At 68.8% G+C, this 55,573-nt stretch carries 55 protein-coding genes and 7 pseudogenes (2 of these 62 only partly in view); 34 read left to right on the top strand and 28 right to left on the bottom strand.

The window, feature by feature from the left end:
- From OG956_RS00565 to fabD, 4 genes are all read right to left on the bottom strand, one after another.
- On the bottom strand, positions 1-180 hold the 5' portion of the coding sequence (locus OG956_RS00565) for a TcmI family type II polyketide cyclase (protein WP_330335918.1). 150 nt of this gene lie to the left of the window's left edge; the window shows 180 of its 330 coding nt (coding positions 1-180); it begins with the start codon at positions 178-180; its stop codon lies off the left edge, out of view.
- 82 nt (positions 181-262) lie between these two features.
- Entirely contained in the window at positions 263-1,735 is a 1,473-nt protein-coding gene (locus OG956_RS00560; protein ID WP_330335917.1) for an FAD-dependent monooxygenase, read from the bottom strand.
- 166 nt (positions 1,736-1,901) lie between these two features.
- Positions 1,902-3,674, bottom strand: a complete 1,773-nt coding sequence (locus OG956_RS00555; RefSeq protein WP_330342686.1) for an acetyl/propionyl/methylcrotonyl-CoA carboxylase subunit alpha — start codon at positions 3,672-3,674, stop codon at positions 1,902-1,904.
- Positions 3,675-3,865: 191 nt separating this feature from the next.
- Positions 3,866-4,834, bottom strand: a complete 969-nt coding sequence (gene fabD, locus OG956_RS00550) for an ACP S-malonyltransferase (RefSeq protein WP_330335916.1) — start codon at positions 4,832-4,834, stop codon at positions 3,866-3,868.
- Between the two features lie 406 nt (positions 4,835-5,240).
- Here fabD and OG956_RS00545 point away from each other — a divergent pair, with 406 nt between their 5' ends.
- From OG956_RS00545 to OG956_RS00520, 6 genes are all read left to right on the top strand, one after another.
- Positions 5,241-6,101, top strand: coding sequence for a response regulator transcription factor (locus OG956_RS00545; RefSeq protein WP_330335915.1), 861 nt, complete (start codon positions 5,241-5,243; stop codon positions 6,099-6,101).
- Between the two features lie 892 nt (positions 6,102-6,993).
- Positions 6,994-7,383 (top strand): hypothetical protein, encoded by a 390-nt coding sequence (locus OG956_RS00540; protein WP_330335914.1) that lies wholly within the window; start codon positions 6,994-6,996, stop codon positions 7,381-7,383.
- Positions 7,384-7,826: 443 nt separating this feature from the next.
- Positions 7,827-8,471 carry a carbonic anhydrase gene (locus OG956_RS00535; RefSeq protein WP_330335913.1) on the top strand — a complete coding sequence of 215 codons (645 nt, stop codon included), beginning with the start codon at positions 7,827-7,829 and terminating at the stop codon, positions 8,469-8,471.
- A 626-nt stretch (positions 8,472-9,097) separates the two neighbouring features.
- Entirely contained in the window at positions 9,098-9,421 is a 324-nt protein-coding gene (locus OG956_RS00530) for a hypothetical protein (protein ID WP_330335912.1), read from the top strand.
- Position 9,422: 1 nt separating this feature from the next.
- Entirely contained in the window at positions 9,423-10,469 is a 1,047-nt protein-coding gene (locus OG956_RS00525; protein ID WP_330335911.1) for a hypothetical protein, read from the top strand.
- An 81-nt stretch (positions 10,470-10,550) separates the two neighbouring features.
- Complete coding sequence (locus OG956_RS00520; RefSeq protein ID WP_330335910.1) at positions 10,551-12,227, top strand: hypothetical protein; 1,677 nt, start codon at positions 10,551-10,553, stop codon at positions 12,225-12,227.
- 14 nt (positions 12,228-12,241) lie between these two features.
- On the opposite strand, the gene OG956_RS00515 is transcribed toward OG956_RS00520, so the two are convergent.
- From OG956_RS00515 to OG956_RS00505, 3 genes are all read right to left on the bottom strand, one after another.
- Positions 12,242-13,978 (bottom strand): APC family permease, encoded by a 1,737-nt coding sequence (locus OG956_RS00515; RefSeq protein ID WP_330335909.1) that lies wholly within the window; start codon positions 13,976-13,978, stop codon positions 12,242-12,244.
- A 734-nt stretch (positions 13,979-14,712) separates the two neighbouring features.
- A complete protein-coding gene (locus tag OG956_RS00510; protein WP_330335908.1) occupies positions 14,713-15,570 on the bottom strand; it encodes an NAD(P)H-binding protein in 858 nt (285 codons plus the stop codon).
- A gap of 656 nt (positions 15,571-16,226) precedes the next feature.
- Positions 16,227-16,823, bottom strand: a complete 597-nt coding sequence (locus OG956_RS00505; protein WP_330335907.1) for a TetR/AcrR family transcriptional regulator — start codon at positions 16,821-16,823, stop codon at positions 16,227-16,229.
- 62 nt (positions 16,824-16,885) lie between these two features.
- On the opposite strand from OG956_RS00505, the gene OG956_RS00500 reads away from it, so the two are divergent.
- Both OG956_RS00500 and OG956_RS00495 read left to right on the top strand, forming a co-directional pair.
- A complete protein-coding gene (locus OG956_RS00500) occupies positions 16,886-17,773 on the top strand; it encodes an SDR family oxidoreductase (RefSeq protein ID WP_330335906.1) in 888 nt (295 codons plus the stop codon).
- Positions 17,774-17,992: 219 nt separating this feature from the next.
- Positions 17,993-18,190: a DUF6417 family protein gene (locus OG956_RS00495; protein WP_330335905.1), complete on the top strand. Its 198-nt coding sequence runs from the start codon at positions 17,993-17,995 to the stop codon at positions 18,188-18,190.
- 366 nt (positions 18,191-18,556) lie between these two features.
- Here the strand turns inward: OG956_RS00495 and OG956_RS00490 are convergent, their stop codons facing one another.
- Complete coding sequence (locus tag OG956_RS00490; protein WP_330335904.1) at positions 18,557-19,198, bottom strand: TetR/AcrR family transcriptional regulator; 642 nt, start codon at positions 19,196-19,198, stop codon at positions 18,557-18,559.
- A gap of 99 nt (positions 19,199-19,297) precedes the next feature.
- On the opposite strand from OG956_RS00490, the gene OG956_RS00485 reads away from it, so the two are divergent.
- The 3 genes from OG956_RS00485 to OG956_RS00475 all read left to right on the top strand — a co-directional run bounded on the left by OG956_RS00485 (position 19,298) and on the right by OG956_RS00475 (position 20,908).
- Complete coding sequence (locus tag OG956_RS00485; RefSeq protein ID WP_330335903.1) at positions 19,298-20,290, top strand: 4,5-dihydroxyphthalate decarboxylase; 993 nt, start codon at positions 19,298-19,300, stop codon at positions 20,288-20,290.
- 109 nt (positions 20,291-20,399) lie between these two features.
- Positions 20,400-20,576: a hypothetical protein gene (locus tag OG956_RS00480; RefSeq protein ID WP_330335902.1), complete on the top strand. Its 177-nt coding sequence runs from the start codon at positions 20,400-20,402 to the stop codon at positions 20,574-20,576.
- 44 nt (positions 20,577-20,620) lie between these two features.
- Complete coding sequence (locus OG956_RS00475) at positions 20,621-20,908, top strand: Clp protease N-terminal domain-containing protein (protein WP_330335901.1); 288 nt, start codon at positions 20,621-20,623, stop codon at positions 20,906-20,908.
- 153 nt (positions 20,909-21,061) lie between these two features.
- On the opposite strand, the pseudogene OG956_RS00470 reads toward OG956_RS00475, so the two are convergent.
- The 3 genes and pseudogenes from OG956_RS00470 to OG956_RS00460 form a co-directional block, all read right to left on the bottom strand.
- A pseudogene (locus OG956_RS00470) lies at positions 21,062-21,670 on the bottom strand (AfsR/SARP family transcriptional regulator); the annotation flags it as partial.
- Between the two features lie 165 nt (positions 21,671-21,835).
- Positions 21,836-22,474 carry an HAD family hydrolase gene (locus OG956_RS00465; protein WP_330335900.1) on the bottom strand — a complete coding sequence of 213 codons (639 nt, stop codon included), beginning with the start codon at positions 22,472-22,474 and terminating at the stop codon, positions 21,836-21,838.
- A 438-nt stretch (positions 22,475-22,912) separates the two neighbouring features.
- Positions 22,913-23,290 carry a MerR family transcriptional regulator gene (locus tag OG956_RS00460; protein ID WP_330335899.1) on the bottom strand — a complete coding sequence of 126 codons (378 nt, stop codon included), beginning with the start codon at positions 23,288-23,290 and terminating at the stop codon, positions 22,913-22,915.
- Between the two features lie 76 nt (positions 23,291-23,366).
- On the opposite strand from OG956_RS00460, the gene OG956_RS00455 reads away from it, so the two are divergent.
- From OG956_RS00455 to OG956_RS00435, 5 genes are all read left to right on the top strand, one after another.
- Positions 23,367-24,095 carry an SDR family oxidoreductase gene (locus OG956_RS00455; protein WP_330335898.1) on the top strand — a complete coding sequence of 243 codons (729 nt, stop codon included), beginning with the start codon at positions 23,367-23,369 and terminating at the stop codon, positions 24,093-24,095.
- Between the two features lie 98 nt (positions 24,096-24,193).
- Positions 24,194-24,436 (top strand): hypothetical protein, encoded by a 243-nt coding sequence (locus OG956_RS00450; RefSeq protein WP_443065509.1) that lies wholly within the window; start codon positions 24,194-24,196, stop codon positions 24,434-24,436.
- A 154-nt stretch (positions 24,437-24,590) separates the two neighbouring features.
- The gene (locus OG956_RS00445) at positions 24,591-24,764 is read left to right on the top strand and encodes a hypothetical protein (protein WP_330335897.1); all 174 of its coding nucleotides are present in this window, start codon (positions 24,591-24,593) and stop codon (positions 24,762-24,764) included.
- 74 nt (positions 24,765-24,838) lie between these two features.
- Positions 24,839-25,282, top strand: coding sequence for a large conductance mechanosensitive channel protein MscL (gene mscL / locus OG956_RS00440; protein ID WP_330335896.1), 444 nt, complete (start codon positions 24,839-24,841; stop codon positions 25,280-25,282).
- A gap of 352 nt (positions 25,283-25,634) precedes the next feature.
- Positions 25,635-27,116: a sulfatase family protein gene (locus OG956_RS00435; protein WP_330335895.1), complete on the top strand. Its 1,482-nt coding sequence runs from the start codon at positions 25,635-25,637 to the stop codon at positions 27,114-27,116.
- Positions 27,117-27,930: 814 nt separating this feature from the next.
- Here the strand turns inward: OG956_RS00435 and OG956_RS00430 are convergent.
- Together OG956_RS00430 and OG956_RS00425 are read right to left on the bottom strand one after the other, a co-directional pair.
- Entirely contained in the window at positions 27,931-28,599 is a 669-nt protein-coding gene (locus OG956_RS00430) for a response regulator transcription factor (protein ID WP_330335894.1), read from the bottom strand.
- The gene (locus OG956_RS00425; protein ID WP_330335893.1) at positions 28,596-29,786 is read right to left on the bottom strand and encodes a sensor histidine kinase; all 1,191 of its coding nucleotides are present in this window, start codon (positions 29,784-29,786) and stop codon (positions 28,596-28,598) included. Before OG956_RS00425 ends, OG956_RS00430 begins: the two co-directional genes overlap by 4 nt.
- 121 nt (positions 29,787-29,907) lie before the next feature.
- On the opposite strand from OG956_RS00425, the gene OG956_RS00420 reads away from it, so the two are divergent.
- The 3 genes and pseudogenes from OG956_RS00420 to OG956_RS00410 all read left to right on the top strand — a co-directional run bounded on the left by OG956_RS00420 (position 29,908) and on the right by OG956_RS00410 (position 32,060).
- Entirely contained in the window at positions 29,908-30,696 is a 789-nt protein-coding gene (locus OG956_RS00420; protein WP_330335892.1) for a rhomboid-like protein, read from the top strand.
- Positions 30,697-30,934: 238 nt separating this feature from the next.
- Positions 30,935-31,339: pseudogene (locus tag OG956_RS00415) on the top strand (transposase); the annotation flags it as partial.
- 19 nt (positions 31,340-31,358) lie between these two features.
- Positions 31,359-32,060 (top strand): 2-phosphosulfolactate phosphatase, encoded by a 702-nt coding sequence (locus OG956_RS00410; protein WP_330342685.1) that lies wholly within the window; start codon positions 31,359-31,361, stop codon positions 32,058-32,060.
- A gap of 565 nt (positions 32,061-32,625) precedes the next feature.
- On the opposite strand, the gene OG956_RS00405 is transcribed toward OG956_RS00410, so the two are convergent.
- The 3 genes from OG956_RS00405 to OG956_RS00395 form a co-directional block, all read right to left on the bottom strand.
- Positions 32,626-32,781, bottom strand: a complete 156-nt coding sequence (locus OG956_RS00405) for a hypothetical protein (RefSeq protein WP_330335891.1) — start codon at positions 32,779-32,781, stop codon at positions 32,626-32,628.
- A 99-nt stretch (positions 32,782-32,880) separates the two neighbouring features.
- Positions 32,881-33,096 (bottom strand): hypothetical protein, encoded by a 216-nt coding sequence (locus OG956_RS00400; RefSeq protein WP_330335890.1) that lies wholly within the window; start codon positions 33,094-33,096, stop codon positions 32,881-32,883.
- A 500-nt stretch (positions 33,097-33,596) separates the two neighbouring features.
- A complete protein-coding gene (locus tag OG956_RS00395) occupies positions 33,597-34,757 on the bottom strand; it encodes an FUSC family protein (protein WP_330335889.1) in 1,161 nt (386 codons plus the stop codon).
- Between the two features lie 234 nt (positions 34,758-34,991).
- On the opposite strand from OG956_RS00395, the gene OG956_RS00390 reads away from it, so the two are divergent.
- The gene (locus OG956_RS00390) at positions 34,992-35,336 is read left to right on the top strand and encodes a hypothetical protein (RefSeq protein ID WP_330335888.1); all 345 of its coding nucleotides are present in this window, start codon (positions 34,992-34,994) and stop codon (positions 35,334-35,336) included.
- A gap of 498 nt (positions 35,337-35,834) precedes the next feature.
- Here the strand turns inward: OG956_RS00390 and OG956_RS00385 are convergent, their stop codons facing one another.
- Positions 35,835-37,532 (bottom strand): purine-cytosine permease family protein, encoded by a 1,698-nt coding sequence (locus OG956_RS00385; protein WP_330335887.1) that lies wholly within the window; start codon positions 37,530-37,532, stop codon positions 35,835-35,837.
- 325 nt (positions 37,533-37,857) lie between these two features.
- Here OG956_RS00385 and OG956_RS00380 point away from each other — a divergent pair, with 325 nt between their 5' ends.
- Both OG956_RS00380 and OG956_RS00375 read left to right on the top strand, forming a co-directional pair.
- Positions 37,858-38,355 (top strand): SRPBCC family protein, encoded by a 498-nt coding sequence (locus OG956_RS00380; RefSeq protein ID WP_330335886.1) that lies wholly within the window; start codon positions 37,858-37,860, stop codon positions 38,353-38,355.
- Positions 38,352-38,861 (top strand): DinB family protein, encoded by a 510-nt coding sequence (locus OG956_RS00375; RefSeq protein ID WP_330335885.1) that lies wholly within the window; start codon positions 38,352-38,354, stop codon positions 38,859-38,861. Before OG956_RS00380 ends, OG956_RS00375 begins: the two co-directional genes overlap by 4 nt.
- Positions 38,862-38,892: 31 nt before the next feature.
- Here the strand turns inward: OG956_RS00375 and OG956_RS00370 are convergent.
- From OG956_RS00370 to phoU, 3 genes and pseudogenes are all read right to left on the bottom strand, one after another.
- Positions 38,893-39,108 (bottom strand): annotated as a pseudogene (locus OG956_RS00370) (IS630 family transposase); the annotation flags it as partial.
- A gap of 150 nt (positions 39,109-39,258) precedes the next feature.
- Positions 39,259-39,972 (bottom strand): annotated as a pseudogene (locus OG956_RS00365) (PP2C family protein-serine/threonine phosphatase); the annotation flags it as partial.
- Positions 39,878-40,606 carry a phosphate signaling complex protein PhoU gene (gene phoU / locus OG956_RS00360; RefSeq protein ID WP_330335884.1) on the bottom strand — a complete coding sequence of 243 codons (729 nt, stop codon included), beginning with the start codon at positions 40,604-40,606 and terminating at the stop codon, positions 39,878-39,880. The gene phoU and the pseudogene OG956_RS00365, both read right to left, overlap by 95 nt.
- Positions 40,607-41,164: 558 nt before the next feature.
- On the opposite strand from phoU, the gene OG956_RS00355 reads away from it, so the two are divergent.
- Complete coding sequence (locus tag OG956_RS00355) at positions 41,165-42,244, top strand: PP2C family protein-serine/threonine phosphatase (RefSeq protein ID WP_330335883.1); 1,080 nt, start codon at positions 41,165-41,167, stop codon at positions 42,242-42,244.
- A gap of 460 nt (positions 42,245-42,704) precedes the next feature.
- The gene (locus OG956_RS00350; protein ID WP_330335882.1) at positions 42,705-43,262 is read left to right on the top strand and encodes a hypothetical protein; all 558 of its coding nucleotides are present in this window, start codon (positions 42,705-42,707) and stop codon (positions 43,260-43,262) included.
- A 393-nt stretch (positions 43,263-43,655) separates the two neighbouring features.
- On the opposite strand, the gene OG956_RS00345 is transcribed toward OG956_RS00350, so the two are convergent.
- Complete coding sequence (locus OG956_RS00345) at positions 43,656-43,934, bottom strand: hypothetical protein (protein WP_330335881.1); 279 nt, start codon at positions 43,932-43,934, stop codon at positions 43,656-43,658.
- A 118-nt stretch (positions 43,935-44,052) separates the two neighbouring features.
- A complete protein-coding gene (locus tag OG956_RS00340; protein WP_330335880.1) occupies positions 44,053-44,628 on the bottom strand; it encodes a hypothetical protein in 576 nt (191 codons plus the stop codon).
- A gap of 407 nt (positions 44,629-45,035) precedes the next feature.
- Here OG956_RS00340 and OG956_RS00335 point away from each other — a divergent pair, with 407 nt between their 5' ends.
- Entirely contained in the window at positions 45,036-45,848 is an 813-nt protein-coding gene (locus tag OG956_RS00335) for a maleylpyruvate isomerase family mycothiol-dependent enzyme (protein ID WP_330335879.1), read from the top strand.
- 243 nt (positions 45,849-46,091) lie between these two features.
- Positions 46,092-46,369, top strand: a pseudogene (locus OG956_RS40155) (transposase); the annotation flags it as partial.
- Here OG956_RS40155 and OG956_RS00330 read toward each other — a convergent pair.
- Positions 46,324-46,752, bottom strand: a complete 429-nt coding sequence (locus OG956_RS00330) for a signal peptidase I (RefSeq protein ID WP_330335878.1) — start codon at positions 46,750-46,752, stop codon at positions 46,324-46,326. The pseudogene OG956_RS40155 and the gene OG956_RS00330 sit on opposite strands and share 46 nt — an antisense overlap.
- A 128-nt stretch (positions 46,753-46,880) precedes the next feature.
- On the opposite strand from OG956_RS00330, the gene OG956_RS00325 reads away from it, so the two are divergent.
- Entirely contained in the window at positions 46,881-47,774 is an 894-nt protein-coding gene (locus tag OG956_RS00325) for an IS982 family transposase (RefSeq protein ID WP_330335877.1), read from the top strand.
- A gap of 22 nt (positions 47,775-47,796) precedes the next feature.
- Here the strand turns inward: OG956_RS00325 and OG956_RS00320 are convergent, their stop codons facing one another.
- Positions 47,797-48,252, bottom strand: coding sequence for a MarR family winged helix-turn-helix transcriptional regulator (locus OG956_RS00320; RefSeq protein WP_330335876.1), 456 nt, complete (start codon positions 48,250-48,252; stop codon positions 47,797-47,799).
- A gap of 69 nt (positions 48,253-48,321) precedes the next feature.
- Here OG956_RS00320 and OG956_RS00315 point away from each other — a divergent pair, with 69 nt between their 5' ends.
- The 4 genes and pseudogenes from OG956_RS00315 to OG956_RS00305 form a co-directional block, all read left to right on the top strand.
- A complete protein-coding gene (locus tag OG956_RS00315) occupies positions 48,322-48,732 on the top strand; it encodes a hypothetical protein (protein ID WP_330335875.1) in 411 nt (136 codons plus the stop codon).
- On the top strand, positions 48,729-50,315 hold the full coding sequence (locus OG956_RS00310; RefSeq protein WP_330335874.1) for a multicopper oxidase family protein: 1,587 nt from the start codon (positions 48,729-48,731) through the stop codon (positions 50,313-50,315). Before OG956_RS00315 ends, OG956_RS00310 begins: the two co-directional genes overlap by 4 nt.
- 150 nt (positions 50,316-50,465) lie before the next feature.
- Entirely contained in the window at positions 50,466-50,876 is a 411-nt protein-coding gene (locus tag OG956_RS40150) for a transposase (protein ID WP_443065508.1), read from the top strand.
- A pseudogene (locus tag OG956_RS00305) lies at positions 50,857-51,619 on the top strand (IS701 family transposase); the annotation flags it as partial. The gene OG956_RS40150 and the pseudogene OG956_RS00305, both read left to right, overlap by 20 nt.
- 585 nt (positions 51,620-52,204) lie before the next feature.
- Here OG956_RS00305 and OG956_RS00300 read toward each other — a convergent pair.
- Positions 52,205-52,438 carry a hypothetical protein gene (locus tag OG956_RS00300; protein WP_330335873.1) on the bottom strand — a complete coding sequence of 78 codons (234 nt, stop codon included), beginning with the start codon at positions 52,436-52,438 and terminating at the stop codon, positions 52,205-52,207.
- A 69-nt stretch (positions 52,439-52,507) separates the two neighbouring features.
- Here OG956_RS00300 and OG956_RS00295 point away from each other — a divergent pair, with 69 nt between their 5' ends.
- The gene (locus OG956_RS00295) at positions 52,508-52,690 is read left to right on the top strand and encodes a hypothetical protein (protein WP_330335872.1); all 183 of its coding nucleotides are present in this window, start codon (positions 52,508-52,510) and stop codon (positions 52,688-52,690) included.
- A 55-nt stretch (positions 52,691-52,745) separates the two neighbouring features.
- On the opposite strand, the gene OG956_RS00290 is transcribed toward OG956_RS00295, so the two are convergent.
- Entirely contained in the window at positions 52,746-53,732 is a 987-nt protein-coding gene (locus OG956_RS00290) for an NAD-dependent epimerase/dehydratase family protein (protein WP_330335871.1), read from the bottom strand.
- A gap of 403 nt (positions 53,733-54,135) precedes the next feature.
- Positions 54,136-54,375 (bottom strand): hypothetical protein, encoded by a 240-nt coding sequence (locus OG956_RS00285; protein ID WP_330335870.1) that lies wholly within the window; start codon positions 54,373-54,375, stop codon positions 54,136-54,138.
- A 357-nt stretch (positions 54,376-54,732) separates the two neighbouring features.
- Here OG956_RS00285 and OG956_RS00280 point away from each other — a divergent pair, with 357 nt between their 5' ends.
- Positions 54,733-55,305, top strand: a complete 573-nt coding sequence (locus OG956_RS00280; protein WP_330335869.1) for a hypothetical protein — start codon at positions 54,733-54,735, stop codon at positions 55,303-55,305.
- Positions 55,298-55,375, top strand: coding sequence for a DUF6233 domain-containing protein (locus OG956_RS40145; RefSeq protein ID WP_443065656.1), 78 nt, complete (start codon positions 55,298-55,300; stop codon positions 55,373-55,375). The genes OG956_RS00280 and OG956_RS40145 overlap by 8 nt, the downstream gene beginning before the upstream one ends.
- A gap of 86 nt (positions 55,376-55,461) precedes the next feature.
- Here the strand turns inward: OG956_RS40145 and OG956_RS00275 are convergent.
- Positions 55,462-55,573: pseudogene (locus OG956_RS00275) on the bottom strand (CsbD family protein); it runs 63 nt beyond the window's last position.

Here is a 55,573-nt window from a genome sequence, read left to right as displayed (position 1 = left end):
GCCGCCGTCGTCCGAGTCGAAGTCCTGCAGGTGGAAGTAGAGGCCACGGAAGTGGAACAACTGGCGGCGCCGTGTACCCATACGGTGCGGCATGTCGGTGCGGTCGAACTCGCCGAACAGTGCGGCGACGTCGGCTGCCGAGCCCGGTTCCATCCGCGCCACGATCAGCGTGCTGTGCATGTTCCCTGTCTCCTCACGACTTCACGACCGGTTCCGGTCGTACCGGTCATCCCGCGCAGTGCTCCGAGCACCGCGGGGGACGTCACAGCGCGGGGCCGAACCAGCGCTCCAGGGCCATGGGCAGGTCCGCGTGGCTGCCGGGCGCGGCCCAGGCCACATAGCCGTCCGGGCGGACCAGCACGGCGGAGGAGCCGGCCAGCCGTTCGACGGCCCGCGCGCCCTGCGGCGTCGCTGTGACGACGTCGACGCGGTCCCGCCAGCCGGCCGCCCGGCGGCGCAGCACCGCGTTGTCCTCCAGGTCCAGCAACACGCCGCGCGCCCGGTGCAGGGCCTGCGTGCTGCCGGTCGGGCTTCCGTCGGGCCGGACCAGGTCGACGTGCGGCATACGGTGGCCGAGCAGCGGATTGGTGCCGCCGCCGACGTCGTAGTGGATCTCCAGACCACTGACCATGGCGGCCAGGTGACGGCTGACCTCCGGGTACTGGATGAGCTCCGTCATCACCTCGCGCAGCGGCTGCATCTCCGGGCCGCTGAGGAAGAGCAGACCCTGGGCCTGGGTGTTCATCAGCAGCCGCCTGCCGACCTGGTGCCGCTCGCTGTGGTAGGTCTCCAGCAGGCTCTCCGGAGACCGGCCCCGGACCACGGCGGCGAGCTTCCAGCCCAGGTTCACCGCGTCCTGGATGCCGGTGTTCATGCCCTGCCCGCCGGCCGGCAGGTGGATGTGCGCGGCGTCGCCCGCGAGCAGCACCCGGCCGCGCACGTACTCGGTGACCTGGCGGGTCGCGTCGCCGAAGGAGCTGACCCACACCGGCTCGCCGTGCGAGATGTCGTCGCCGGTGAGCCGCTTCCACGCGGCGGCCACCTCCTCGTACTCCGGCGGTGCGGTACGACGCCGGGGTGGCGCGCCGCGCTCGCACACGATCAGCCGGGTGATGCCGCCCGGCAGGTGACCGACCATGATCATGCCGCCGGGCAGCGTCTCACCGATCATGCGCGGTTCCAGGTCGAGGCCCCTGACGTCGGCCAGGAACATCTCCATCGTCGCGGCGGTGCCGGGGAAGTCGAACCCGGCCGCCTTGCGCACCGTGCTCCGGCCGCCGTCGCACCCCACCAGGTACGGCGCCGTGAACCGCTCCACGCCCTGCGCGCCCCGGGCCTCCACGGTGACCGAGTCGCCCTCGTCCTTGACGGCGATGACCTCGTGTCCGCGCCGGATGTCACCGCCCAGTGCGGTGACCCACTCCTCCAGGACCGTCTCGGTCTGCGACTGGGGGATGGTCTTGGCCGCCTGGTGGGCGCCGTCCAGGAGGCCGAAGTCGACGGGCAGGCCACCGAAGTGGCCCTGGTTGCTGATCTCGATCTCACCGAACCGGGGGAGCAGTCCGCGCTGGTCGAACACCTCCATGGTGCGTGCGGTGAAGCCCAGACCGCGAGACTCGCCGGTGCGCCGCTCGAGACGCTCCAGGACGATCACGTCGATCCCGGCCAGACGTAGTTCGCCCGCCAGCATCATGCCGGTCGGTCCCGCACCGGCGACTATCACTTCGGCATCCATGTGCCTCTCCTTGGCCATGAGTCCTTTCCTCGGAATGTCCTAGCTCTCGTCGTCTCCGGTGCGGACCGGGAACGCGGAGGGATGGTCCGAACGGCGTGGCGGCGCCCTCTTTGGGCCGCCCTCGCCGGTGCGGTGGGAATTCCGGCCGACAATGCCGGTGAATGGCTCAGTCCTTGATTTCACAGATGGCGGCGCCGGAGGTGACGGAGGCGCCGATCTCGGCGTTCAGGCCCTTGATGGTGCCGGCCTTGTGCGCGTTCAGCGGCTGTTCCATCTTCATGGCTTCCAGGACGACGATCAGGTCGCCTTCCTTGACCTCCTGGCCCTCCTCGACCGCGACCTTGACGATCGTGCCCTGCATGGGGGAGGCGAGGGTGTCGCCGGAGGCGACCGGGCCGGACTTCTTGGCCGCGCGGCGCTTGGGCTTGGCGCCGGCGGCGAGGCCGGTGCGGGCCAGGGACATGCCCAGGGAGGCCGGCAGGGAGACCTCCAGGCGCTTGCCGCCGACCTCGACGACGACGGTCTCGCGGCTGGTGTCCTCCTCCGCCTCGGCGTCGGCCGGGGCGGTGAAGGGCTTGATCTCGTTGACGAACTCGGTCTCGATCCAGCGGGTGTGGACCGTGAACGGAGCCTGCGAGCCGGTCAGTTCGGGGGCGAACGCCGGGTCCTTGACCACCGCGCGGTGGAAGGGGATCGCGGTGGCCATGCCCTCGACCTGGAACTCGTCCAGGGCGCGCGCGGCCCGCTGAAGGGCCTCGGCGCGGGTGCGGCCGGTCACGATCAGCTTGGCCAGGAGGGAGTCCCAGGCCGGGCCGATCACACTGCCGGCCTCCACACCCGCGTCCAGGCGGACGCCGGGGCCCGAGGGCGCGTCGAACCGCGTCACCGTGCCGGGCGCCGGGAGGAAGTTGCGGCCCGGGTCCTCGCCGTTGATGCGGAACTCGAAGGAGTGGCCGCGCAGCGGCGGGTCGTCGTAGCCGAGCTCCTCGCCGTCGGCGATGCGGAACATCTCGCGGACCAGGTCGATGCCGGAGACCTCCTCGGTCACCGGGTGCTCCACCTGCAGGCGGGTGTTGACCTCCAGGAAGGAGATCGTGCCGTCCTGGCCGACCAGGAACTCGCAGGTGCCCGCGCCCTCGTAGCGGGCCTCCTTCAAGATGGCCTTGGAGGCGCGGTACAGCTCGGCGACCTGCTCCTGGGACAGGAACGGCGCCGGGGCCTCCTCGACCAGCTTCTGGTGGCGGCGCTGCAGCGAGCAGTCACGGGTGGAGACGACGACCACGTTGCCGTGCTTGTCGGCCAGGCACTGGGTCTCCACGTGCCGCGGACGGTCCAGGTAGCGCTCGACGAAGCACTCGCCCCGGCCGAAGGCGGCGACCGCCTCGCGGACCGCGGACTCGTACAGCTCCGGGACCTCCTCCAGGGTGCGGGCGACCTTCAGGCCGCGGCCGCCGCCGCCGAAGGCGGCCTTGATGGCGATCGGCAGGCCGTGCTCCCGGGCGAAGGCCACGACCTCCTCGGCGCCGGAGACGGGGTCCGGGGTGCCGGCCACCAGCGGGGCGCCGGCACGCTGCGCGATGTGCCGGGCGGCGACCTTGTCACCGAGGTCGCGGATGGCCTGCGGCGGCGGGCCGATCCAGATCAGGCCGGCGTCCAGCACCGCCTGGGCGAAGTCGGCGTTCTCCGACAGGAAGCCGTACCCCGGGTGGACGGCGTCCGCGCCGGACTCGCGCGCCGCGTTCAGGATCTTGTCGATGACCAGGTAACTGGTGGCCGGGGTGTCACCGCCCAGGGCGAACGCCTCATCCGCGGCGCGGACATGCAGAGCGTCCCGGTCCGGGTCGGCGTAGACGGCCACGCTCGCGATCCCGGCGTCCCGGCAGGCCCGGGCCACGCGGACAGCGATTTCGCCACGGTTGGCGATGAGCACCTTGCGCAGCATGTCGCGAAATACCTCCAGAAGACCGTGCGGTCCGGTCGCGTTCGCCCGGGCGCGGGCCGTGCCGGGCAGGTGAGCGGATCGAGAGGACGAGTCAGGGGCGTGGGGCACAGGGCGCCGTGGCCGCGTCCGTACGCGTGGTGCGGGCCTGCGCGTGCGGACCCTCAGGACGAGCGGAACCGGGCGGGTGTTCAGGCGGAGGCCGCCTCGGCGCGGTCCGAGGCCAGGGCGTCCACCGTGGCGGCGAGTTCGCCGACGGTTCCGGTGCTGAAGGCGCGGGCGGTCGGCTCCGTCCTGCGGCACAGACCGCTCAGCACCCGGCCCGGTCCGACCTCGACGTACCGCCGCACCCCCAGGCCGGCCAGCGTGCGCACCGTGCCGGTCCACAGCACGGGTGCCGACAGCTGTGTGCGCAGGGCCGCGACGACTTCCTCGGCGCTGGTCACGGGGGCGCCGGTGACGCTGGACACCATGGGTACCGAAGGAGCACGGAAGTCGACCGCCGCCAACGCCTCGGCGAACTCCTCCTCGATGTCACGCATGAGCGAGCAGTGGAACGGCGCCCCCACCCCGAGCGGCACGACGCGTCGGGCGCCCGCCTCCTTCGCTGCGTCGGCCAGGGCCCGGACAGCCTCCGTCTGGCCCGACACCACGGTCTGGGCGGGCTCGTTGTCGTTCGCCACCTCCAGCACCTGGCCCGTGTCGGCGGCTGCCTGGGCGCACAGGGCCCGTACGGTGGGCAGGTCCAGGCCCACCACGGCGGCCATGGCCCCCGGCACCCGCTCGTTGACCTCGGCCATCAGCCGCCCGCGCAGCCGCACCAGGCGCAGGGCGTCCTGCCAGGACAGCGCGTCGGCGCACACGGCGGCCGCGTACTCGCCGAGGCTGTGCCCGGCCACGACGTCGGGCACGACGTCGTGAGCGCGCAGGACGTCGAGGACGACGATCTCGGTCAGGAAGACAGCGGGCTGCGTGACCGCCGTGTCGCGCAGGGCTTCGGCCGGTCCTTCGTGGCACAGCCGCGACAGCGGAAAGCCCAACAGGTCGTCGGCGGCGCGATAGTAGGTGTCGACCAGGTCGGGACGCCGCTGCACGAAATCGGCGCCCATGCCGGCGCGCTGCGAGCCCTGGCCGGGGAAGACGAACGCGGTGGATGCCATCTCTTCGGTGCTTCCTGCTCCGTGACGCACACCTGAAGGCCCCTCCGGGCAGGCCGCCCGTACTGCGGAATACCGCGAGGGAGACTTCCGGCTAATTCCGGATCGGTGGTGGGAGAAGTCGGTCGGTGCTTCAGAGGCTCATCCACGCGAGGTTCTGGAGTCAAGTGCGCGAAACAGCTCGGCAAAGCTTCGTCAGAGGTATGCAAAGTCCAAAGGGCGGTGACAGGGAATTGTTGGGGGAGTGCAAATGTCGGCTTCTGTTCCCGAGCCCTTGCCCTTACCTTTTTATCGCAGGTGTTGGAGATCGGAAACCGGTGCGTAACGGCCGGGAAACCCAAAAGCTCCTCACTGTTCCCGCAGGGGCCGGACCTCAGATTCCGAATGAAGACCGATGAGAGGGGATGCCGTGCGCGTACTGCTCGTCGAAAGCGATCTCCAACTCGCCCGCTGCGTGGCGGAAGGCCTGCGGCGGCAGGGGTTCGAGGTCGACCACGTGACCACGGGAGCCGAGGCGCTGCGTTCCTGCCCGCAGGCCGACGTCGTACTGCTGAACCTCGGTGTTCCCAGCCTCCGGGGTCTGCGTCTGTGCCGCGACATACGTGCCGTCAGCGCCGTGCCCGTCGTGGCGGTCAGCGCCGACGGCAGCGAGGCGACTCGCGTCCGCGCGCTGCGCTCGGGTGCCGATGTGTGCCTCGACAAGCCCTACGGGTTCAGGGAACTGGTCGCTCGCATCGAAGCGGTCACGCGCCGGACACGTGCCGCCCGGCCCCACCGCACCACACCTGTGCACGAGATCTCACCGGTCAGCATCGACGTGGTCGCCCGGGAGGCCCGCGTCGGTGGGCGCTGCCTCGCCCTCACGGAGAAGGAGTTCGACCTTCTCCGACTCCTGGTGTCGCAGGCCGGGACCGTCGTCTCCCGGGACCAGATCATGCTCCAGGTCTGGGGCGAGGCGCACAACAGGCGCAGCCGCACCGTGGACACCCACATCGCCAGCCTGCGACGGAAGTTGGGGGACGCCGGCCGGTGGATCGTCACCGTCCGCGGCGTCGGTTTCCGCTTCGCCCCTCCCGGCAGCCCCACGCCGATCCAACCCGCCGAAGGGCCCGCCCAGAGCGCCATGACACGCCCGGGCGGCCGCGGCGTGGGCTCCCTGGGCGCGACGGCGGCCGTCAGGACCGTCCAGCCCACGATCCCCGCGCGGGATCGGATCGGCCGCGAGCGCCACCTGAGCCGGGCGTCATCCGCCCACCGGATCCACAACTGACACCTGAACGCCGGTAGGCGCCCGTCCAGTGCACGGGCGCCTACCGGTTCGTCCGGCTCACGGGCGGGAGAGAACCAGCATCGCGCAGCGCTCAGCCTGCGGCCGCGTCGTCGGCGGTCACCGTGAACGCCGAGCGTTGTTTCTAGGCCGACCTTGGCCGCATAGGGCAGGAGGACACGGGGCGCCGTCGGGTCCGGATCACCCTGTATGGGCATGGCGAGAACGACCGGCCCCTAGCTGGCGGTGTGCCGTCCGGCTGCGTCGTCTACCTCAGCGTTGGCTCCTCACCGAGGGAATTCCTTCCCTGTAGCGCCTCCGGCAAGCCCCAACTCGGTACGACCAACGGCGCCACCACCCGCAGCAGCCCTGACCGGAGGACACGATCGGAGTTGTGCTCTGAGTAGTTCCTGTCGGCGGTCCAGGGGCGAGGCGGCGCAGCCCGGCACCCCAGCATCGCCCCCGCGACCACCACGCCCACGCTCGCCCACCTTGGTGACACCGCGTTGCCGTGGTTCGCCGGCTCGGCCGACTCCGCACGGGTTGCGCACACGGCTCCCGACGAGCTGCTCACCGCGTGGGGCTTCGCCCAGGACCTGATCGAGTTCCTCGTCGGCTCCGGTCATCACGCGCAGGCTTGTGAGCTGTGGGAACGCGTCCAGGAACGCAACTCGCGCCACCAACAGGCGTTCACCGCGGGTCAGATCATGGCCCACGCGGGTGAGTGGCCTCGCCGGCACACGCTCGAAGTTCGGGTGGAGCACCTCAGTCCTGCGTCTGCGGTAGAGCCGCACGGCGCCAGCCCAGGATGCTCCTTCAGGATGTCGTCGGTCGTCGCACACTCTCGTTCTCGTCTCCGCAGGCACCCCTTGGACCACACGACCAGGAGGAACCAGTGTCATATCCGCAACCGCTCACCCCCGAGGAGAGGCTCGCCGACGCGAAGAAGCAGCTGAGCCTCCCGCCTATCGTCGCGATCTGCGGCTCCACCCGCTTCATGACCGAGATGACCGAGGCCGATCTGCGGGAGACCAAAGCCGGCAAGATCGTCGTCAAACCGGGCTGTGACATGAAGTCGCCGCACGACCTTTGGTCCGATCCTGTCGAGGCCGAGGCGCTGAAGGTTCGACTCGACGATCTGCACCGAGCGAAGATCCGGCTCGCTGATGAGGTGCTCGTAGTCGGCGACTACATCGGAGACAGCACCCGGGCCGAAATCGCCTACGCCCGGTCGCTGGGCAAGCCCGTGCGGTTCACGCACCCCGAAGTCGACCCTGACGCCTGACCGCCCGCTGCCACCTCGACGACCAGGGCCGGCAGCCTGCTTGGGCTTCTTGCCGCGCCTCACGCTGTGACGATCGCTGTGTGGGCGTGGGATCTCTCGGATGACCAGTGGGGCGTGCTGGAGCCGCGGTTACCCGTTGTGCGAAGACCGACCCCGCCGTCGGGATTCCGGTCGGGCAGGGCGGGTCTCGGCATCAGGGGTGCACGCCGCCGCCCGAGCGGGTTCTGTGGGCTGTCCGGAGCAATCCAGCCCGCTCCCGCTTGTGCCTGCTGGGAGGCACCCCCACCGTGCAGGACCATGGGCCTCGTCAAGACGCAGGGCCGTGTGTGCGTGGTATGGAGGCGAACCGACCGATGGACAGAGCTGGACGCCCCGATCGTAGATCGCTGCTTGCCGGCGGACTTGCGGTCGCCACGGCGGCGCTCGCGGGGTGCTCACCGACGATGGCCGCCTCGTCGGCGACCAGCGCCTCGCCGGAAGCGCGGCCCACGACGCCCGCCTCGGCGTTCGCGCGACTGATGGAAGGCAACAAGCGCTGGGTCACCGGAAACCTTCAACACCCCGACCGGGATCCGAACCGGCGTCAGTTCGTCGCCCAGGAACAGCGGCCTTTCGGAGCGATCCTGTCGTGCATCGACTCCCGAGTGCCGCCTGAGGTCCTCTTCGACACGGGCCTGGGTGACCTTTACGTGATGCGCACCGGTGGGGAGGCGGTCGGCCCTGTGGTCACCGGCTCTGTCGAGTACGGGCCCATGACGAGTGGCACCCCTCTCATCGTGGTCCTCGGCCATCAGCGCTGCGGTGCCGTCAAGGCGGCGTACACGTCCCTTCGTGACGGCAAACCGCTGCCCGGCAACCTGCAGGCGATCGTTAAGGCCCTGCAGCCGGCGTACCAGCAGGCCGTCCGGAAGGGTGGGGCCGACCCGGTCGAGACCATGGCCCGCGCCCAGGTCACGTTGACCGCGGCCGATCTGCGATCCAACCAGGACCTGGCCCCACTCGTGAGAAAGGGCGCCCTTGCCGTCGTCGGTGCCTACTACTCGCTCGACACCGGCAAGGTGGAAGTCCTGGCCGGCGCACCCTCCTGACCGGTCGGACCAGTCGAACGGCCGAAGAGGCACTGATGGACGCGGACTGCGAGTACGGCACGATGCTGAGCGAAGTGGCGAATGAGCTGATGCGGGCAGGTAGCTATGTGCTTAAAAACGGCTCCCGTTGGTAGACGCGCGTGCCGTCCCGCTCGGTAAGGACTGTGCCAGCCGGACTCGTTGCTGCTGCCGTGCCGGATGTCGATGGCGTCGATCTCCCGGTCCGGGTTGTGGCCGCCGTCGAACGGGCCGCTCACGTACGGCACCCCCTGTCGTGTGCCCGTCCTGGCCAACGTGTTCTTCCAGCCAGTCCAGTTCGGCCCACGCCTCGCCCGCACGCCTCTTCTCCAGCGTCACCTCGACCTACCCGACGGCGTAGCCGATCGACTGGTGCTCGAACGGTGTGCCGCCTCGGGCAGCGATCAACGCGTTCACGCCCTCGGCGTGTCCGTTGCTGCCGGGAGGGGGAGCGCGAGCCGTCGCCCACGGATTCGTGAGCCGTCTGTGCCTGCTCCGTCAGGGCCGATACCCTGGACGGGATCGGGTGGAGACCAGAACTCGACGACATGGGGGGCCGGTCAGTGGCAGCGGTGATCTCGGTGTCCGTGAGGGGCGCGTTACTCGGGTTGGACGATCCGGAGCGGATACGGGGCGAACTCGAGGCGGAGACTGGTCTGGAATGGCGCCGCGATGAGGTCGACCAGGGGTGGGTACTGACCGGCGGCATCGTCGAGATCCTGCTGGTGGCCGCCGTCTCCAAGCTGACCGAGGAGGCCCTCGGCGCGGCCCTGGACGCCACGAAGCGGGCCGTCGAGCGGTGGCGTGCGGGCCGGTTGGATCCGCCGCAGGCCGAGATCGAGGTCAGGCCCGCGCCGCTGTCGACTGCCGACGCCCCGGCGGGTACCCCGGGCGAGGGCCGGGCCGAGGGATCCGAGGGAGTGAACGGCTGAGATGGCCTCACGCGCACTGGTGATCGCACCCGGCGAGTACCAGCCGGGCTCGAACATCCCCGGCTGGCCCACCATCGCCGCGAGCGGACGTATGTACCGAGAAGTCCTCGCAGGTGACGAGCTCTGGGGCGCCGACGGCTGCCGGGTGCTCGACCCGGACGAGGCAGGGACGATCGACGGGGTCATGCGCGCCTTGGAGGAGACCGCCGCCGAGGTCGGCCCTTCGGACACCCTGCTCGTCGTCTACGTCGGCCACGGAGCCTGCTGGGGCGACGTCCCCGCCGGGGACCAGGTGCACTTCTCGGTGGGCACGTCCCAGGACCGTGCTCCGTGGACGTGGTTGAACAGCTGGTACGTGTACCGCGCCATGCGCAAGTCCGCGGCTGGGCTGAAGGTCCTCATCGCCGACTGCTGCTACTCCCACAGGCTGGGAGACCTGGGCCCGGCCGGGGAGGAGCCGAAGCTGCCGGGGGTGATGGGCCGCCAGTTCGAAGGAACCTGCGTCCTCAGCGCCCTCGGCCAGGATGCGGCGCTCGCCGGTCCGCTCGCCTCCGCTGCGGGGTGTCCCGGTCTCCCGGCACCGTTCGACCAGTGCACCCCGTTCAGTGGACACTTGCTCAACGTCCTCGCGCGAGGCACTCGGGACCGCAAGGACCACCTCACCTTCGGATTGCTCCGGGAGGCCATCAAGGCCGAGATGGAGAAGTGCACCGCAGGACATCCGCAGCCGCGCATGGTGCTCAGGGACGCTCCCGACGGAACTCAGATCTTCACCAACCGGATGGCCGCCGACCAGCGTGTGGATCCGTCGCTGCCCACCGATCGGCACGGCTGGATAGACTGGTTGAAGGGCGACCCGGACGCGCGTATCCCCTACCTGCTGAAGGACGAGTGCACCACCGCCGACGTCGTCGCCACCCTCTGCGACAGAGGGGATGACGACAGCCTGAAGCTGGCCGAGCACATCGATATACGCGCGAACGAGGCTTACCGTTCTCCGGACACCTTCGCCAGGTACTTCAGTCGGATGGAGCGTCGGGCAGCTTGAGCGTCACGCATGAGTAGGGCACGACCCGGAGCCGAGGGCTGGCTGGATGACGATCGGACGTGGAGCGTCCGATATTCCTGGGTGACCCGGAGCAGCACCGAAGAAATCGCGGCGCGCGTGCAGGCCCTTCGGAAGGGTGACGAGAGCAGGGGCGAGCCGCCTCGTCCCGCCGTCGCGATCCGGGTGCTGTACGCCTTCGCGATCCAGCGGCCGACCGACCAACTGATCGAAGCAGCAGCCAGCTTCCACTTCTACGACGCGGTGAACGTCCTGGCCACGGCGGCTTTGTGGCGAAGCATCGGCGATGCGGCAGACCTGGCGTGCCGTCAGTCGGAGATCGACGCCGCCGGCTCCGCGGACGCGGCCGGGCAGGGAGAGCGGCAGCAGCCGGAACCCGAGATTTCCGAGTACCGGCCCTCTGCGCTGAGCAAGGGCATCGTGCACGATGTGGCTCGTCAGCGCACGGCGCTTGATGTGGCCGCGTTCGTTCGGGAGTTGCGCGCGCGGGGCAAGCAGAACCTTGTCGAGGCCACCCTGAACACGTTCAGCGAGAACCGGACCCTGCTCGACACGGCGCTGCTGTATCTCGCGCTGCGCGACGAAGGGTGCTCACAGGAGGCTGCGGACCTTCTGGGACGGGCCGTACAGAGGATCAACGCTTCCGGTGCGCGGCAGTCCGACACGACGACTCCGGCCGGGCTCAACGACCTGGTCGCGGCCCTGCGCATGCTCAGCCCGGTCGAGCCGGTGCTGGAGAAGTGGATCGACACGCGGCTGTGCGACACGGACCTGGTGGAGACCACCAGGGATACCGTCGCAAAGCTGATCTCGGGTTCGGAACACAGCCCGGACTCCTTCATCGACCATGTCGGCAGGCGGTTGCAGTACCACAACGTGGCCGCCGTCTGCCGGAAGTTGGCGGAGAGCGACCCGGAGCGATGCGAGGCGGTCCTGAATCAGGCTGCGGCACGCGAGGAGCTGTATGAACTCGCCGAGATCATCAGCCGCTGGCAGAGGTTCGAGACCGTGGCAAGGACCAAGGTCGACCTGTATCCCAAAGTCGTGGCCCGTGGCACGGCATGCGCCACCGGACCGCGCTCCCCAGCCGAAATCGACAGGCTCGTAGCAGAATTGAGAAACATCGACGCCGACCCGGAGTGCTGGCGCCTGTTGTACATAGCCGCAGCGGAGCACATCGACGGCCGAACCGGTGGCGACCTGGTGCGACTGCAGACGAAGATCGAGCGCTCCCGGGACATGTACCGGGTGGCGCGCACAGTCGCCCGCCGACTCACCGCCGGACTGCTGAGCGGGAGTGTCGACCCCGGGGTGTTCGTCGACTATGTCACGGCGCAGCAGGTGCAGGGCAACCGTGGCAGGATCGCTGCGGACCTGGCCTGCAAGGAGCTGTCGGATCCCTCCGATCCCGAGTTGGCCGGGGTGCCGATGGGCGGTGTCGTCGCCGAGACAGCCGCCCGCCTCTACGGCAACGGAACCGGTCGGGGCTGGAGCCAGGAGAAGGCTTGGGACTTGCTGGAACGCTGTCTGGAGAACGAGCAGCGGATCGCCCCTGCGGACGTGGTGGCGATCAGCGAGCAGTTGCGCGCCAGCCGGATGGACGGACAGCGCCGGCGTTTGCTGTACCGGGGAACGGTCGGCCGGTGGGCGGACGCGGTGCGCCGTCAGGAAACAGTGAGGCTGTTGCAGAGGAGGGGCTTGGAGGAGGAGGCCGAGCAGGTGGTGGAGTCGGTGCACTAGCCCTCTGCGTGACGTTACGGCTGCGGCTCCTCGGACCGTTCCTGCTCCCGTTCGCGGAGCTGTGAGGTCGGCGGCGGCAGCAGGGGCTCCACTCGCCCGATATGACGTTTCGAGGCCCACACCATGCCGCAGAACGTCATCAGGGCCATGATCCCCACACCTCCGCCCCACAGATAGAACGCGCGATGGTGTGGGGCGCCCGGCTCCGGGTTGCCGAACAGGGTGCACACCAGCAGCAGTGCCAGCATGCCGAGAAGGTATGCCGCAGCTTGCGCTGCCGGGTCGGAGCCAAGTCGGCGAAAGCGCGTCACATGCTCCCGGGCGTCGTAGAACCGTCCCAGCGTGGGGAACTGCCGTGCCAGTACCGGCAATCCGAGTAGCAGCACGCAGCCGGCGGCGAGCACGGCCATCCCGTGCCACAGGTCTGTCCAGCCGGCTCCGTACAGGATCAACGCGATGAGGACGAAGCTGATCCAGGCCGCGTGCCGGCGGACCCGATTGCGGCTCGGTGAGACCGGCGGCAGCTTGTCGCGCAAGGAGACCAGGGCCACGCCGGGAACGGCGTACACGACGAGAGTCAGTACCCCGTCGGCCGCGACCAGGGTGTGCCATCGCCCGCCCATCGCGAGCAGTGCGACCAGTCCGACGACGAAGTCCACCGCCAGCACCAGCCAGTAGACGTCCCTGCCGCGCAGGGTGGTTGTGCGCATTGTCTGCAGGCCCCGGTGGGTGAGATGGGCGCGGCTGAGCGTGGCGACCTCGCGGGTCAGGGCATGAGTGAAGACCAGCCCGGCGCCCATGGGGGAGAGCACCGAGTTGATCCGCAGACACCATCCGAGCCAGGCCATCGAAGAGGCGAAGGCGAACTGGGTGTAGGGGGAGTCCGGGTGACCCGGGTCCCACTGCCCGTGGCGAGAGTTGAAGACGATCTGGAGGAGGATGTAGAGCACGGTGGTGCCGACGATGGTGCCGTAGACCGCCCAACGCAGCCGGCCGGACTCGGTCAGCCGACCCTCGGCCTTGACGTTTCCGGCGAAGTCCAGCGGGCCCTGGAACCCCACATAGGCGTAGATCACCCCGCTGTCCACCACGGCGGCCAGGACCGCGCCGAACCCCCCGGCGCCACCGGACCCGTGCTTGGCCTCGCCCCCGCCTCCGTGATGATGATCGAATCCAGACAAGATGAACAGGACGATGGTGAGCAGCGGGACCATGACCTTCACGACGGTCAGCCAGGAGTTGCCGATCCGCACCAGCCGCGGGACCAGCAGATTGGTCGCCGAGATCACCGCCATCAACACCAGTGTGCAGACCCAGCCCCAGGCGGTCAGGGTGGTCCCGGACCCCATCAGCGTGGGCATTTTGGAGGAGAGGCCTTTGGTCATGGCCATGGACTCACTGGCGGCGTTTATCGCGTAGAAGATCCACAGCCCCGCCGCGGCCACGATCGCCACCAGCGGCCCACTGCTCTGCAGCGGAAGGAAGATGAGCCCTCCGGTTTTCGGGGCTGCCGTACCCAACTCCACCATGACGCCGGCCACGACCAGCATCACCAGCCCGCCGATCAGCCAGGCCCACGGAGCATAGGCACGGGCCTTGTCGTAGGCGTCGACGGCGCCCAACAGCCAACCGGAGCCGATCGACCCGCCGGCCGCAAGTCCGAAGAGCTGGAACAGCGAGAGCCGGCGCGCTTCGTCGGAGGGTATGGACTCCTTCGACTGGCCGCTGGTGGGCCGCACCTGCAAAGCCATCCTGCTCTCCCCCGAGTAGCGTCCGCTGATGGTTGGCACCTGGTGTGACGACAGGTTACAACTCGCAGTCGGCTTTGTTTGATGCTACGTCAGGGCACCTGAGAATGACGTGGTGTTCGGGGTTGCGGCCCGAGAGGTGGCGTGGCTGGATCCGCGGCCCAGCCGGGCGGAACCCCTCGCCGCGGCGCGCGGCCCGGTCACCCGCCCGGCTCGCCCTGCACGGACCGCGCCCGGCCCGCCGAGTCTGCCTCGTCGGGCGTGCCGCGAGCGGCCTGGCCCCGACCGGCGCCGTCCCCTCCCGGCCCCGCGTGTTGTCAGGGAGCCGGGGCGTGGTCTGTGTGGCGACCGCTGCTCCTTGCGGGCCTTGCCAGCCGCCGCGCCACGGTACGGGTCCCGGGCGGCAACCGGGTGCCACCTGTGCCCGCCCGGACCCTTCACCAGAGCGAAAGCCGCCTCCGCCCAGCCGGACTCCGGCGGACTGTTCTGGGTCACTGTCACTGAGGAAGGATCGGTACCACGGCAGGGACGAGCACAGGAGTTCCTACTCCGGCCGGCCGGTGCGGGTGAGGCGCCGGCGATCACCGGTTGCCCAAAGCCTCCCCGGCTGCTTCAGCGAAGTCGTCGACGAGCGGGGCGCGCCGGGACGCCACCCCAGGCCCGCGCACCCCCGGCCTTGGCGGCACAGGTGCTGATCGCTGTGGCATGCCGCGGCTTGGGGGCTGCGGCGTGGGTCGTCAGCCGAAGTCCTTTGCGTGGTCGCGGGCCCACTGCGCGAAACTGTGGCCGGGCCGCCCCAGCACCCTTCGCGCGGTCGGCGTGCACGGCGACCCGCCCGTCGCAGCCAGGGAAAGAAACTGCAGGATCGCATCGACAGTTGCTGGATCGGAAAAGCGACCGTAGTGCTCGCGGGCCTGGTCCGGGGACAGTTCCTCGATACGCAGCCTCCTGCCGATCGCCTGCCCGATCTGTTCCACCTGACGGCGCTGCGAGATCAGTTCGGGTCCTGTCAGCATGGCCGCGCTCGTTGGAGCGGTCGTGACGGCGTCCTCGGCGCCGATGCCCAGTGCCGTGACCGCGACGGCGGCGACGTCGCGTTCGTGGACCGGCGCTGTGACGGCGTCGGGGTGGACCAGCCGCACCGTGCCGCTCGACCTGATCGACTCCGCCCAGCGCAGGCTGTTACTTGCCAGGACCAGGGGCCGCACCGGCGTCCAGGGCAGGCCGGCGTCCGACAGTGCGGCCTCGACCGCACGGTGCTCCTGGGCGATCGCGTTGTGCTCCATGCCCGGCAGCAGAACACTGCCGGAGGAGAGCAGCACGACGCGCTCAAGGCCCGCCTCTGCTGCCACCGTGGCAAAGCCTTCGGCGCTGGCCGGCGGGGCGTAGAGAAACACCCTGCGCACGCCGTCGAGAGCGGGGCGCAGCGTGTCGGGCCGGGTGAGGTCGGCGGTCACGACTTCGGCCGCGGCGGGCAGGTCGGAGCCAGACCGCGGGTCGCGCACCGAGGCACGAACGGGTTCACCGACAGCGAGCAGCTGGTCGACGACATGACGACCGATGCCGCCTCGGGCTCCGATGACCAGAGTGGTCATGATGTGCTCCTCTCGCAAGATCAGCCCCGGCGAGGGTGAGCACAGGCACGTCGGCGACCCGCGAAACGAGCAGGAACCGGTTACAACCCGGCTGACGTGCAACGCGGTGCCACAGGGCGCTCAACCTCGACCGGATGCGTTCCGGTACTCGCGCCTCAGGGCCACCGCAGTGACGGGCGAAGCGTTCCGACGCCGCACTTCGCCTACCGGAACCGTAGCACTGTCCGCGCGGCGAGCACGGCCGCACGGCGAACCGGGCGATCAGCACCTGTCCTGTGCGGCGTCGGCGCGGGCTGCGCCGCGCCCGGCAGGCTGCAGCGGTCAATCGGCAGCCAGAATTCATGCCCACCCGACCCGAGCCAAACGATCATGTTCGGTCAGCGGATGGTGTCTCAGCAATGGACCGGTCAGGCCTGTTTGTGCTCGGTTGGTCGGCAATGTGTCAGTGGCCGCTTCGGATTCCCCACTGGCAGCCACCTGAGGGGGGACTTGTCTGGCCGCGTCCATGTGACCGTCCGTGACCCCAGGTCGGGATCATGCCGGCGACCAGTGTCCGACGAGGCGGTGGCCGCCAGCGTCCGCGGAACGGCCTGATCGGGCCCGCGGCAACGCGCGCAGCGGGCCGCAGAGCCCTTCTCGATCCCGTGCGTCGCCTGTCACCGCAGCCGGTCGAATGCCTGGTCGGCATCGGCTACGGCCTCGGGGTGGACGTCGTGGGCGGTTCGACCGTCGGCGATCTTTCGCCAGTTGGTTCGGGCGAGCACTCGTTGGACCGCGAGTACCTGGGCGGCTAGCAGGCGTGCCTGGATGCCTTCACCGAGGGCGTCCGCCAGTGCCTCCTCGTCCTCGAGCTGGTACCGCGTGAGCCGTCCTGCCAGGCTCGGTGTGGTGAAGACCAGCCGATGGAACGCCACCACCTGCGGATGGTCATTGAGGCCGGTGACAGGGTCGTACCGATCGAGGCCGGCCCGGAAGTGCCGGTGCAGCGCCGTCACCGGATCGGTGCCGGACTTACGGTCGCGTACGACGCGTGCTGCCTCGCCCTGGTGGTCCGCGAACCGGTGCAGCACCAGGTCTTCCTTGGTGGGGAAGTACCGGAAGAGGGTCGGCTTGGAGACCTCGGCCGCCGCGGCGACGTCATTGACCGAGACGCGGTCGAAGCCGCGCTCGAGGAACAGCGAAATGGCCGTGTCGGCGATGACGTCGCGCGTCCGCTCCCTCTTCCGGGCCCGCAGTCCCGTCGGCTCATTCATCTGACCACCGTAACATTCGTAACCGAGTTGCTTTTTTAACCGAGTAACGTTTCTATGGACGCATGAATCAGACAGACACTCCTCCCGTGCTCGTCACTGGGGCGACGGGCCGGATCGGCCGCGTCGTCATCGACCATCTCCTCGACGCCGGCGTGCCGGTCCGCGCCCTGACCCATCGTTCCGAGGCGGCAGCGACGCTGCCGGCGAGGGTCGAGGTCTTCACCGGCGACCTCACCGTGCCCGAGTCGCTCGACCCGGCGTTGAAGGGCGCCGGTGCGGTCTTCCTCGTCTGGACGGCACCGCCTCAGACCGCCGAGGCGGTCGTCGAGCGACTGGCGGCCCACGTGCGGCGGATCGTCTTCCTCTCCTCCCCGCACCAGACGCCGCACCCCTTCTTCCAGCAGCCCAATCCCATGGCTGCGCTGCACGCCGACATCGAGCGGCTCATCGCGGCCACCGGACTCGAGTCGACGGTCATCCGGCCGGGGATGCTCGCGTCGAACTCGCTGGCCTGGTGGGCGCCCGCGATCCGGGCCGGCGAGGTCGTCCGGTGGCCTTACGGCGCTGCCGAGACCGCGCCCGTCGACGACCGCGACGTTGCAGCCGTCGCGGCGCGGACGCTCCATCAGGACGGATATGTCGGAGGCGACTACGTCCTGACGGGCCCCGAACCGCTGACTCAGGCCGCGCAGGTGGGCGTCATCGGTGACGTCCTGGGGCGACGGATCGCATTCGAGGAGATGACGCCGGACGAGTTCCGGAGCCTGTCGGCGGGTACGGCGCCCAGCTCGGTCATCGACATGCTGCTCGCCGCGTGGAGCGCGGCGGTCGGCCGGCCCGCATACGTCACCACCGCGGTGGCCGACCTCCTCGGGACGGCGCCGGGAACGTTTCACCAGTGGGTCGCCGACCACGCCACCATGTTCACGGAGGCTCCGGAGGGTTCGTGACCTACCAAGATCGACTCAGTGCCAACGGCTGTACCGCCGATGTTCCAAGCGACGCCAATCCCGCGATCACGAAGGCGGTGCGCCCACAGGGCAACACCGAGATCCGCTGATCCGCCTCACTACCGTCGGGCCCGTTCCTCCTGCTGGAGGGCCGGGCCCGACGCGCTGCACCTCGGTGAACGGCTGCATGTACCACCGGCCGCAGGCCTGGCCGACAAGGTGCGCACCGCACGCCGACTCGGCAGCCTGTGGGTTCTGCATCTGGCCGAGGAGGAGATCGCCTCGGTTGCCTACGCCTTCTACCTGCGCTGGATGGCCGGTTCGGTCGCGGAGGCCAACCGGTTCGCCCGCCAGTACGGTGTCGCCTGCCGTGCCACCGGCTCGACGGGCGGCCTGCACCTGACCAGGCTGCCGTGAACCCCTGTCTTCGCCCTGTCGGGCGGGCTGGGCGGCGACGGTGGTGACGAGAAACCCGGCCGGGATTGTCGGTGGCCGGGCCCACGGACTCCGCGTGGGCCCGGCGAACACCGTCTGCGAAGCGCGGAAATACGGCTCAGCCGCAAGTGGTTCGACCGCGCCACTTGGACCCGCGCCGTCAATGATGCTGGCTACACCCGTCGCTGACCCGCCCAAGAGCGGCCACCGCCCACCTACAGAGGTCTGCGCCCAACCCTGGTGCCCAGTTACGCCGCACCACCGCGGAGTGGGCCGTCATGGCGCCGGCGGATGCGGGGGCGATGCATCCGCATGTGCAGCGGATGTGCAGCTTGAGCTGGGGAACGCTCACCGCGCAGCGTTGTCCGGGCGCTCGGCTCCGTCGAGCAACCCCCGGACCGCGTCGTTGAATCCAGCTGTGTCGGTCAAGCCGAAGGCGACACGCTGGAGCAGGAATCCGTGCAGCAGACCGATCAACACCCGTGCGCCGCTCTCCGGCTCCACGCTTTGGACAGCGCCCGCCGCTTGTCCGCGGCGCAGGGCGTCGGCGATGCTGCGGCGGACCCTTTCGAAGCCCTCCAGGGCGCGGGCGTGCACGCCGTCGTTGCGCAGCAGTTCCGACCAGGTCTGCACGACGCACTGCAGCAGTTCCTCGACCGGCACCACCTGCCCTGCGGCGTCCGTGACGGTCTCGGCACTCAGTGCCTGAAGGGAAGCGGTGACCAGGTCGCCCAGGGAAGGGGCGTCAGCGGCCACGGCCACCCGCTCCATCGGCTCGAAGATCAGCCGGAAGGCGTCCGCGGCGATGGCCAGGATGATCTCCTCCTTGCTCGCGAAGTAGCGGTAGGGGGCACCCGCAGAAACACCGGCTGCGGCGGCGATGTCCGGCATCGAGGTCTGGTGGAAGCCGCCCCGCGCGAAACACCGGCGCGCTGCCGCCACGATCTCCGCGCGCTTGGCTTCCCGACGCTCGGGCGTGATGCGCGGCATGGTCGGCCTCCCTCAAAGTGAATGCTCGTTCATCTTGACAGGGCACGATATCGGACCCATCGTAAAAATGAAAGACCATTCACGGAAGCGGGGATCTTGATGAGCATCGAGCTGACCATCGGCACCTACCGGTACGAGCACACCGAGGCGCTCTTCGACGGCCGCGTGAAGATCGACGGGGTGGACGCCACCCTTGAGACGGAGCCCCTGGTCTCGGACCTCTTCCGGCACATGCTCGAAGGCCGCTACGACATAGCGGAACTAGGCCTGACCTACTTCCTGCGCACCTTCGACCTGGACGACGCCCCCTTCCTGGCGCTGCCGATCTTCCCGAACCGCAACTTCCGGCACTCCGCCATCTTCGTGAACACCGAGGCAGGCATCGAGAAGCCCCAGGACCTCGCCGGCAAGACACTCGGCGAGTTCGCGCTCTTCGGACACGACGCCGGGATCTGGCCCAAAGGCATCCTGTCGGACGAGTACGGCGTGACCGTCGACCAGTGCCGCTGGGTCATCGGCGGCACCAACCATCCCATCCCCGCATTCGACTGGCTCCCGCAGCCAGTGCCGGACGGCGTCCACGTGCGGCACGCCGACCACGGCCAGACCCTGGGCGCCATGCTGGAGTCCGGAGAGATCGACGCGCTCATCTCGGTCGACGTGCCCCAGGCCATGTTGCGGGGATCGACGAAGATCGCCCGGCTCTTCCCCGACTATGAGAACGTCGAGCGCGACTACTACCGGCGCACCGGGATCTTCCCCCCGATGCACATCGTCGCGGTCCGCAAGGACCTGGTGCACCGTTCCGAGGATCTGCGCTCGGTCTACCGCGCCTTCGTCAAGGCCAAGGACCTGGCCGAACGCACATACATCGAGGACGCCGCGAAGCAGCACATGAGCCTGGTGACCCCCTGGTTCAGCAGCCTGCTCGAACACAACCGCAGCCTGCTCGGCGAGGACTGGTGGCCCTACGGCATGCGCGCGAACCGCAAGGCGGTCGACACCTTCCTGCGCTACCACCACGAGCAGGGCCTCTCCAAGCGCCTGCTGACCAGCCGCGACATCTTCATCCCCGAGTTCCTCGACACCTAGTGCTGCAACGGTGCCTGCCGTGGCTGACGGCCAGGATGGTCGTTGGTGCGGTTGTGGGTGGGGAACTTGCTGATGTGCAGGTTGTGGGCGCCGTGAACTGGACGCCGCCGTGGACGGCCAACTGCGCCTGGTTGAGGAGGCCGTCGGCAGGGTGGACCGCACGATCGCCATGCAACTGGGCGAAGACGTACGAAGGTTGCTGGCCTCCGCGCTGCCGGACGAGGTACTCCTCACCGTGTGGCGTGGCACCACGAGCGGGTACTTCACCGCCGAGACCTTCCCATGACCACCGCGACGCCATGCGCGTTTCGTGCAGCGCACGCGCGAATCGTGCACTCGCCGGAGACGGTCCACCGCTCCGTCGGAACCCGGCTGAGCATGGGCGCCTCCCAAGCAGCCGAACGCATCGCATGGACGCCCTACTCCCGCAAAGCCATCGCCATGGCGGAGACACGCTCGGAGCAGAACGGTTCCGAGCGCATCGACTGCGACGACCTGCTGATCGGCCTTGCCCAGGTCGGTCGCGGAGTGGCCGCCAACGTCCTGACCGAGGCCGGCTTCGACCCAGCCGCCCTCAACGCCACGACGGCGGACACCCACACATCCCAGAACAGCTGAACCACCACCCACTGCACCAATGCCCAAGGGGCCGCCGACCTCACGGTCGGCGGCCCCTCATGGCTCGTACTCCCCAATCCCCCCACGCCGTTCAAAACCGGATCAACCGAGGAAGAAGAGCAGCTCTGGCCGAATCCAGGAAGGCCCATCAGGGGCGGGGTCGCCCGACTCCCGGGCCAGCGCCTCGGCCGCGCGCGCCGCCTGCCCGGCCCGGCTTCGTTCGGTGCCGGACAGGTCGGCGCTGCGGCTCACGACCGCGACGGTGGCCAGCAGCCGGGTGCGCAGTTCGGCGGGGCCGGCGGGACCGAGCGCAGGGAGCGTACGCTCGGCCGCCGCGACGACGGCGCGGGACTGCTCGGGGTCGTCGGCCCGGCTCCAAAGGGCCGGTACGTTGTAGGCGCCGATGACGCGGGCGGTCAGGGCGATGTCTCCGGTGCGCTCCGCGGCCTGGCCGGCGGCGAGGCGGTCGCGCCGCGAGTGGACGAGGGCGTCACCACCGGCCAGGGCCAGGGTGCGCGCCAGTTCGACAGTGGTGCGCGGGCCGAGCCGTACTCCGGCGGTCCACACGGTACGCGCGGGCTGGAGCGTCGTAGCTCCGTGGAGGATGTCCGTCTCCAGGGGCCGGAGGCCGGCGCCGGGGTCGAGCCCGAGCTGGTCCGCGAGCATCGTGCGGGCGCGGCGGAGGGTGGCCAGCGCGTCCGCCTGCCGGCCCGCCCGGTGCAGTGCGCGGGCCAGCAGTCCCCAGGCGGGCTCGCGCCAAGGGCCGGGCGGGGCAGTGCGCATGACACTGGCCCCACTCGGCGCGCAGGACAGAGCTGCAACCCCTGGCCGTCTACTGAGCTTCACCAAGTGATGTCGCGGGCTGGGTGCTCTGAGCTGCGGGGCAAGGCGTTGGCAGGGCAGTGCGGGGTCGAGATCAACAGCACCTCAGCGTTGCCGGGCAACCCACGCTGGCAGAGCTGCCAATCCGTCGAGGCGCAGATCTGCTCCGCTGTCATCGCCATCATGGAGATACGCCCAGGGTCCGCGGCGCAGCAGCGCCGCTCGCATCCCGACCTTCTTCGCCGGGGTCACATCCCGCTCGACCCGGTCCCCGACGTACAGGATTTCCTCTGCCGGGAACGGCGCGGCTGTCACCAGTCGCTCGAAGAACTCCGGATCGGGCTTGCTGACCCCCCACTCCGCGCTGGTGGCCACCAGGTCCACCGGCAATCGGAGGGACTGCAGATCTTGCCCAGCTCGCGCTGGCTGGTTCCCGGCAATGCCCACCCAGACACCGAGGCTGCGGAGCTCCTGAAGGCAGGCTCGGGCATCTGGGTAAAGGTCTTCTTCGCGGATTCGATCCGGCACTCCGGCCTCCTTCCGCAAGCGGTCCTCGACTCGGAAGTCAAAGCCGGGTCGAACCGTCTCGAACGCCTCAACGAAGCTCCCACCAAGTGCAATCGATGCTCCGATCAGCGCCGAGAAGGTATGCCGCGGCACCCCCAGCCAGTCAGCCCAGCCGCCGAATAGTGCGGTTTCATCGACCAGCGTCTCCCCGACATCGAACACCACAGCGCGCACCATGCCCGTCACCCTAACGGGGCTGTCACTCCCTCTTCCGGGCATCCGCTGCCAAGAACCGCCTACTGGTGTGATCTTGTGGGTCTCAGCTCCGCTGCGGCCTGTCTCCGCAGTTCAACGCCCTGTCCGCGACATCACGCGGCGAAGCTCAGTAATTACGCCCTCAGCTACCTGCCCGTGAGCCTGCCTGCCATCGCCGCAGGCGCCGGCACCCAGTACTACGGGCTGCCCCCGCCGCCCACGCCGTCACTCGCTGTCCTGTTCGCTGTCGCAGGGTTGGCAACGGGCTACGGCCGGAAAGACCCTCGAGGACCTGACCACCGCGCTGGTCTCCGCCCTGCCCGAACACCGAATATCGCGTCGGCGACCCGACAACAGTCCCCTCTCGACGACTCCTATTGCCCCAGCCAGGACAGCGAGGTCAGACCGCTGGTGAGACGCCTACGGGTGCGTGTCCGTGATCGCGATGACCTCGTCGAGGCGGTCTCGGGCGGCCTGCAGATCTTCGATCTTGGCCTGGATGCGCTCGCGCTCGACGCGCAACATGGCTCGTTGTTCGGCGTCGGTGTGGCCAGCGTCCCAGCACGGAAGGAGTTCGGTGATCCTTCGGCTGGTCAGGCCGGCGGCGTACATCTGCTGGAAGAAGCGGACCCGGGGGATGGCGTCGTGGCGGTACAGGCGCTGGCCGGACGGGCTGCGCTCCGGGGTGAGCAGTCCCTGCTGCTCGTAGTAGCGCACGGCGCGCACCGAGACGCCGGCACCTCGTGCCACCTCGCCGATGCGGATCAACCGCTCGGTCCGGTCCGCTGTGACGGACATGGTGATTCCTCTCACCCTGGCTCTGACGGCCCGGCACTTGCCTCTGACGTTAGCGTCAGGTTTTAGCGTACCGGACATGGATATCAACGACTCCGTCGCCCTTGTCACCGGAGCCAACCGAGGCTTGGGCCGTGCCTTCGCCCAGCGCCTGCTCGAACGGGGCGCCCGCAAGGTCTACGCGACGGCCCGCCGACCGGAGACCGTGGACCTGCCCGGGGCCGAGGTGCTGCCCCTCGACATCGCCGATCCGGCATCCGTGAGGGCCGCCGCCGAGGCCGCCCCGGACGTCTCGCTACTCATCAACAACGCGGGAATCAGTACGGGGACCGACCTGGTGACCGGTTCGCCGGACGCGGTGCGGCGCGAGCTGGAGACCAACATGTTCGGCCACCTGGAAATGATCCGGACGTTCGCGCCGGCACTCGCCAGGAACGGCGGGGGCGCGATCGTCAACGTCCTCTCCGCCATGTCGTGGTTCGGAGGCAAGGGCGCCGGTGCCTATCACCTGTCCAAGGCCGCCGCCTGGGCCATGACCAACGGCGTCCGCCTGGAGCTCGCCGAGCAGGGCACGCTCGTCACAGCCGTACACCTCGGGCTGGCCGACACCGACATGGCCGCGGGCTGGCCCGTGGACAAGATCGCTCCGTCGGACCTGGCCGACGCGGCGCTCGACGGTGTCGAGGCGGGCTCCGCCGAGGTCCTCGCCGACCAGTGGAGTCGGGATGTCAAGTCCCGTCTGCCCCTGACGCCGGAAGAGTTCAACGCCACAATGGACCGCGCCTTGGCGGCGCTGATGGGGGCCTGAGGATCCCCTCGGGCCGCACGGACTTCAGTCGGCTGCTTCGCCATCTGTCGGCGTACACCTAGAGAAGGCCGTACGCCGACAACCAGGTGCGCAACCGGTTGAACCGCGGCAGCCGCGGCGGACGGCCCCCGGTCTTCGACCGCGACGCCTACAAGCGGCGCAACGTGGTGGAACGTTGCCTCAACAAGCTGAAGCAGTGGCGCGGCATCGCCGCCCGTTACGACAAGACCATCGAGTCCTACCAGGCAGCCGCCACCCTCGCAGCCCTGCTGATGTGGGCGTGGCATTTGACGACAGAACCTAGGCGGCTTGCGTCCCGTCAGCGGGCAGCCGGAGAGTAGAGCGCGGGCTTCGGTTGCGCGGGGGGCGGCGTGCTGGTCGCCTCGCCGAATCCGAACGCCTGCCCGCTTGGGATCGGCCCGCCTGCGGCCAGACTTGCGCGGTCGATTCCAGACTGTCGGCGGCACTCCGGGCCGGTCAGCGAGGGAAACAGGCGTGATCTACGGCAGTCACCGCGGCAAGGGCGCGCCACCCCTGGGTGCGCTGCCCGGCCAGAAGGGACCGTTCGGTCACTGGCCCGAGCCGGATGAGACGGGCGACACCGATGCAGAGGATGGCCTCGGCGAGCCGGCGGAGGCCGTGATGCCGCCGCCCAGCAGGTATGGGTGAGACGTGGCAGGGCATCCGGGATGAGGGGTCGGGGTGCCGCCCGTCGATGTCATGAGCCTTGAAGGGGTGAAAAGGTGAAGGGCTTCCGCAGCTTCATCCTGCGCGGCAATGTGGTCGACCTGGCGGTCGGCATCGTCATCGGAGCGGCGTTCAACGCCGTCGTCAACGGTTTCGTCAGCGCCTTTTTGACCCCGCTCGTGGGGCTGGCCACCGGTGCCACCGGCGACATGAGCCGCAAGACCTTCACCGCAGGCGCCACCAAGTTCCCCTACGGAGCTTTCATCAACGCGGCGATCAGCTTCCTCCTCATCGCCAGCGCCCTGTACTTCCTCGTCGTACTCCCGATCAACAAGCTGCACGAGCGCCTCGCTCCCCACCAGGACGTCCAAGCCCCCAAGCGGGACTGCCCCGAGTGCCTCAGCCCCGTCCCGGCCCAGGCCCGACGCTGCGCCTCCTGCACCGTCCCCCTGCCCGCGGTTCCCGCTCAGGGCGGGGAGACAACCCAGCGGGACGGGTGACCGGACCCCTGATCGATCGCTGACAGCCGGACAACCTCGGTGCTCAACGCCTGGCCGGTTGCCCCCCATAGCCGCGGCGCCGGCGTTCGGCATCCCCGCCCTCGGGGCTGCGGGCCTCCCGGAGACGGGCCGGGCGTCACCGTGACGTCTCGGAAGTAGACCTCGGCCTCGGCACCGGGCCTGTGGGACGCGCACCTCGGCTGACGAGCTGGGCCCTTCGGCACAAGGAATCCACAAGAAGCGCTCTTACTCTCGCTGGCCCACCGACCGGCTGACTAGCGGGAGTTGAGAGTGCATGCACGGATCGTCACCAGGTAGGAGAGCGGCAGGGCAGGTCCTGCTGTGGGTTGCCGTGGCCGCCGCGCTGCTCGTCGGGTGCTCGGCAGCGCCCGGCAAGAGCGCGGCGGCCGGGGCGTCCGCATCCTCGTCGGCGGGGAGTTCCGAACAGGGCCGCAAGCCCAACATCATTTATGTACTCACCGACGACCTCTCCTGGAATCTCGTGCGGTATATGCCGCACGTTCAGCAGATGAGGAAGCAGGGGACGACGTTCTCGAACTACTTCGTCACCGACTCGCTCTGCTGCCCCTCGCGTTCCTCGATACTCACGGGGCAGTACCCCCACAACACCGGGGTCTTCACCAACAACGGGGACGACGGAGGCTACGGCGCCTTCATGAAGAACGGCGACGAGAAGAAGTGCTACGCGCCGGCTCTTCAGAAGGCCGGCTACCGCACCGGCTTCATGGGCAAGTACCTCAACGGCTACCAGCCGAAGGACACCAGCGGCACCGATCACCCGTACGTGCCTGCGGGCTGGAACGAATGGGACGTGGCCGGCAACGGGTATCCAGAGTTCAACTACGACCTCAACGAGAACGGCAAAGTCGTCCACTACGGCCATGACCCGCAGGACTACCTGACCGACGTGGTGTCCGCCAAGGCGGGCTCCTTCATCAGCTCCTCGGCGGCGGACAGCAAGCCGTTCATGCTGGAACTCGCCACCTTCGCGCCGCACGAGCCCTCCACCCCCGCGCCCCGCGACGCCAACAGCTACCCGGGGCTCAAGGCACCCAGGAGCCCCGCCTACGATCGGCTGCCCGCGCAGGCGCCGAAGTGGCAGGCCGATCTCAAGCCCCTGAGCGACAAGGAGAAGACGCAGATCGACCGCAAGTTCGCCAAGCGGGTCCGCTCGGTTCAGGCCGTCGACCGGATGATCGGCCACCTGGAGGACGTGCTGAAGGAGAAGGGGCTCGCGCACGACACGTATCTGGTCTTCGGCTCGGACAACGGCTTCCACATGGGTGAGCACCGGCTGCGGCCGGGCAAGCAGACCGCTTTCGACACCGATATCCGCGTCCCCATGATGGTGACAGGACCGGATGTGCCGGCGGGGCGGACCGCCTCCCAGCTGGTGCAGAACACCGATCTCAATCCGACGTTCCAGCAGCTCGCGGGGCTGAAGCCGCCCTCGGCCGTGGACGGTCTCAGCCTTGTCGACCTCTTCCACGGATCGTCGCCGAAGGACTGGCGTGAGTCCGTTCTGGTCGAGCATCACCATCCCGGAACGTCCAAGAGCGATCCCGACGCGGCTGCGAAGGACAGCGGCAATCCGCCGACGTACGAGGCGCTTCGGACCGCGGACAGTCTCTGGGTCGAGTACGCGGACGGGGAACGCGAATACTACGACACGCAGACCGATCCCGCTGAGCTCAAGAATCTCGCAGGCAGTCTGAGCGACCGGAAAAAGAAAGCCCTGCACGAGACCTTGACCGCGCTCGCCCGTTGTTCGGGCTCCGCGTCCTGCCGGGACGCGTCGCGGCTGCACCAATAGCCGTCATCGGGCTGCGCTCGGCGGCATCCGGCTGCACAAACACGAAGACCCCGCATCCAGCGCCCTGAGGGGTGGCGGGGTCTTCCGCACTTCATGCGAACTGCCCCCCGGCACGAATTGAGCCTGCGCACACGGCTCCGCAGGCGTCGGTCCCATCAGCCATGGGCGCTGGCCGGCGGCGCATCCTGTGGACGTCTTCCTATGCTTGGTCGCCCATAGGCAGGACTTTACGGCTCGATGAACTCCCACTGCTCGTCGGTTAGTTGTATGCGCGTCACGATCGTCTTCCTACCGGATCCCCCTTCCCGAGGGACCCGGATCGGCAAGATTGATCACGACATCACACAGGCCCTAGGTGCGTCGCCCCAGGTGGGCCGGCATGGGGAAGAGCACGGGACGTGGCTACGCCCGCCGATCCTGATCGCCCGGCGCCTGCTGAACCCGTCAGACAGCGGGCTGCAAGTCGTGGAGGGCAGGACATGCGTTGGTGTACTGCGTGGCCGCCTGCGCGAGGGGCTGCACGTTGCCTCTCAGAAGCCATTGCCCTATCGATCACGAGGACGGTTCTGATCGAACGGGATCCCTGGTCGGGGGATCTTGGCCGGGCGGGCGCATGAAAGCAGGACCTCCGGTGCAGCACGAGGGTTGCGAAGCCAACTCAAGGGCGTCGGGGTGGGGTACGTCCGGCTCGCCGGGACGGGCGTCAAGCCGTTTGCCCCATCCGCGGGTGGCCGGTCTGTGTCGTGCCCCGCGTGGATCGCACCGGCGGAGGCCTGGACCTCCTGCCCAGCAACCGGGTCCTGCTCGTCCTGCTTCAATGACGTGCGGGCCCTGCCAGTCCGCTTTCGTAGGCGGCGATGACGAGTTGGGCCCGGTCCCTGGCCCTGAGCTTCGTCAGCAGATGGCTGACGTGGGTCTTGACCGTGCCGACGGTCAGATACAGCTCGGCTGCGATCTCGTGGTTGGACAGGCCACGTGCGATCAAGCCCAGCACGTCCCGCTCGCGGCCGGTCACACCGTCCAGGGTGCGGGTGACCGGGCCGGGGTAGCCGGGGCGGCGGACGTAGGTCTCGATGAGCTTGCGGGTGACGCCGGGTGACAGCAGCGACTCCCCGGTGGCGATCACCCGCACGGCGTCGATCAAGCGCGCGGGTGGAGTGTCCTTGAGGAGGAAGCCCGCGGCGCCTGCGCGGAGCGCTTCGAAGACGTACTCGTCCAGGTCGAAGGTGGTGAGCACCAGGACGTGGACGGGCACGGGAGACGGGCCGCCCAGCAGGGTGCGGATGGCCTCGATGCCATTGAGCCCGGGCATCCGGATGTCCATCAGGGCTACATCGGGGCGCAGTTCGCGGATCACCCTGACCGCCTGGGTCCCGTCGGCCGCCTCGCCGACGACCTGGAGATCGTTTTCCGACTCGATCAGCACACGGAACCCGGCACGCACCAGCGTCTCGTCGTCCACCACGACGACCCGCACTGTCATGCGCCCTCCAGATCGGCACCCACGGGGAACTGGGCTGTTCGCTCGTCCGTGGCGTACGGCAGGCGGGCGGTGACGCGAAAGCCGTGCGGCGAGAGCGGGCCCGCGTGAACCTCGCCGCCGTAGAGGGCGGCGCGTTCCTTCATGCCGGTCAGGCCGTGGCCCTCGGTGATCGGGGTGGTCGTGCGGCCGGCTCCGGCATCGACGACCGTTAAAGCGACCTCGCCCGGCGCGTAGGTGACCGTCGCCCGGGCATGGCTGGTGCGGGCATGCTTGACGACGTTGGTCAGGGCTTCCTGCACGATGCGGTAGGCGGCGCGGTCCAGGCCTCGGGGCAGGGCGTGCGGGTGACCGCTGATCGTCAACTCGACCTGGACACCGGCCCGTCGGGTCTGTTCGAGGAGCGTCTTGAGGTCGTCCAGGCCGCCGGGCAGCCATTCGGCACCGTGATCGCGCAGGACGCCCAGCAGTGAACGCAGCTCTCCCAGGGCTTGTCTGCTCGTCGTCTCGATCGCGGAGAGGGACTTCGCGGCCTCGTCAGGTCGGCTGCCGATGACGTGGTGGCCGACGCCCGCCTGGACCGCGACGATGCTCAAGCTGTGCGCGACGACGTCGTGTAACTCCCGGGCGATGCGCATGCGTTCCTCGACGAGGAGGAGCTGTGCCCGCTCCTCGGCCTGCTCGACCAGGCCACGGGTGTATGCGCGGCCCTGTCTGGTGGACCATCCGATCGCCCAGGCAGCGGCCTCGACGATGAGGACTTGGATCATCCCCGGCCGCCCCCAGGAGTGCCCTGTTATGCCCTGCAGAGGGATCATCAAGGCGAGTTGTGCGGCGCCTGCCACCGCGCCCGCATACGCCGCGACACGCGTGGGCCGGGTGACCGCCACCTCGTACACCAGCAAGGCAGTCGCCATGATCCCCGACAGACCGACCGCGGCCTCGGTAGCCATCGTCACCGATGCCACCGCCAGCGCCGGCAGTGGCAGCAGCCGCCGGACGGCGACAGACAAGACCAACGAGCACGTCAGCACGGCCTGCCATGCCGGCCAGCCCGTGCGGTGTGTGCCAAGCGTCCACCACGAGACGTTCCACGCCATCAGGGCCATGGCCAAAAGCACATCCAGCCCGATCAGTTGAGTTGGCGTCAGCCCCCTGCCGGAGGACACCGCTTCATGTGTCACCATCATGCCTCGCACACATCCGACCCTAGCCGGGAGGTGATCATCCGCCTCTGTCCAGAGACAGAGATCAGCCGGTCAGTCCGTGGCCAGATCCGCGGGGCGGGCACCCTCTGCCAGGGTCGGCCGCATGGATCTCTCCCGGGCCCCCGCCCGCCGCTGGCTTTCCCCTGTGCCCTGGGGCTTCGCCTTGCTCGCCGCCGTATCGTCCCTGATGTACGGCGGTGATCAAGCGGTGAACGCCTGGGCCTCGACCAACCTGGCCAATTTGGGTGATCATCCTGTGGAGGCGCTCATCGCCTCCGCCTTCCTGTTCGGCGCCGATCCCTGGGCCTGTCTGCGCAGCATCGCCCTGACCGGGGCCATGCTGGCGTTTCTCGTCATCCGCTTCGGCAACATGCGGGCGGTCGCGCTGATCGCGGCCGGCCAAGTCCTCGGCACACTGCTGAGCGAAGGGCTGCTGGCAGCGCGGATCGCGGCGGGCCAGGCCGACCCGGCGCTGCGTGCGACGCTGGACGTCGGCCCGTCCTACGTGATCGTCTCGGCCCTGGCCGCCGTGGTGGCAGCGGGAGCCCGGCGGTGGCACCGGTGGACCGCGCTCGCCGCGCTCACGGTGCGCGCACCGCACATCACGAGCGGCCTGACCACGCTGGGAGTCACCCCCGTCGGCCACGTGACAGCACTGTCCACCGGCATGCTGCTGGCATGGGGTCTGCGGTCGTCCGACGCCCGCCACCGCCACCTGCACCGACTGACGTCACGCGCAGCACCGCTTCAGATCGAGGGGCGTACCAATGGTCGCGTACCTTCTGTGATCCGGCCACCAGCACGGCGTCGGTTCACACCCCACGACAGACTGGATGGGACGGGGGCAAGCCAAGTACCCCCTTCGAAACGCACCGGGGCGCTTCCTCCCTGACCGGCACCGCGCCTGTTCCCAGCAAGGATGAGGGCTGCTCAGGCGAATAGTCCCACCCCAGCACGGTCCTTGGCCGGGTGATCTCGGCCGGGTGGATGCATGAGTTCAGGGCCCCTTGGGCCGCTCGGGCGTGGACGCCGGCTGGTGGGCCGAACTCGACCACCCCGCCGCATCCGTGGCCACAGACGCCACCGGTACCGTCCTCGGCGGCGTCTCCTACGCGCTGCGACCCAAGGACGCGATGCAGGAGATCTGCAACGCCGAGGACCGCGCGCACGCCGAGCGGGCGATCGGAGCGTTCGTCAGGGCCTACGGCGCCAAATGGCCCAAGGCGGTTGCGAAGATCACCGCCGATCGGGAGGAGCTGCTGGCGTTCTACGACTTCCCGCCTGAGCACTGGATCCGCCTGCGGACCACGGATCCGATCGAGTCGACGTTCTCCACCGTCAAGCTCCGCACCGACGTCACCCGCGGCGCCGGCAGCCCCGCCGCCGCGCTCGCGAGGGTGTTCAAGCTGGTCGAGTCCACCCAGGCTCGCTGGCGCGCGATCACCGGAGCCCACCTGGTGCCGCTGGTCCGCGCGGGGGCAAGCTTCGAAAACGGCCGACTGGTCGAACCACCGAGACGTAAGCGGCCTGGGTAGACTGCGTCACATGATCGGCATGGGCGCTCGTTTCGTCGGCATCGCTGAGCTGGCCGAGGCCCCGTCCGTGGCGGTCGTGGTCGACGTCATGCGTGCCTTCACCGTGGCTGCCTGGGCCTTTGCCCGGGGGGCGGAAAAGATCGTTCTTTCCGAGTCGCTGGGCGACGCTCTGGCGCTGAAGACCCGCCACCCGCACTGGGCGGCACTCAAAGACGGTCCGCCCGCGGCTGGGTTCGACATGGTCAACTCTCCAGGCATGCTGCGAGCAGCTGACCTTCGCGGACGGACCGTTGTGCAGAAGACCACCGCAGGGACGGTCGGCGCCCTTGCCGTCAAGGATGCACCGCTCGTGCTGTGCGCCAGCTTCGTGGTGGCGGAGGCGACCGCTCGGTTTTTGCGGACACGCAAGAGTGACAGCGTCACGTTCGTGGTCACCGGCGAAGACGGACAGGCCGATGAAGACTTGGCGTGCGCTGAATACATCGCTTGCAGGTCGGCCGACGCCCAGGCGGATGCTTCTGTGTTCCTGCGCCGAGCTGCCGAGTCGCGCGCCGCCGCCGAGCTTGCGCAGGGGGTGCGTCAGGGAGTGCATCCTGACGACGTTGCACTCTGCCTTGAGCTCGACCGGTTTCCCTTTGCCATGGTGGCAGCCCTGGAAGACTCGCTCATGGTCCTGCGTCCGCACTCCGTACCTGCGCAGGTCGACGACGCCGGGCTCTGATCAGCGAAAGCCAACATCCGCTCGGGCGGGCGGCGTCGGGCATGCTTCGATGGCGGTGCCGCGGCGGCGACAGGCGCCCCCGCCCCCTGATCACGATCCACAATTCTTGACTATTACTCGCCTCATCCGGGCCCCAGCCGCGACGGCCGAGAAGTTGTTCGCGATGAGCAACAGGCTGCGTGAGTGGGCGTCGTGCGGGTGGAGCGGGGAGGTCGTCGCGGCGCACATCGAGCGGTATCGGGCGTCTGTGAGGGAGGCGACCGACTCGAGGGTGGAGTTGTTCCAGGCGTCTCGGACCGTGCGTTTGTCGGCTCCTGTTCCTGGCGGCGGGTGACCGCGGGGGTGTCGGCTCGTTTATGGGGTGCGCCGCGTGCATGCGCGGGGCCGGCTTGTCGGCTGTGGAGCGTGCTCGGCGGCAATGTTGCACCGATCTGTTTCGCACCAAACAGCCTGATCACGCCAGGCCCGGAACGTACAGGTCAGCCGCCCGGTCGATCTGCATGACGTCCAGCGTCGGCTGCAGCGGGGACGGCTTCCAGCCCGTCACCTGCTGGGTGAAGCCGCCCTAGTCGGCCGTCGTATCGTTCCAGCCACGGTCCAGAAGTGGCAGCCGCAGCCGGTTGACCGGCTCCTCTGCCCCGGCGTTCACCGGGGTCTTGTAGTGGGTGAGGAAGCGTTCCTCCTCGTACAGGCCGAACGGGTCCACCAGTTCCGTGTTCATCGGCAGGGAGCGTGCGTGGTGGGGCTTCGAAGATGCCAGTGACCGCTGGGTGATGACGGTCCATAGGATGGTTACCTCGCCGGGCCGGTACAGGATCGGCTATTGACCGTGGGCCTTGTTCCAGACCTTGTCCACCCAGACGCGCCACAGCTCGTGCGTGCTGATCTCGTCGGGCAGGCAGTCGTCGGTGATCAAGGAGTAGTTCGGCTCGGGATAGAGGGCGAGTTCCTCGGTGTGAACGTGGTCGAGGCGGCGTCCGGCGAAGGCCCAGCGGGTGCCGGGCGGATAGGCCCGGGTGGTCTTGGCATTAGCCATGGCGGCAGTCTGCCCGGAGCTGGTCGGGCGGGGCGTCCAGTTCGCGCAGAAGGCCTCTGGCGGGTAGGGCGTCGGCGCGACCTGGCCGCCGCTGGAAGCCTGTTGGGGCTGCTGGCCGGTGTTGGGGCGTGATGCCGTCCACGAGCGCCTGTGCGCCCGCTACGCCCTCTCCCCGGCTGGCCCGGCTGCAGCGCGCCGTCGAACGCATGGGGGATGCACGGGAAGTATGTGCGGGGCGCGGGGACGGCACGGACTGCCCGAACGCCGAGGACGAGGTCCTGGTTGACGGAGTCCGGTCGACGAGGACATTGCCTCCATGCAACGGCTGCTGGGGGGAGACGTGACCGACGCGTCTGCGCTGCGACCTCCAGCTAGCGCTTCGCGCGGTTGGCGGCTGTTGCCGATGCCACCGATGCCCATCGCGCCGCGCCCGTCCTCTGCATGGACGTCTGGGTGGTGGGGAGCAGCTGGCCCGGGGCTGTCATCGGGGGCGGGCTGGGTCAGTGCTTGTGTGCGTGGTCCAGGTCGCTCAGCAGCCTTTCCAGGTCTGTCATGAGTGAGCCGTAGACGTGCCATGCGCCTGGTTTGGTGAGTCGTCCCAGGCCGATCATGCCGGTCATGGCATGGTGCCAGGTGAGGGTCTCGTCGATCGCTGTCCGCAGCCGTTCGCGAGGGGAGGCGTCGGAGGGTTCTGCGATCAGGTGGGTTTCGACGGACCCCTGGACGGCCGCGGCGGCCAGGTGCAGGGCCTGGGAGTAGCGGTCGAGGAACTGTTGCCCGAGATGGTGATCGGTGTGCCCGTCGTGGGCGCTGTCGGCAAGGGTGCGGGCGATTCCGCGGACCTGGATCGCTATGCCGCGCAGCACCTTGAACGCATCGCTGTCCGTGTGCGCCGTGTTCCTGCGTCGCGTGTGCGCGACGCAGCGCGTGTTCCAGCGCAGGCTCTCATGGGCCTGCTGTACCTGCTGCTCCGCGTGCGTGAGCCGCTTGTCCAGGGCGCGGGCCTGGTGCAGCCAGCCGTAGCCCTTCGAGGAGAGCTGTCGCCCGGCGAGGCCGGATCCCATGTCGTGCAGCAGTGAGCCCAGGGCCTCGGCGAGGTCGCGCAGAGCGGAGCCGGACTCGTTCAGATACAGCGGAGGCAGCACCAGGGCGTTCACCGCGATGCCCGCGACCGCGCCGATGAGCGTCTGCAGTACGGGGTAGAGGAGGTGGCCCATGGGATCGGTGGCGGTAGCGGTCAATGCGATGACCGCCGTGGAAGCGATCTGGAGACGGTCGTCGGCGGTGCGGCGGGGACCGGCCAGGACCGCGATGAGAGCGATGACCGTGACGGCGCCCGCGGTCGGTCCGAGAAGCCGCGCGGTCACGAGGGCGAGGATCAGGCCGGCGATCCTCGCCCCTACGCTCTGCGCCGCTTTCCTTACCGACTCGTACACCGTGGAGGCATTGACCATGAGCACGGCTGTGGCGACGGCGAGGTACGGCTGGTTCAGGGGGACCCACGGGGCGACGACTGCCCAGGTCAGCAGGGCCGCGATGACCGTCTTGACCCCGTGCACCACATGATCGGCGCGCTTGCCTTGGATACGGCGGGCGAGGGAGCGTACCGGGGCGGTGATCGTCAGCGCCGTACGCTCCACCGCGATGGTTGAATCTTGCACGACATCGATAGTGGCATCATTTGCCCTTTTTGGCCGTGACGTCGGCCACGGCCCAAAACGGGGGTGGCAGCCGCTGGAATTGCCCCCATTCCTCCGTAAGGGCGTGTTTTGTCTCACGCGATTAGTTTATTGTTCAACCATGTGGGGGGTGCGTATGTTCGCTAGCGCAGTGGCACCGGCGGGTTCCACCGTTCGCAGTGACCAGGCCGCCGGGCTGCCCAAGGAGGAAAGATCATGAAGAAGATCATGTCGCGTGTTGCGCGTGCCGGCGTCTCCGCGGCGCTCATCGGGAGTGCCCTGTGGGCGGCCGGTGGTTCCGCGACTGCCGCCCCGTTCCAGACGGACGCGCACACCAAGGCGGTCGCCGGCGACAGCCGAAACCTCCCCGGTCACCAGGACCGGACCAACGGCTCCGGGTACGCCGGTCAGCCGCGGGGAGCGCACGACCGCCCTGACCCCTGGGTCGCAGGCCAGTTGGAGGTCTTCGACCCGTGGATCGCCGACCAGCTGGCCATGTTCGACCCCTGGATCAGCGACCAGCTGGCCATGTTCGTGTCCGCCGACGGCCACGGTCGGTGAGCCGTCACGGACGGGCGGGCCACGGCGTTGATACGCCCCCGCGCCTTCCGGCCCGGGTTTCCTGCCGCTGACCACGTGCGGCCCCCGCGCCGGCCTGACGCACACGCCGCCACCGGCGACTGAGCGTGGAACGCCCCGGCGTGGGGGCCCGGCACTGGCGTCGGTCACCGTCGCGAGCCCCCTCGGCGTCGGCTGGGTCGACCGTCCCTCGCCTGCGCGCCGAGCACAACCAACTGCGTACAGACTTCCAGCAACCGGTGCGGGTCTTGCACGTCCTGGAGGCCGAGAACCAGCAGCTGCGGCAGTCCGCCGGCAGCGACGGTGTCGTTCGGTCCTACCTGTCCAGCACCAGTCAAAGGGCTGACCGACGCATGCCCGTTCGAAGCACCGTACGCCCCGCGACGCTAAAGCAGACCTGACCGACTGACGACGTCGGCTCCGGCCCACGTCGAATCACGCGGGCCGGAGCCAAACGGGACACGGGAAAGGTGATGGTGGTCAGTCCACGGACCGCACGGTGGGCATGGCGAGGGCGACCGGTCCCGTGCCGGAGCCGCTCTTGCAGGAGTCGTGGCAGTCCTTCTCCAGGCTGCAGCACAGTGAGCAGATCGCCCCGGCGTGGAAGGGGCAGTTCGCCACGTCCGGCCGCTCGAAGTCGGTCGTGCACACGGTGCAGGTCAGCATGGCCGCGGAGGGCAGGCCGTCAGCCCCGAGCAGCGGCTCCTCTAGGTCGTCGACGCGGGCGATGTAGTACTTGCCCTTCGTGAGCACCGCGAACAGCGGTGAGAGGACCATCGCGAGGAACAGGGCGATGAAGGGGGAGTATGCCTTGCCGTAGTCTCCGAACGCCTCGAAGTAGGCCGCGATGGAGACGGCCGAGGCAATGAGCATCGATCCGAAGCCGACCGGGTTGAAGTTGTACAGGTGCGCGCGCTTGAACTCGATGTACGAGGGACTGAGCTTCAGCGGTTTGTTGATGACGAGGTCGGCGACGACCGCGCCGATCCAGGCGATGGCGACGTTGGAGTAGAAGCCGAGGACGGTGTTGAGGAAGCCGAAGACGCCGCCCTCCATCAGGGCCAGCGCGACGCCGACGTTGAGGAAGATGTAGAGGACCCGGCCGGGGTGGCGGTGGGTGAGGCGGGAGAAGAAGTTCGACCAGGACAGCGAACCGGAGTACGCGTTCGTTGAGTTGATCTTTATCTGGGACAGGATCACGAAGAACGTGGCCAGGCCCAGGGCGACGGGTGCGGCGAAGGTCTTGAAACCGTGGACGTACTGCTGGATGGGCTCGTTGGCCTTGGACAGGCCCACGCTGCCGGCGATGTAGAAGGCGAGGAAGGCCCCGCCGATCTGCTTGGCCGCGCCGAGCACCACCCAGCCCGGGCCGGCGGAGAGGACGGCCCCCCACCACTTCCTGCTGTTCTCGGGCGTCTTGTCGGGCATGAAGCGCAGGTAGTCGACCTGCTCGCCGATCTGCGCGATCAGTGACAGGGCCACGCCCGCGCCCGCGCCGACGCCGAGCATGCTGATGCTCGAGCCGGTGGGGGAGTTGCCGGCGAAGTGCGTGAACCGCGAGAACTCGTCCGGCTCCTGGATGGCGATGGACACGAACGGCGCGACCATCAGCACCAGCCACACCGGCTGCGTCCACACCTGCATCTTCGACAGCGCCGTCATGCCGTAGATGACCAGCGGCAGGATGACCAGCGAGCAGATCAGATAGCCGACGGCGAGCGGGATGTGCAGCCCCAGTTCCAGGGCCTGGGCCATGATCGAGCCTTCGAGGGCGAAGAAGATGAAGGTGAAGCTGGCGTAGATGACCGAGGTGAGCGTGGATCCGAGGTAGCCGAAGCCTGCGCCCCGGGTCAGCAGGTCCATGTCGATGGAGTACTTCGCCGAGTAGTACGAGATCGGGATGCCGGTCAGGAAGATGACGACCGCGGCGGCGAGGATCGCGATCATCGCGGAGGAGAAGCCGTTGGAGATGGCGATCGAGCCGCCGATGGCGAAGTCGGCGAGGTAGGCGATGCCACCGAGTGCCGTGGTGGCCACCACGTAGGGGGTCCAGCGGCGGAAGGACTTCGGCGCGTAGCGCAGGGAGTAGTCCTCCAACGTGTCGTTCTGCGCCCAGTTGTTGTACGTCCGTCCGCCCGTACTCGCCGGCGGTGCTTCCTTGTCGACGATCTCCGTCACGACATTCCCTCTTCCCAGCACTGGGGACGCCCCGGGCGACCCCGGGTGATTGCACGGAAGAGTCACGCCGCCCTGTTTCTTGAACGTTTCCCTTCCTTTAAGGGAAAGGTCTTTAACAGGCCTTTATTCGATGCGGGTAGATAGCACGCCAACAGGGGCGAAACCGCGTGCGCCGGGTGACCACATAGGTTCGCCGGATAGCTGATCAGTCCTTGATCGCCAACCGACGGCATGTGGTATGTCCTCGGCAAGGCGTTGTCGTACCCCCGGTGTAGCGTCCGGTCCGGAGTCAGGCTCATGCTCTGCGGTTGACGGAGGCGCGCGGATGACGAGTACGACAGGCGAGGCCGTGGTGGCGGTGTCCCGGCGCATCGAGGCCCCGGCGGAGGACATCTTCCGAATCCTGGCCGACCCCGGACGGCACCCGGACCTCGACGGCTCGGGGATGCTGCGCGGTGGCGTCTTTCACGCAGTGGTCTCGGGCGTCGGGGACGTTTTTGTGATGCGCATGCACTACGAGCGCTACGGCGACTACGAAATGATCAACCACGTCGTCGAGTACGAGCCGGACGGCCGCATCGGCTGGGAGCCGAGGCCCGGCCGGGGGCACCCGGACGCCACCGCGCCCGGGGCCGCGTGGGGCCACCGGTGGATCTTCGACCTGCTCCCGGACGGAGTCGGGGCGACGGTGGTGACCGAGACCTTCGACGGTTCACGCATGCCGGAGGACAAACGCGCGGAAGTGAACAGCGGGCGCGCCTGGTGGCAGACGCAAATGGCAAGCACCCTGGAACGCCTCGCCGAACTGTGCGCCGCCCGGTGAACGCCGAACTCGACGCCCTCAAGGGCGCTCTGGACCGCCAGCGCGAGCACGTCCTCGGGATCCTTGAAGGTCTCTCGGAGGAGGATCTGCGGCGGCCGGTGCTGCCCAGCGGCTGGAGCTGCCTGGCATTGCTGCGCCACCTCACCGTGGATGTCGAACGCTTCTGGTTCCCCGGGGTGATCGCGGGCGAACCGGATGTGGCCGGACAACTCACGGCAGGCGCGGAGGCGCACTGGTACGTACCCGAGGGGATGACCACCAATGACGTCTTCGCCGACTACCGGGCGGCCATCGCACGTGCAGACGCCGTGCTCGCCGCCGCCACGCCCGAACAGAAGCCCTCCGCCTGGCCCGCGGAGATCTGGCCGACCTGGCAGCTGCCTGACGTGCGGCACATCCTGATCCACGTGCTCACCGAAGTCGCCTGCCACAGCGGCCACTTGGACGCGGCACGCGAACTGATCGACGGCACCACCTGGCTCGGCGGCAACCCCTACGCCGGATAGTCCTGTGACCGGGTGAGGTGCGTCGGGTTCTTCAGGCCGCGACGGCGAGGGGGCGTCCGCCCCAGCGGATGCCCTTTTCACTTCGGATGCGGGCGCGTTCTTTGTGTTCGGCGGCCAGGACGTCGCGGTGGCGGGCGTTGGCGTTGCGCCAGCGCAGGTAGGAGTGCAGGGCCTGGGTCTGCACGGTGTGATTGGGGTGGTTCGAGTTGGCGATGGTGAACTGCCGAAGCGGCCCGAAGTGCGCTTGTGGCAACCCCGTTCGGAACACCAGTCGCGCGGGTATGCCAGGCTCGGATCACGTGCCGTGGTCCGGTGGCTGACACGGGCCGGCCGTCGCCGACGGGGCTGCCCGGCGGCGGCCGAGTGCCTCCCGCTACGCGGGAGGCACGGCAACGTCTCAGCGACGAGGGACGGCACGGGCTGTGAGGCCCAGGCGCACGACGACGACGGCGATGTCGTCGCCGGCGCCGCCGGCGAGGCCCAGGCGGGCGAGGAGGGCGTCGGCGAGGTGTTCCGCGCCGAATTCGGTGCAGGTGGCCAGGGCGGAGGTCAGGCGGTTGAGGCCGGCCTCGATGTCCTCGCCGCGGCCTTCGATCAGGCCGTCGGTGTAGAGGATCAGGGTGTCGCCCAGGGTGTAGGTCGCGTTGGCCTGGGGGCGGGGGACGTGGTCGGGGCGGGCGCCCAGCGGTGGATCGGTGGCCTGCCCGAGCAGCTCGCAGGAGTCGTCCGGGTGCAGCAGGACCGGCGGGGGATGCCCGGCGCTGCTGTAGATCAGCAGACGGCTGCGACGGTCCACAAGCACCTGGACGGCCGTTGCGGCCAGTGCTCCCTCCACCGAGCGCGCGTACAGCTCCAGGGCCTCCAGCGCCTGGGCCGGGCCGTGGACGGTGCGGGTGGCGGCGCTCAGCGCGCTACGCAGCCTGCCCATGACGGTGGCGGCCAACAGCCCGTGGCCGACCACGTCGCCGACCATGACGGCGAAGCGGTCCCCCGGCAGGTCAACCACGTCGTACCAGTCACCGCACACATACAGAGCTCCGGTCGCGGGCAGGTAGCGGACCGCGACGTCCGGGTGCCGGGCCAGGTCCGGAGAATGGAGCATGGTCTCCTGTGTCGCCGGTGACCAGGTAGACCACGCTCCGGGCGACCGAAACGGCGTGGTCGGCGAACCGCTCGTAGTACCGGCCGACGAGGGCGACGTCCACGGCGGCTTCCACGCTGTGCTGCCACCTGTCGTCCATCAGGTGCTGGAAGATCACGCGGTGCAGCTCGTCCATCCGGTCGTCGTCTTTCTCCAGCTGCAACGCGGACGGGACGTCGTGGGTGAGGAGGACTTCGGCGGCCTGTGCCATCAGACGCTGCGCGAGCTGGCCCATCTCCAAAACGCTGCGGCGCAGATCGCGCGGAATCGCGGGTGAGGGGTGGCGCAGCCGGGCCAGTTTGGCCACATGGCTCGCCAGGTCACCGCCGCGCTCCAGATCCGCGCCCATGCGCAGCGAGGTGACCACGATCCGCAGATCGGTGGCGACGGGCTGCTGGCGCGCCAGCACCGCGATGGCCCGGTTCTCCAGATCCCGCTGGAGATCATCGATGGTGTCATCGGCCGAGATCACGCTCTGCGCGAGCTGAAGATCAGCGTCCAGCAGAGCGCTGGTGGCACGGCCCATGGCGGAACCGACCAGGCGCGCCATCTCCACCAGTGCGTCACCGATGGCCTGCAGCTCCGCGTGATACGCCTGCCGCATCGCGTCCTCACCATCTCGTCGTCGGCCGGTTGCCTCCTGCCAGACGCCCGCATGCGACACGCCCCGCTGCGGTGCCGGCTGGTGGGCAGGGCGTGGCCTGCGGCGACCGGTCAAGCCGCCCGCGACCCGCGGCGAGCAGGCTGAAGGCCGGGAACGATGGCCGCCAGCCGTCAGCGGCGCCGATAACGGCGACGCGTACCTCCCTCTGAGTTCTTCCCTCAGCCTCCGAGGGCAGTTTTGCGTGATGTTCAGGCGCTGGGTTGCGGGCCTTGGGGACCATCGTTGCAGCGGACGAGCCGCAGGCGGGACGGGGTGGGGCGAATGCGCCGAGCGCCAGTGCCGCCTCCCTCGCTGACCAGCGCCTTCGGCACCCGCCACAGGACGGGCCGAGGCCCAGAGGCATCGTGACCGACCTGGCGGGGTTTGTTCTCCCAGGAGGCCGCCATGGCCTCGGCGAGGCAGGCTGGGCATGTGAGGTCGCTCTTCGGCTCACTCTTTCGACCAGGAGCGGGCGGCCAAAGCAGGGTCCTGCTCGCACTGGCGCGGTGCGTGCCGTTTGTGGTCGCGCTGGCCGTGCTGATCATCGAGCTCACTCCTGCTCACTTCATCTACACCGGCCCCTTTCTCACCGCGGTACCGGCGCTGGCGGCGGTAACGACGGGACCCAAGCGCACGGCCCTGGCGGTGGCTCTCGCGCTGGCGGTCAGCGTAACCACGGCCACCTACAACCATGCCTGGGGCAGCCTGCAGGTCTATACGAACTTCCTGGCTCTGGCTCTGGTCTCCGTGGCCGGTTTCATCACGAGCAGCGTCGTACGTGCGCACAGGAAGAGCGAGCTCGACCGGGTCCGCAAGATCGCCGTTGTCGCACAGGAGGTCATTCTGCGGCCGGTCCCCGAACGCCTTGGCCCGCTACGCGCGGCAAGCCTGTGCCTGGCGGCCGGGACCGAGGCCCAGGTCGGGGGTGACCTGTACGAGGCCGTGCAGACGAGGTACGGCGTCCGGATGATCGTAGGCGACGTCCGCGGCAAGGGGCTGAGCGCCATGCACGCGGTCGCCGTGGTGCTGGGCGCGTTCCGGGTGGTCGCGCACTTCGAGGACGACCTGGTGGGAGTCATGAACCACTGCGCGGCCGCGCTGCGCCGGGAGGCCGCCGTGCCGGGCGCCTTCCCCGAGGAAGCCCTGATGGAGGGATTCACCACCGCGCTCATCGCCCAGGTACCGAACGACGAACCCGTAGTGCAACTGGTCAACCGCGGCCATCCGCCCCCGCTGGTACTCCACAAGGGCCGAACTCAGGCCCTGAGGCCCACCTCGCCGCACCCGCCCCTGGGCCTGGAGGACCTGATCACCGGCCCTCCCGGGAAGCCGGAGAGCTATCCGTTCCTACCCGGGGACCGTCTACTCCTCTACACCGACGGCGTGATCGAGGCCCGCAACCCCGGCAAAGCCTTCTTCCCTCTGCCGGAGGTCATGGAGTCGATCAGCGGCAGTGCTAACCCTGAGGAGTTTCTTGGGCAACTGCATCAGGCATTGATCGGCCACACCGAAGGCCGCTTGGCGGACGACGTGGCGATGATCGTTGCCGACCGGCTCGAGGAAGGAATCGGTACGCCGGATCTGAGACCCTCTTTCTGAACGGCTGACCAATCATTTCCCCTGGATCAACACCATGCTGCCAGGTCAAAGTCGCCGAAGCCTGTCAGCGGTTGATCATCCCGCTGTCGGTGGGGGCGTCGGTAGCCCCTGGCCTTCGAGGGGGGAAGGCCAGGGGCCGCCTGCCATGACAGGGGCGGTCACCGGAACCAGCGGTTCCCAACCCCACGCCGGCGAGCACTGGGGCCGCACGACACTCCGATGCACGCGTGTCGCCTCGAGTAACGCGCGGAATCCGGCACGGTCACGGTGTCGTCAACCACGTAGCTGTCCAACCAGCGACGGCCCTTGCCTCCGGTCTGGACAACGACGAGCAGGCCCGTGAGGACTTCGAGGGCGGCCGCTACCAGAAGGTCCTGGATCGGTACGAGGAAACCCGCCCGGACACCCGCAGCCCGCTTGGCGGGGTGGACAACGCTCATGCGGTGGCACACTGGTCGTCGTGTCCAACTCCTACGCGCAGCCCATCTTGAGAACAGCGGACCTCTCGGCGGGATTGCGCATCGTTGAGAGGCTGCTGGGGATCGCCGACCTGAGGGATCTGGAAGTCGATTTCGATGCGCGGATCTCCTCGACTCACTCTCTATCGGAGGTGCTGGCCCTGCTGCCGGACGCCGACTGGTGGGCTGCAGGGGAGAGGGACGGTGCCTCGGACACGGGGGATGATCCGTCGGCCTACCTGCCCATCTGGCTACGACGCTGGGCTGGGGCACCCGAGACCGTGGAGCCGTTTCTCAAGGCGGTGGGCGACAGCCCGGCGACGGTGCGGTGGGACTTCAACGCCTGGCCCGAGGCTCCGGAGATAGGTCTGGGGGTGGGAGGCACCCGCGGCGCGTTCGTCACCCTGTGCGCGCATGCCCGCGACCTCGATCTGGAGGAGCCTGCGGCCGACTACACGGTGTTCGTCCACGTCAAGCAAGTGGAGGCCGAACGCGCACCATGGCTTGCGGCCCAAGTCGGGCTTCGGGTGATAGGCGACTTGGTGATGGCACCGTACTGAGCATCCGTGAAGGGATCTGCAGCACCGCCAGCGGGGTTCCGACGTGCACCAACGCCGTCGGCAGAGCGTAGATAGCTGATCACGGTTTCCCGAGCGCTATCGAAGGCTCCTGGGCAGCGTAAACGCCAGGTTGGAAAGGGCTCACTGTGTTCTGAACGGCCACGGTCAACCTACCTGTTGCAACGCCGCCGCTCGATCCATCGGTCCGCACAGTGGCCGGCACCGACCTCTTCTTCCCGAAGCAAATCGGATAAGGCCTCGACCTTCGGCTAAAGTGCCTCTCACCAGCTGCGACGGTCCGCCGGCGTCCGTGCGTGTCCACCGTTGTGCGTGGGTGTTGTCACGCAGTTAGACACTCAGCCGGGCTAGCGGTTGACCGCCCCGCGCCGACGGTCACCCCGACTCGGTGGGCGAAGACATCCAAGCGAAGGCGTCTGCTGTTCGGGTAGCCAGCGATCCGCTCTGCCAGGAATCGGTGATGTCGGTCCAGCCGTGGAGGTAGGCGCTGCGCGCGCCGTGCTCTGCTGCTTGGTCGTAGAAGAGGGTGAACTTGTAGACCCTGCCGTCTTGGGAGATGACTTGGCCGTCCTCGTGGTCGGGGCCCTCCTGCAAGAGGTCGACGACGATCGTTCGGTCCGGATCGAGTCCCTGGCCCTTCAGGAGTTCCCGCAACCGCCTCCACAGGTCGTAGTCGCTGGTCCTCAGGAGGTCGGTGTACTGAACGACGATGCTCCGCTGGATCAGGCGGAGTCATCTGGCGGCCGGGCGCGATCCCGCCGACCGCGGCTCCTCACAGTTTGCCACCGACCAGGACCGTGCGATGGTTCCCCAGCGCGTGTGCGAATCGGCTGAGGAAGCCGGGGCTGAACTCGGGCCAGTCCCAGAACTCGAAGCCGAGGTAGCCGAAGGCGTGGTAGTCGCCGTCCCAGGTCCACGTGGTCAAGTCACCGGTGCGACGACAGCGCTGGCAGGTGACGGTGGCTTGACCCGTGTCGCGCCACGTCTTGATGGCCTTCGCGAAGGGCTCCCAAGCGCCGTCGATCGGGTCCCACTCATCGGTGTAGAAGTCCACGCGGGCGGCGCAGTGAGGGCAAGCGGCATACATGGCATCGCCCTGACCGCCATGAAAGACGGTTCGGCCTGTCTCGATCCTGAGTCCGTCGCTGGGTTCCCAATCCTCCCGGCCGACGGCCTTGGCCCAGAGCGGGCCCGGTGGGTGCCCCAGCGGGGCGCCGAGAACGCAATCGGTGCGCTCGGCAAGGACTATGCCTTCCTCGACGAGCCAGGCAAGGCCCCGGGCTGCGAGCGTCGGCGCGTCTACCGGGGTGGCGTCCAAGTCGACGACCGTCTGAAAGTGGTTTCCCATGAGGAGTGACAGTAGAAGATGCCACCGACAGTCATCGAGGGCGGTCAGAGCGGCTTTGAACTCCTCCGGAGAGGGGCGCCAAGCTGACGTAGCGGCATGCGTGTGGCACGGCGCCTGGAACGGCGAAGGGCTGGCCGGGGAGGGAAACCTCCCTGAGCCGGCCCTTCTGTCTGTGCTTCGGCAGACTTGAACCTGCGACACCTGCTTTAGGAGTTCGATCTGAGCCCGCTCCGGCTACGGTCGTCCGCTGGTGCGACAGTCGGACGGAGACGCTGGTGTACGTCCCCGTCCGGCGTCGTTGGTGTCCAGCGTAGATGTCAGCAGCCCTCATCCTGACTGTCTCGCAGGTCGATCGGTGTGCCTGGACAGATGGACAGATGCGAAGGGCTGGTCCACCCTTCACTTCTATGACCGCCCCTCATCGTGAGGCTGCCACGCGATCGCGGCTGCCTGAAGCCATTTGTGTCGTAGCCGAGGAGATAGCCGGGCTGCTCCGGTCGTGTACAGATGCGACGGTGCCCATTCCTGGTGCTGAGTGGACGGTTGGAGAGTCTGCGGCGCATCTGGTCCTGGCCAACGAGTTGATGGCTGCCCTTGCCGCAGGGCGTGAGCAGGTATATGGCGACGGCACACCAGGGGGACTTGCGGCGGCCAACGCCGCCTCGCTGGTTTCCTTCCCCGAACGCGACACCTCCGTCCTGGCGGGCGGCATCGTCCGGCATGCGCGGGCATTCACCGAGGCGGCCGGCCTGCGGTCGGCGGACACACCGACGGTGACGCCGCTGGGGCCCATGGACTTGGAGATCCTTGGCTCCTACTTGCTGACCCACATGCTTGGGCACGGCTATGACATCGCAGCGGCACTTGGCCAACCACACATGATCGACCGTGACAGGGTCGATTTGGCGATGCCGTTTCTGATCACTGCGATGCCCCGTGTCGTCGATGTACGAGCGGCTGACGGGCACAGTGCCTGTTACGAGCTAAGGGTGCGCGGCCTCTCTCGGCTCACAGTGACGTTCACCAACGGCATGGTGGCCGTGCACGCCGAGCCCCCGCGCCGTCCCGACTGCACGATCATGATCGAACCGATCACGTTCTTCCTGCTCGCACTGGGCAGGCGCAGTGCCACCGGTGCCATCGCCCGCGGCAAGGTCCTCGCCTGGGGACGCAAGCCCTGGCTCGCGCCAGGTTTTCCCGCATTGTTCACCGCGCCATGACGGACGCTTGCCTGGTCCCGCCCAGGAAGCCCATTGAGCTTCCTCGACATGCGAAGAGCGATGCGGGCGTCGCGCGTTTACACGCTGGACCCCGCGATGATCGAGCGTGACGGCCTGTAGTTCAGCTCGGCCAAGTCCGGCTTGCGGCGCTTCCCAAGCTCTCAGCTTGGGAATCTGCCGGCTCAGCCTTCCCAGGTTTGAGTCCTGGCGCCGCCACACTGGGGAGTAACGGCCCCTGACCAGAAGGCGTACGACTCCCGCAAGAACCGCGCCTACCTGCGCCGACGCGGGATCAAGGCAACGATTCCCGTCCCGGCGGACCGGGTGCGCAACCGCAAGAACCTCGGCTCTACCGGCGGTAGGCCGCCGAAGTTCGACAAGACCGACTACCGCGAACGCCACGCGGTCGAATGCGGGACCAATCGCCTCAAGCGCCACCCGCGGTGGCCACCCGCTATGACAAGTTGGCCGTCCGCTACGAGGCCACCGTGCTGGTAGCGGTCCTGAACGAATGGCTGTGACCAGCAGCGGAATCGTCCTCATCGATTACCTTGTAGCCGGGGACAGAAGGCCAGCGGACCGTCAGAACCACAGACTCTTCCTCCGCGAACCAGGAGTGATCGACGCCCCGGCCCCACACGACGTAGTCCCCCTGCTCGGCCAGGAGAACACTGCGCCCGGGCAGTTCCACCCGGAAGCGCCCGCTGATGAGGACCAGCAGGGCGGTGCGCTCTTCGCCGGTCACCCACTGAGCCCGCTCATCGCCCTGCGGGTGGACGCCCCACTTGATCTCCACGTCCTCGCTATGACGAGGATCGGAGGCATCCTTGAAATGTCCCAGCAGCCACCCCCGGTCGAGTGCCGCGTCCCTGCCGGCGTTTCCCACATAAACGCTGTCGGTCATGGCTCCGGAAGGTAGCAGCCAGCCGCTCCGCACTCACAGCAGTAACGACCGCCACATTCACAACAGGCCCTAGACGAGTAAGTCCGAAGGGGCCGAGTGCATGAAGCGAGGGTCTCGTTGGTCCGTTTGTGACGACAGACCTCGAAACCCTCGCGACTGCACTGTACGTGAAGATCGATGACTCTCTGGCAGGATCGCGTCGATGGGGCCGCCCGCCGAGCCTGAGCGATGCCGAGTTGTTGACGCTGGCGGTGATGCAGGCCCTGCTCGGGTTCGTCTCCGAAGCCCGCTGGCTGCGGTTCGCCCGCGTCCATCTGGCGGCCGAGTTCCCCTACCTGCCCGGGCAGTCCGGGTACAACAAACGCCTGCGGGCCGCGAACACGCTGATCAGCAGGTTCATCCGCACCCTGGCCCGGGACAGCGACCTTTGGCACGACGACGTGTGGATCGTGGACTCCACCCCCGTGGAGTGCGCCCGCTCACGGCCCACCGCGAAGCGCTCCGACCTGGCCGGCTGGGCCGGCTACGGCTACTGCCCCTCGCACTCCCGGTTCTTCTGGGGCCTGCGTCTTCACCTTGTGTGCACCCCCGGCGGCCTCCCGATCGCCTGGGCCCTGGCCAACCCCAAAGTTGACGAACGCGAGGTGCTGGCCGACATGCTCACCGGCGACCAGGACCTACTGGCCACCCACCCCGGACAGACCATCGTCGGCGACAAGGGCTACGTATCCAGGCACCTCGACGCCTTCATGGCCGAGCACGGCCTGACCCTGCTGCGGCCGACCTACCGCAACATCACCCCCCGGCCCGGCGAACACCTTCTCAAGCCCATCCGACAGCTCATCGAGTCGGTGAACGACACCCTCAAGGGCCAGCTCGACCTCGAGCGTCACGGCGCGAGAACCCCCGCCGGCGTTCTCGCCCGTGTCGGACAACGGATCCTCGCCATGACGACCGCGATCTGGCACAACCGCAACACAGGCCGAGCCATCACACGCTCACTGATCGCCTACGACCACTGACCAACCCTTCGGACTTACTCGTCTAGCCCCCCGTGCCCGTGACGAAGCGTTCCAGGAGCGCACAGAGCAGTTCCTGGTCGTCCTGCGCCATGCACTCGAGGAGCCGGGCGCCCACTTCGTCGCTGATCCGTGAGGCCTCGGCGAACAATGCCCTCCCCTCGTCGGTCATCTCCACCGCATGGGCGCGGCGGTCGGCGGGAGAGGGCCGCCGCAGGGCCAGACCGCGGGCCTCCAGGTCGTCGACCGTGCGCACCATGGCGGACTTGTCGCTGCCGGTGAGGTCGATGAGCTGCCGCTGGCTGAGCGGCCCGTGCTTGGCGAGGTTGAGCAGGACGCCGTAGTGCCGGCCTTCGACGCCCAGGGGGCGCAGGGCCTCGGAGAACGTCCGTGCGGCCCGGCGCTGGGCGAGCCGCAGCAGCGGGCCGATGCGCGCGGGACCGTTGCCCAGCGCGGGAGAGGGGGAGTCGGGCGCGTTCATCACCGCCCAGCATAGGGCAGGACCGAGATTGATAGCTTTGAGATAATCTCATATGGCACCATCTCTTCCATGCCTAATTCGACTGCGCGGCCCTGGACCCTCGCGCTCTTCCGGGCCGTGGTGACCTGTGAGGCCGCCCTCGCCCTCGGCCAGGCGGTACTGGCCGGCAGCTTCCTGTCCGGCCATTACCAGGCCCTCGACCTGCACGCCCTCAACGCCACGGCCACCGGGCTGACCGCAGCGGCCCAGATCGTGGCCGCGCTGCTGTGGTGGCGGCCCGGCGGAGGACCGGGCTGGCCGGTCCTGGCCGGCCTCGCGCTCTTCGGTGCGGAGGCGGGACAGATCGCCATGGGGTACACGCGCGCGCTCGCCGTTCACGTCCCGCTGGGAGTGGCGATCATCGCCTGCACCTTTCTCATGCTGGTCTGGGCCTGGCGCCCGGCGGCAGGCCCGTACCCGGCCCGTGAGGAGCGCGTATGACCGGGGGCATCGCCAGACGCCGTCTGCTCGTCGCTGCCGCCCTGGGGGGTGGAGCGCTCACCGCGGGCGGATGGGCCCTGGCCGGCGGGTCACTGACACCGGGTCAGCCAGGACTGCTGCTGCGCAGCCGGACGGTTCTGCCGCAGCCCTTCGCGGTGCCGCTGCCCGTCCCGCAGGTGCTGGCACCGGCCCGTTCCAGCGCCACCACGGACGTGTACGAAATCGTTCAGCGAGCGGCCCGTCTGCGGATCCTTCCCTGGCTCGAGACACCGGCCTGGACGTACGGCGGCACGTTTCCCGGACCGACCCTGGTCTCCCGTTCCGGCCGCAGGACGCTGGTGCGGCACCGCAACGAACTGCCGCACCCGACCGTGGTCCACCTGCACGGCGGCCACACTCCCCACGGCAGCGACGGCTATCCGACCGCGCTGGTCCTGCCGCAGGGCGGCACGGCGTCCGGCCCCCACGGCATGGCGGGGATGCCGGGCATGTCCGAAGCGGCCGGTTCACGGGACACGGCCGCGGGCGAGCGGGCGTACACATATCCGATGGAGCAGCGGGCCGCCACCCTCTGGTACCACGACCACCGCATGGGCTTCACGGGCCCGAACGTCTGGCAGGGCCTCGCCGGTTTCCACCTCGTCCACGACGACGAGGAGGACGCGCTGCCCCTGCCCCGCGGTGAGCGGGACATCCCCTTGATGATCGCCGACCGTGCCTTCGCCGCCGACGGGTCCTTCCGGTACCCCGCCCTGGACCCGGCCCAGCACACACCGGGTGTCACCGGCCCGTACATGGACGGCGTCCTCGGTGACGTCCTCCTCGTCAACGGGGCGCCCTGGCCCGTGCTGGAGACACAGCGGCTGCGCTACCGCCTCCGCCTGCTCAACGCCTCCAACGCCCGCCGCTACCGTCTCGCACTCGACCCCCCACCACCGGGTGGCGGCGGTCTGGTGCAGATCGGCGGCGACGGAGGCCTGCTGGACAGGCCGCTCGCGCACGACACCCTCGACGTCGCTCCGGCCGAACGATTCGACGTCGTGGTCGACTTCTCGCGTTACCGGCCCGGCACCCGCGTGCGGCTGGTGAACCGGCTGGGCAGCGGCAGCACGGCGCACGTCATGCGCTTCGACGTCTCCACCGCCCGGCCGCCGGCCGACGACACCCGCATACCGGACCGGCTGTCCGCGATACCCGTTCCGCGACCGGAGCGGGCGACCGCCTTCCGCACGTTCCACTTCCAGCGGCGTGCCGGATCCACCGGCTGGACCATCAACGGCCGCCCCTACGAGCCCGGCAGGCCCCTGGCCACCGTCCGGCTCGGCACCACCGAGCTATGGCGGTTCGTCACCGACTTCCACCACCCGGTCCACCTCCACCTCGACCACTTCCAGGTGGCCGCCCGCAACGGCCGCTCGCCAGGCCCCTACGACGCGGGCTGGAAGGACACGGTGGACCTGCGCCCCGCCGAATCCGTGGAGATCGTCACCCGCTTCACCGACTATTCGGGCCGGTTCATGCTCCACTGCCACAACCTCGAACACGAGGACATGGCGATGATGGCCGACTTCGTCACGGAGTGAACCGGCCCCGCGGAGCTGCGGCATGACTCGGTGGCGGACGCGTGAATCCACCACCGAGTCGTCGAGTCGGGCGGCGCTATAGGGGTCTGAAAAGCCTGTCAGCGGGCAAGTCGCCTGGTAGCGGGGCGGTGCGCACTTTCGGGGGCTGGGGTGTGCGGGCTGCGTACCCGTTACCCGACGGATCTTTCCGATCCGGAGTGGGAGGTCCTCCGTCCGCTGGTTCCGGTGGTCAAGCCCGGTGGGCGACCGGCGAAGCACGCACGGCGGGAGATCATCAACGCGTTGGCATACTGGCCGCGGGCCGGCTGTGCCTGGAGACTGCTGCCGCACGACCTCCCGCCGTGGCAGACCGTCTACCACTACTGGCGACAGTGGCAGCAAGAAGGCGTGCGGGAGCGGATGTTGACGGCGTTGCGTGAACGCGAGCGGGCGCAGCTCGGTCGGGATCTCACTCCCACCGCGGCCATCGTGGACAGTCAGAGCGTTAGTACTGCAACGGTGCTTGCCGTGACTGATGGCCAGGTCGGTCGTTGGTGTGGTTATGGGTGGGGACCTTGCTGATGTCAGGTCGTGGGCGGGTGAACTGGAAGGTGCATGAGCGGTTCGTGCACCGTTTCAGCAGGTCGGAGCCCCGGGAGTCGGCACTTGCCTACATGCGAGGCCTGATCGCACCCCTGCAGCGGAAGAACGGCTGGACCCTGGCGGAGGAAGCCGGCCACGCAGGCCCGGACCGCATCCACCGGATGCTGAACCGGATCGAGTGGGACGCCGACGAGGTACTCGACGACGTGCGCCAGTACGTGGTCGACAACCTCGGCGACCCCGACGCCGTCCTGATCCTGGACGACACGGGCTTTGTGAAGAAGGGGACGCGGTCGGCCGGGGTGCAGCGGCAGTACTCCGGCACCGCCGGGCGGACGGAGAACTGCCAGGTCGGCGAGTTCCTTGTCTACGCAACCGGCCGTGGGCGGACACTGATCGACAGGCGTCTGTATCTGCCCACCTCCTGGACCGACGACCGCGAAAGGTGCCGCCGGGCCGGTATCGACGACGAGGTCGGCTTCGAGACCAAGGTGGCCAGGGCGAAGGCGATGGTCCGCCGCGCCATCGCGGACAAGATCCCGTTCCGGTGGGTGACCGCGGATGCCGCCTACGGCTTTTCCAGGGGCTGGCGGTCCGAGCTGGAGCGGGCGGACGTCTTCCACGTCATGGCCACCACCCGGCACGACACCGTGGTCACCCGCTGGGCGACCGACCATCCCGTCCACGACCTGTTCAACGGCCTGCCACGGCAGAAAGGGAAGACCTACGGCCACACCTGGATCGGCCTCGTGGTGTGGGGTGTCCCGCTGAGCGTGGCGGCGGCGTGGCTGATCCGCTGGTAGCGCACCGTGCACGAGCTGGTCGAGGAGCACGGTGCGCCGCCGGCCCCGGCTGCGCCGGCCGCCGAACGGGCCACGGCCGGAGAAACCTCCCCGGTCACCAGGACCGGATCAACGGCTCCGGGTACGCCGGTCAGCCGCGGGGAGCGCACGACCGCCCTGACCCCTGGGTCGCAGGCCAGTTGGAGGTCTTCGACCCGTGGATCGCCGACCAGCTGGCCATGTTCGACCCCTGGATCAGCGACCAGCTGGCCATGTTCGTGTCCGCCGACGGCCACGGTCGGTGAGCCGTCACGGACGGGCGGGCCACGGCGTTGATACGCCCCCGCGCCTTCCGGCCCGGGTTTCCTGCCGCTGACCACGTGCGGCCCCCGTGCCGGCCTGACGCACACGCCGCCACCGGCGACTGAGCGTGGAACGCCCCGGCGTGGGGGCCCGGCACGGGCGTCGGTCACCGTCGACGACGAGGAACACGAGGACCAACTGCGTCGCTGTCTGACGGATGCCTCACTGCCTCTGGAACTTCGGATCGGCGGCGCCTTTATTCGGCTCTACGGCCTGCCCCTCATCCGCATCGTCCACCTGACGACCGACGGCTTCCACCAGGACGAGCTCGGGGCCTACTTCACCTTCGACAAGAACCCGGTACTCCTGCCGCCGACGCTGGCTCGTCTCATCGAACAGCAGATCACCACAGGCCGGTCGCGCGCAGCCCTGGGGCCGCTTGCCACCAGCGAGCATCCCGAACTCCTGCTCCCTGGCCTTCCCGCCAGCCGCCCACGCAGCCCAGAGGCGCTGTCGGGACAACTAATGAAGCACGGCCTCCCCACCATCGTGGCCCGCAACACGGCTCTGTTCGGCATAGCGGGGGAACTACCGCCGATCCTCATCAGTGACCTCTTCGGCGTCCACAGGAACACCGCGAACCAGTGGGCGGTGCTCGCCCAGGACAGCTGGGCCGGCTACCTTGCGGCCCTCAGAACCCGTCCCTGACGCCTCCTCTTTCGAGGCGCTGGCGCGAGATCGCCGATAGATTGAGGACGGGTTCTTATCCGAAGGACGCCAAGAGTTCACGCTCTCTGTCTGGGGCGAGTCCCGCGCGGCGTGGCCGGTGCAGTCCCTGCTCGCGTTCCCAGCGCAGTGTGTCGGCAAGGAGGTCGGTGCGAGAGCGGTGGCGCAGGCCCGCGGTAGTGGCGGCAGATCCGTCGCGCGCCGCCCAGCCCTCCCAACCTGGTTCGACCACCCACATGGGCAGTGAGTCGAGGCCCATGTACTGGGCCACTCCGTGCGCGAGGAGTTGCTGGGACGCCACCGTGATGACCGGTCCGGTGTGTCCGCCGACGCTGCGGGACAGCTCGATCCACTCGGCGAAGGGCACAGTCGGGCCAAGCGCGTTGTACGTGCCCGTGGCTCGGTGTTCTGCAGAGTCGAGGAGCCAGGCCGCCAAGTCGCGTACGTCGATGGTCTGCGTCGGAACTTTGGGGGTGTCTGGGACGAGCAGCGGCGCCTGTGGGGCACGGGCAGCGCGGGCGACCCAGTAGCCAGAACGGTCACTGTGGTCGCCGGGCCCGCCGATGAGTCCGGCGCGCGCGATCAGGAGGCGGTCGGCCAGGGCCGTTCGGGTGAGCGTTTCGCAGGCGGACTTGGCCTCGCCGTACTGGTCACGGTCGACCTCTTCGTTGTCTGTGGCGGGAAGCAGGGTGGCGGATTCGTCCGCGCCGGGCTCGCCGTGGGAGGCGTATGCGCTGACCGAGGAGACGTAAATCCAGTGATGTGCCCGCGCGCCCAGGGCCGCAACTGCGTTCCGTACGAAGCCGGGTTGCCAGGACACCTCAAGCACAGCGTCCCATTCCCGGCTGGGCAGGGACGCGTACGCGGCGGGGTTGCGCCGATCCGCGGCCACCAGGCGCGCGCCTTCCGACACGGGCCCGCTGTCGCCACGAGCCAGGCACGTCACGCGGTGGCCGCGGTCGAGGGCCTGCCGGGACACTTCACGCCCCAACCAGGCCGTACCGCCGAGAACCAGGATCTCCATGGCGGAACTCAATCAGCACGGCCCGTTCACGCCAAGAGGCCTCTGCTGTCGGCAGAGCCCGCATCTGCTCAAGTCGTTTTCCTCATACGTCAGCCGCTCCACTGACACCACGAGAGGGGTTCACGAGGGGCTTTCAGCGCCACCGAATAGCGCACGGTCAGAACAACACCTCTTCACCAGTAGGGCGCCCCCCGGGCCCGCCCGCCAGGTAGCGGCCAGCCTTGCCACGGTCGCCTGGGGACTGGCGTCGATCCCGGCGATGCGAGGCCTGAACCTGCGATCGAGCACGTCGCAAAGCGTGTTCGTCTCGAAGGACTCCTAGCGGGCCGGGCCCGGCGTCCCTCGCGCGGTGACGGTGAGGTGGCTCTGCATGATCAGGGGACGGTGGCCGCCTCGTTGCGCATCAGCTCCCGCTCGGAGCTGAACTGCTGCTCCGAGCGGGTGCGATACGCAGGATGACCGGTGTCTCCATGCTGTCGACGGTGATCCGGTAGGTCGTGTTGTACATGCCGCCGCCGAGCTCCACGGCGGCGGTGATGCGTGCGGCGGCTCCGAAGACGCGCTGGCCGATCGCCTGGATGTCCTCGGCGGTGACGGGCTGCTGCAACGCGTGCGGGTCGCGGGGGATGGATCGGAAGTCCATGGAGCTCCTCCAGACCCGAGGAGGGAAAGCGGCTCATGCGTTCCGTGGGGCTGGATCATGCACGCGTCGCCCAGCACAACGATCCGGGCGGCGGCAGGGCACGCCTGGCAGCCGCCCCAAGGGCGGTTCGTTCCTTGGTGGCCGGGAACAGCGAACGCCGCCCGGTGCCGTCTGCCCGCTGGCGTACTGGCCTGGCGCCTGTACAGGCAGGCGGAGGGGGCGGCGGCGGTGGCACGGAGCGTGAGGCAGGCGAAGGACTGGGAGGACTTCGACTGGGTTGTGTGGAAGTTGGAGGTTCAGGACCCATCGCGGCTCGCCGGCGAGGAGCCGGACCTGGACGAGCGAACTCAGGAGACAATGACGCAGCTCGCTGCCTTGCTCGGTTGCGTCTACGAGATGTGTGTCGACTACGACTCCTACGGCAGCGGAACGCCCTACTACGCCTGGTGGGTCCGCCTGCCCGCAGCCGAGCACGCCCGACGCGACCAGGGGGGCCTCCCGCTGGTCCTCGCCCCGATCCGCCAGTACCTGGACGACCAGGTGCCCGACGGCCTTCAGTGGGAGATCACCCCGGACCGGGAGCTGACGGTCGACCACGCCGCCAGTACAGCCCTGCGCACCGTCTACGACGATGTGGTCACCCCCTTCGAGAAGGCGCTGACGCCGCTGCGCATCGATGGCGCCGCCGACCTCGAGCCGCGGGCCAAGGTGTGGAAGTGGGACGAACACCTGCTGGTCGGCACGTTCGACCTCTGGCTGTGCGACGACCCGGACCGCCCCAACACCTGGCTGGTGGTCAGCGTCGGCCTGTGGACCGAGTCGCAGCTGTTCGACCAGGAGCCCGCCGCCCGCCTTGGTCACTTCGACTTCACCCCGCACCACCCGCTGTTCCTGCCGCGCCCACCGGGACTGGCGACGCGGCGTGGATGAAGCCGAGGCGCGCCAGGCGCTCGCGAGCGGCATCCGGGCGTGCCCGCACTGCCGGCCGGACGCGGGGTGACGGGCTCCCAGGCGGCCCGGTAGCTGGAAGGGCCTTCGCCTTCTTGGTCAAGGCGAAGGCCCAGCGCTCATGAGTGGAGCCGGAGGTCAGCGCTTGAACATGTCCTTGATCTTCTCCTTGGCTTGGCGCGCATCGCCCTTGGACTTCTCCGCCTGCCCCTCGACGACCATCGGGTAATCGACGGCGGCTCGCCCCCAT

The sequence above is a fragment of the Streptomyces sp. NBC_00557 genome, assembly GCF_036345995.1.
In the GTDB taxonomy this organism is placed as follows: Bacteria; Actinomycetota; Actinomycetes; order Streptomycetales; family Streptomycetaceae; genus Streptomyces.
The sequence above is the reverse complement of the archived record's forward strand: the minus strand, read 5'-3'. Positions and strand labels throughout refer to the sequence as shown.

Excerpts from the sequence above, each read along its gene's own strand:
- OG956_RS00560 (WP_330335917.1), bottom strand. The coding sequence starts at position 1,735 with ATGGATGCCGAAGTGATAGTCGCCGGTGCGGGACCGACCGGCATGATG.
- fabD (WP_330335916.1), bottom strand. The coding sequence starts at position 4,834 with ATGGCATCCACCGCGTTCGTCTTCCCCGGCCAGGGCTCGCAGCGCGCC.
- OG956_RS00535 (WP_330335913.1), top strand. The coding sequence starts at position 7,827 with ATGGCCGCCTCGTCGGCGACCAGCGCCTCGCCGGAAGCGCGGCCCACG.
- OG956_RS00525 (WP_330335911.1), top strand. The coding sequence starts at position 9,423 with ATGGCCTCACGCGCACTGGTGATCGCACCCGGCGAGTACCAGCCGGGC.
- OG956_RS00515 (WP_330335909.1), bottom strand. The coding sequence starts at position 13,978 with ATGGCTTTGCAGGTGCGGCCCACCAGCGGCCAGTCGAAGGAGTCCATA.
- OG956_RS00510 (WP_330335908.1), bottom strand. The coding sequence starts at position 15,570 with ATGACCACTCTGGTCATCGGAGCCCGAGGCGGCATCGGTCGTCATGTC.
- OG956_RS00505 (WP_330335907.1), bottom strand. The coding sequence starts at position 16,823 with ATGAATGAGCCGACGGGACTGCGGGCCCGGAAGAGGGAGCGGACGCGC.
- OG956_RS00500 (WP_330335906.1), top strand. The coding sequence starts at position 16,886 with ATGAATCAGACAGACACTCCTCCCGTGCTCGTCACTGGGGCGACGGGC.
- OG956_RS00490 (WP_330335904.1), bottom strand. The coding sequence starts at position 19,198 with ATGCCGCGCATCACGCCCGAGCGTCGGGAAGCCAAGCGCGCGGAGATC.
- OG956_RS00485 (WP_330335903.1), top strand. The coding sequence starts at position 19,298 with ATGAGCATCGAGCTGACCATCGGCACCTACCGGTACGAGCACACCGAG.
- OG956_RS00465 (WP_330335900.1), bottom strand. The coding sequence starts at position 22,474 with ATGGTGCGCGCTGTGGTGTTCGATGTCGGGGAGACGCTGGTCGATGAA.
- OG956_RS00460 (WP_330335899.1), bottom strand. The coding sequence starts at position 23,290 with ATGTCCGTCACAGCGGACCGGACCGAGCGGTTGATCCGCATCGGCGAG.
- OG956_RS00455 (WP_330335898.1), top strand. The coding sequence starts at position 23,367 with ATGGATATCAACGACTCCGTCGCCCTTGTCACCGGAGCCAACCGAGGC.
- OG956_RS00430 (WP_330335894.1), bottom strand. The coding sequence starts at position 28,599 with ATGACAGTGCGGGTCGTCGTGGTGGACGACGAGACGCTGGTGCGTGCC.
- OG956_RS00425 (WP_330335893.1), bottom strand. The coding sequence starts at position 29,786 with ATGATGGTGACACATGAAGCGGTGTCCTCCGGCAGGGGGCTGACGCCA.
- OG956_RS00420 (WP_330335892.1), top strand. The coding sequence starts at position 29,908 with ATGGATCTCTCCCGGGCCCCCGCCCGCCGCTGGCTTTCCCCTGTGCCC.
- OG956_RS00410 (WP_330342685.1), top strand. The coding sequence starts at position 31,359 with ATGGGCGCTCGTTTCGTCGGCATCGCTGAGCTGGCCGAGGCCCCGTCC.
- OG956_RS00405 (WP_330335891.1), bottom strand. The coding sequence starts at position 32,781 with ATGAACACGGAACTGGTGGACCCGTTCGGCCTGTACGAGGAGGAACGC.
- OG956_RS00400 (WP_330335890.1), bottom strand. The coding sequence starts at position 33,096 with ATGGCTAATGCCAAGACCACCCGGGCCTATCCGCCCGGCACCCGCTGG.
- OG956_RS00390 (WP_330335888.1), top strand. The coding sequence starts at position 34,992 with ATGAAGAAGATCATGTCGCGTGTTGCGCGTGCCGGCGTCTCCGCGGCG.
- OG956_RS00380 (WP_330335886.1), top strand. The coding sequence starts at position 37,858 with ATGACGAGTACGACAGGCGAGGCCGTGGTGGCGGTGTCCCGGCGCATC.
- phoU (WP_330335884.1), bottom strand. The coding sequence starts at position 40,606 with ATGCGGCAGGCGTATCACGCGGAGCTGCAGGCCATCGGTGACGCACTG.
- OG956_RS00340 (WP_330335880.1), bottom strand. The coding sequence starts at position 44,628 with ATGGGAAACCACTTTCAGACGGTCGTCGACTTGGACGCCACCCCGGTA.
- OG956_RS00335 (WP_330335879.1), top strand. The coding sequence starts at position 45,036 with ATGACCGCCCCTCATCGTGAGGCTGCCACGCGATCGCGGCTGCCTGAA.
- OG956_RS00330 (WP_330335878.1), bottom strand. The coding sequence starts at position 46,752 with ATGACCGACAGCGTTTATGTGGGAAACGCCGGCAGGGACGCGGCACTC.
- OG956_RS00320 (WP_330335876.1), bottom strand. The coding sequence starts at position 48,252 with ATGAACGCGCCCGACTCCCCCTCTCCCGCGCTGGGCAACGGTCCCGCG.
- OG956_RS00315 (WP_330335875.1), top strand. The coding sequence starts at position 48,322 with ATGCCTAATTCGACTGCGCGGCCCTGGACCCTCGCGCTCTTCCGGGCC.
- OG956_RS00310 (WP_330335874.1), top strand. The coding sequence starts at position 48,729 with ATGACCGGGGGCATCGCCAGACGCCGTCTGCTCGTCGCTGCCGCCCTG.
- OG956_RS00300 (WP_330335873.1), bottom strand. The coding sequence starts at position 52,438 with ATGCTCGCTGGTGGCAAGCGGCCCCAGGGCTGCGCGCGACCGGCCTGT.
- OG956_RS00295 (WP_330335872.1), top strand. The coding sequence starts at position 52,508 with ATGAAGCACGGCCTCCCCACCATCGTGGCCCGCAACACGGCTCTGTTC.
- OG956_RS00290 (WP_330335871.1), bottom strand. The coding sequence starts at position 53,732 with ATGGAGATCCTGGTTCTCGGCGGTACGGCCTGGTTGGGGCGTGAAGTG.
- OG956_RS00285 (WP_330335870.1), bottom strand. The coding sequence starts at position 54,375 with ATGGACTTCCGATCCATCCCCCGCGACCCGCACGCGTTGCAGCAGCCC.
- OG956_RS00280 (WP_330335869.1), top strand. The coding sequence starts at position 54,733 with ATGACGCAGCTCGCTGCCTTGCTCGGTTGCGTCTACGAGATGTGTGTC.